Here is a 41,127-nt window from a genome sequence, read left to right as displayed (position 1 = left end):
TCGACCTGTTGGTCGACCTGTTGGTCGACCTGTTGGTCGACACTGGCCTCGGACATCCGTTTGGCAGACGACAACGCTTCTCGCGAATCCCTGCCCTGAACGATTCTCTGGTTGGAACTTGGTCCATTCAGCACCTGGGCAGAGGCCGTCATGACGCCACCGATCACCAACAAACTAGTTGCGATCAGCCGGCATAGCAGATAACAATTCCTATCAATCATGGGATGGAATCCTTCAGGTGTCCTTGGTAACGCCGACATCTTAGTCGGACGCAAATTGAATATGCATTTACAGAGACCGCTATTTTTATGCGGAGTAGTGCCGGGCCAACATGAGGACAATGTCTTCTTCGCACTTCTCTTTCATAGTGCCGAGATTGTGGCCGACGTCCTTGTACGATCGAAAGTCGTACTCAATTTCCAGATCATCTAGATGGGGTGTCAGTCTTTGATGCGCGGCGAACAATCCGTCGTCTTCCGCCACAACCATCATCAAGCCAACTCGATTTCGAATGTTTTCGACGTTACGTTTGCTATGAGCGAAGATGGTATCCTGATCGCCGGGCGAGGCTCCCCAATCAATCGCCGCCGAGACCGTCGCAGCCGCGCAGAAGATTTCGGGGTAGTTGAAAACAAATCGCAGCGAGGCATCACCGCCCATCAAAAAACCAGTCAACGCCCGACCTTCACGCGTCGCAATGGTGCGGTAGTTCGCGTCGACATACGGGACCAATTCGCGAATCACGAAGGTCTCTGCCTTGACGTTGGCGTTGTCCCAGTCGCGAGACTTGCTGAAGTGCCCACCGTTGGGAAAAACGGATATCACATCGCTCAGCTTTTTTTGCTGAATTGGCCGTCGGACGACGGCGCCTTCGTAAGCCGACTTCTCAGACCCCGACGCACCGTGCAAGTAATAGACGACCGGGAAACGACGTTCGGTTTTCGATTCATAGCTCGGTGGCAGGTAAATGTTGTACCCGACCTCGCGGTTCATGGACTTGCTCTTGACCACGCCATGCACCATGCCTGGGATCTTCTCAGCAACGACGCATTGCCACTCTTCGATCGGCGCGTTCCAGCGAACTTTGACTTCCTGAGAGTAAGCCGCGGACTGATGCAATACTGAAAGACAGCATAGAACTCCGAAAAATACGGATAACCGAGCTGACATTCTCATGCAACCTTCCGAGTAGCAATAATTGTAAAACATTATGACATCTGGGGCTGACTCAACGTTGAAAGATCCGGCTCTGGGCCGACATTCCCCCCCCAGGTCCCGTGGTATTGTAACGAATGGCCGTTTGCTGGGAATCATTTCATTCCCAATCTAGAAATTGGCACCGATGACGTCCGCCGAGATTGTCCCCTTTTTCTCGCAACACCCTGGTCTTGCGCGATACGGTTTCCTTTCCATGGAAAACACTGGCTGGGGATCGTGCCCAAACAGCCAAAGGCTGCGCTCTGACCGCGTTCACGCTGCTGACGTTTTCAGCGATGCCTTCGATGTGTCAGAAATCATGCTTCTCGGAGATGACACTTGTGGGGCCTGCATCGGATTCGACCCCGTAGCGCCGACGCACAGTGAATTGACATCGGACGGCAAATCGCTGCCTTGACTCGATAGCCGTGGTTTCAAAAGCATACGCATCTTGAACGGGGGACCGTGAATCTGCGGTAATGTCCGAGAACATGGTTTTGCCTTTGGGAGGTCAGCACGTTGTTCAGGATTGGCTACACGGACAGGCAATGCTAAAATCGAATCCTGTGCCAAATTTAATCGTTTCTGTTCCGGGCCGCGTTGTCAAAAACGTCCGTTGGGCAAAACGGATGCCTCATGTCAAAGCGGAGGGTACTAGATGCAACAGTCGGTAGAGCTGGTTATCCAGTTCGGTCAGTTCGCAATGCTAGTCATCGTAGTTTGCGTCGCCGCGATGCTGTTAGTCTCCGCTTTTGATCGCCATCCTTCCGACAAGCGAGATCGCGACGATCAAAATCGCAAAAAGCGAGATCGCGACGATCGAAATCGCACAGAGTGACAGCGAAGAAAGCCAGGATGAGAAAGTCGGAATCGCGATAGGGACAGCCCTCGCTGACTGGGATTCTTTGACGAACTCGATCGCAGCGGCTAGATCATTCTGGGTTATTGCTGGATGCCCAACCACATCCATGCCCAACCACATCCATGCCCTGATCCGAACTCCGTTACCCGACCTCTCATATGGTGTGCAGCATTGGCTCAGCGGTCATGTCATGTACTATGCAAAACGTAGCCAGCGATCCGCTACCGTTTTCATTGCTGAGTGTAAATCGTCTGCCGGGTGGATTCGGCGAACGACGACAAAAATCTCGCGTTCAAACCTTGTATCGAAGCATGCCGAACACGTTTCGATCGATTTAGCTATATTGATACGAACATTGCCGTTTTGAAGAACCGCGTTTCGTGGGACGAATGCAATAAGATTAACCAATAATTCGGACGGTCAGTTCCCACGGCGGATCCTACTGTAACAACACACAACGTAGCACCAAACACCTAACCAGCAGACATGAAGAACATCCTAGTATCGATCCTGCTAGCGAGCTCGCTGCATGCGGCTCCACTGACACTAACCTATGATAAACCGGTTTCCAATTGGGAAAAGGAAGGGCTTCCGATTGGGAATGGTTCGCTCGGCGGAGTTGTAATGGGAGGTGTCAATGATGCGTTGATCCAATTCAATGTTGACTCTCTATGGACCGGTGATGAAAACCCCGATGGCGTTTATGACAACAAAACCGATGGTTCAAGCACTTTTGGTTCTTATCAGAATTTTGGCGAACTCAGCTTCAAACAACTTGGCCGTTCCGACAGTCTGGCCAAGGTGACTGACCCCTTTGAACATCACACCAGCAGTCGCCAAACCGTTCAGCAGAGCATCGACGGTAAAGCGAACACGAAATGGTGTTTCGAACATCATGACAAAAGCATCATTTGGCAAGCGGACCTAAGAGTTTCTCAACCGCTGCATTCCTATAGCTTCACCAGTGCCAATGATGTTCCGGGACGCGACCCAGCACAATGGAAACTCGAAGGCTCGGATGACGGTACAACGTGGATTTTGCTGGATAAACAAGTCGACATCGCGCCCATGGACCGACGAGGGCAAAAGAATACCTATGCATTGAAAAACTCAGCTAAACATCGTTACTATCGCTTTACATTTATACCGCGAAAAGACGTTTCGCATTTCCAAGTTGCTGAAATTTCACTGGACGGTATCGGACTAGGTGAAGTCCCTGCTGCGCCCGATGGGTATAGCCGTTCTTTGGATATTGCAAATGCCAAACACACCACCACGTGGCAAGCGGACGGTACCACCTTCACACGCCAAGCCATCGCGTCGTTTCCAGATCAAGTCATCGCATGGAATTTAGCAAGTAATCGAGCCGGTTCGATCTCGGGAGCGATCCAACTCACTGGCGCCCATCCTGATTTGGAGACGGTTGACATCGATGGACAACAACTCCGTCTTCGTGGCACTCTTCCCAATGGACTTCGATACGAGGCTCGTGCGCAAGTTATCGCCCAAGGCGGTAACGTCGCCTTTGCCGACGATACGATCAACATCCGTGACTGTGACTCCGTGCTGATACTGCTGGCTGCGGACACCAATTACGTGATGTCATCTCAAGCAGGATGGATGAAGGGTGATCCGGCGGAAAAGACGACGGTACGTCTTGCTGACGCATCAAAAAAAACTTGGCAAGACCTTTTGACGGTGCACACCACCGATTACCAAGGACTCTTCAGTCGCGTTAGCATCGACCTTGGTGAAACGGACGAGAGCGTTTCCAAGTTGACGACCGACAAACGCATGGATCGCTATCGGCAAGAGGCGAAAGACTTACCACGTCCGTGCCTCGATCCTGAACTCGAAGCGTTGATATTCCAGTACGGTCGGTACCTGCTCATCGCAAGTTCCCGGCCAGGGTCACTGCCCGCGAACCTTCAAGGAATTTGGTGCAACTCGAACAGTCCCGCATGGTTTAGCGACTACCACTCGAACATCAATCTACAGATGAACTACTGGTTGGCTGAAACGGCGAATTTGTCGGAGTTGGCTGAACCCCTGTTCGACATGCTCTCCGCCGGCGTTCCGGTCTATAGCAAGCACACTGTTGCACAGTTCGGCGATGTTCCCGGTTTTGTCACTCGCATGAGTATCAATCCCTTTGGAGGCTCCGGGTGGAATTGGAACATTGAAGGCACCGCCTGGCTCGCTCAGCACTACTTCATGCACTACGAATTTTCAGGTGACAAAACGTTCCTTGCCGAACGCGCCTATCCGTTCATGCGCGATGTATCCCGGTTCTGGCTTGCGAAGCTCAAACGGCATGAGAACGGTTCTCTTGTCGTGCCCAATGTATGGAGCCATGAGCACGGCCCCTACGAAGACGGAACCGCACACGCCCAGCAATTGATGCACGACCTGTTCTCCAACACACTCACAGCGGGTGAAGCCCTCCGATCATCGCCAACGAGTGACTCTACCGTCGACAACGCCTTGTTGGATCAACTTCGCGAAACCATCCCCCAGCTACACGGACCAAAGATTGGTTCGTGGGGGCAGTTAATGGAATGGATGGAAGAGAAACCCAAGTTTGAGAAAAGCAACCACCGACATACGAGCCATTTGTTCGCCGTTTTCCCTGGCAGCCAGATCAACCTGCGAAAGACCCCCAAGCTTGCTGAGGCTGCCCGAGTTTCGTTAACGCAGCGTGGCGAAGTCGGCGACAGTCGTCGTAGTTGGACATGGGCATGGCGCACCGCATTGTGGGCGCGACTTGGCATGCCCGACCGAGCCCATGGATGTATCGCTGGACTATTGGCCCACAACACATTCGACAACCTATGGACCACGCACCCACCATTTCAAATTGATGGGAACCTTGGCATCACCGGCGGCATGGCCGAAATCTTCCTGCAATCTCATGTCGAAATGCTAGAATTGCTGCCGGCCCTTCCTGATGCTTGGCCCCATGGCAATGTTAAAGGGTTGAGAGCCAGAGGAGGTCATTTCGTCGATCTGACTTGGCGACGTCAAAAACTTGTCGAAGCCACGATTCATCCTGCCACCGACAGTAAAATCACCATCTACTACGCTGGAAAAACGAAGACGCTGAATGCGAAAAAGGGAGCCCCCGTGAGTGTGACCTGGTAGTCTGGTCGAACGTGTTGGTGGCTCCTCGTCGAAACGACCGAAGCCACGACATGGGTTGTCATTGCTGCGGCGATAGCCGGTACAACCCGGCGCCATGGAGCGGGATTTCTTGGCTGAATTCGCCGCTGAAGACTCCCAAGTCCTTCCTGTTCCATAAATCGCGTACAAGGGTTTCTACCGTAATCCCCAAATCGGACAATGACACCGAAACAAAATTGCTATCGGGGGTCGTTTCCTTCGTGTCGTCAGCCAACACACCAAATCGGATCGACCCATGATGCGTGAGCACTCCGCGAGCGTTAAACGTGTCGAAACCCTCGGGAATATCGTACTGAATGACAGACTTAGCGTGTGTCCCAATTCCCGCGACCGGCTCGCCATCGACAACAAGGGGGTGACCTTCGCAGGTGTGGTTGATTTGTGTTTGGCCCCAACCCGCCTGGGCGGAAGTCCAGCGAAGTTCGGAGAGTTTTTTCGACCCATTGGGACCTTTCAAAGTGGGCTCGACCCACACAGCGTGATCATAGGCGAAGCCATCCCCGGCATCGTCGACCATCAAAGCCAATCTTCGAGCATTCCCAATGGGCAACGAAATCTCAACGTCACTCCCCATGTCGCTTAGTACGGGACTCTTGTAGTTGGCTTTTGAAAAATCCGCAGATACGCCTTTGCTTTGCGCGTTAAATAAAGCAACGTATCGGTCCGCACTGTTGGGCACCTCGGCGGTCCAAACGATAAGGTTGTCGCTTCGCGAATGCTGGCGGTTGTTTTTGCTTGCCTGGTTAACGCTTAGGATTTCCGGATTCGTCAGCAATTGCAGAGTAAACTCGTCCAGCTTCGTCATGTCACCGCCAAGGATCAACGGTGATCGAGCGATACACCACAAACTCATGCAAAGAATCTGTTCGTCTTTGGTAAAGTTAGTTGGCCGAGTGAAATCAATGATTCCAAACGGCAGCATGTCGGCATCGGGCCATGCCCCTTCGGCACGGAATTTTGTCCATTTTTCAAGTCGGCCGAACATCTCGTACAGCGGCGGCCAACGATCCCAAAAATCGTCAGAAATTCGCCACATGTTCGCGTGATTCATGACGTGCTGGCCACGTTCAATCGGCGTGTCACCGGGCGAAAGACTCAGCACCATGGGGCGTCCGCACGTGTCAATCGCCTTGCGAATAGCCTCGATCTCGGCCATCTGAACGTCGTCATACGCACGCGAGATGTCGTCGACTTTAACGAAGTCCACGCCCCAAGACGCGTATAGTTTGAAGATTGAGTCGTAGTATTGTTGCGCACCGGGTTTGCCCATATCCACCCCGTACATATCGGGATTCCACGGGCAAGTGTGATCGATCAAGGCAATGTCGGCTGCGCGGGCACTTGTGCCCGCGATCGGTGTATTGGCATGCACCGCCTGTCTGGGAATACCACGCATGATGTGGATACCGAACCGGAGTCCCTTTGCGTGCACGTAATCGGCCAGTGGCTTGAATCCGGCGTCACCAGCCGCAGAGGGAAACTTCTTTACCGCTGGCATAAGACGACTGAAACCGTCCATCTCAAGAGGTGCACCCGCCTTGTAAACATGTGCCTTCGACTCGGGCTCATACCATTGGATGTCAACCGTAAAGTATTTCCAGCCCAACGGTTTCAAATGTTCCGCCATTGCGTCGGCTTGGGCCTTGGCCTGTTGCTCCGTTACCGTCGTGCCAAAGATATCCCAGCTATTCCACCCCATTGGCGGCGTCGGAGCATTTTTCCATGCCGGAGGGTCCGCCCGCAGAGCGTTGCCGAAAACAAATAGCCACACCACTACAAGGAAACGGGAATACATTCGCGAAGGAAATGTCCCAACATTCATCACGGTTCTTTCGATAGAAGAAAGTTGCAAATGAGGATAAGATGCGCTGAGCACAACGCCTGATTGATGCGGCTAAGAAAACACTAGGGCTTGATTGCTACATCGGGTTTCATAAGTCGCACGTCGTAGATGCCGCCGGCAACCCATTGGGTGGCAACAAACTTGATCGTGAGTTGTCCATCGGGTGCGGCATTGAGCAAAGACGTTGGTATCGAGTAGCGTTTGACCATAAACTGATCCGGTTCCGTTCCGCTTAATTCTACCGAAGCAAGTGGATTCTGATTGGCAAGAATGTCAAACCGCCGACCGCTGTCCCCGCCCCAATAGGTCACGACGAGGTCGACTTTCTGTTCGCCTTTGGTGTTAAGCGTGTATTGGAACCATTCGCCGTGACGCCACCGACGTCCCTGATGAACTCCGGTCTCGGTCCCTTCGCCGACAAACTGGTGCTCCACCTCTGGCTGTTGTTCACCGATGGCCACCGAATCGAGAGTGGCTGAGAGGAAAGCGGCTTTTGCATGCTCCTGGGCAGCCAGCCGTTCACGCCGTTCCTTGTACCTCTCTTCGGTCGTCACTTGCCAATACATCTGGTACCGAGAATCATGCAACCGATAGAAAGGCACAAGTTTCACGCCCTCTGCGTCGTCAGGTTCCACGATGTCCATGATTCGGAAATGCATCGGCCCTGCCTCGACATCCGGTTTGACATGCGCGGACACGTTTTCATCCGTCCCAATCAAGACCGGCACGCGATCAAGCGGTGTCAACGGACCATTGGCAATGTGACCCATGCGTGAATCGTCTGCACGAAGCCCGACAAGGTCCTGCGTTTCCGAAGGAGCGGCTAGCAGGATTGGACCATGCATGATCGCACTCCAAAGGGAACCATCCGGAAGAGGCTCGACGGTCGTGCGCATTGGAAGTTCAACGTCCACAACATCACCATCCTTCCATTCGCGGCGGATCTCAACATACGAGGACGGTTGGGATGAAATGACGATCGGCTTGCCATTAACATGCACCACGAAATCTCCCTCATTCGCCCACACGGGATGACGCAAGTGGAGTGTAAAAGTGGACGGCTCTTTGAGTGTCATGCAAAGCCGCGTTCGTGGCTCGTCCGGGAATGCGGTTTCCTGATGCAATGTGACATTGTCCGAAACGGTAAGTTCCGAAGCGATGAACAGATTCACATAGATGCCGTCCTTGCCGCGAGCATAGATGAACTGTCCGTATTTGCCGGGGTTTTCCATGCCGCTTCCGACGCAACACCAAAATGCCTGCTCAGGCTGAGAATAGACGCGGTAATGATCGGGACGCAGAGGCGTAAAATAAACGTACCCGGCTGTACGTGGGTTGATCGCGGCGAGAATATGGTTGTACAACGCCCGCTCGTAGTAGTCAGCGTAAGCGGCCTGAGGCTCCGACGCAAATAATTGTTCAGTAAGGCGTAGCATGTTGTAGGTGTTACATGTTTCCGGACCTTCGCGATGCTCGACCACACGGCTGAAATCATGGGGATCGTTGAAGTGCTCTGAAACACTGTTCCCACCAAAAGCAACGCTGCGATGTTGGGTTACCGTTTCCCAGAAAAAACGCGCGCCCACGTGGACTTTCTCGTCACCGCTAAGTGCCGCAATGCGTTCGAGCCCGATGACTTTTGGGATTTGGGTATTCGCGTGCATTCCAGTGAGTCGATCGATTTTGGCCAATAGCGGATCGAGCACTTCTTTGTGGTTGAACCGACGGGCAACACCTAGGAATTCTTCGTCTTTTGTAATTGCGAAGATGTCCGCCATCACTTCATTCATTCCGCCATGCTCGGCACGTAGCATGTTCTGCATTTGGTCCTCGTCTAGGTTCGACACAAGGTGGGTACACCACTTTCCGTATCGAACGAGTATCTCACGAGCCTTCTCACTCCCTGCAACAAGGTAAGCGTCACGAAGCCCTGCGAATGTCTTATGCAAGTTATACCAGGGGACCCATTTTCCATTGATTCCAAACCCGTGGGCATCGATATGCCCCGAGGAAACCTCACGCCAAAGTTCGCGGCTTCCAGGAACGCCTCCGATGTAACCGTCACCACTGGCTCTTTGACAATGCTCTAACTCCGCCAGCATGTAATCGAGACGTTTGCGGAACTCGCCATCGGGCGTGTCGGATCCCGAGGCAATCATGAACGCCAGCGCCGAGAGGTAGTGTCCGGCAGTGTGTCCGTCTAATCCGCTGCCCTCCCAATTTCCGTACGACGGCGCCTTTGGTTCTAGGCCTGCCTCTCGCAAAAACGGCGAAAGCAGTCGATCCGGATCGTGTGCTAGCAAGTAGGACCGATTGGCAGCGACGGCCGCGCTAAAGTAGCCATCCAGCACACGCACTGAAGAAAGAGGGAACATCTGTGCTTCTTGCCGCACAGTAGGCGATGCAGCCGTTGCCGAGGTTGTTTGCGTCAACATCATCGTTAACGTCAAGGCCGGGACCAGGACCGATAATGCCACAACCGATAATGCGTGATTTGAAGTCAAGCGTCTCATGATTGCCACCAATACCTACGAACGTTTTTCTCAATCAAGTTTCCGTCGGTACACATTTCCGTCGGTACACATTTCCGTCGGTACACATTTCCGTCGGTACACATTTCCGTCGGTACACATTTCCGTCGGTACACAGTGGAAACGACCACCTAAATGTAGCCTTTCAGACATTGGCACCAACGAATCCGTGGTACCTAATTCCGCCCGGAATACAGGAGAGTTTCGCAAACCGAATCGGGCAGCGAATACCGTTGATTTGGGCAACAAAACGTGTGTCGAGCGAATGTTCGAGCATAATGCCCGCAACCAACGTGGGCCATCCAACGATAGCGCATAAATACGTCACATTAGCGCAAGCATGCTTTGGACTTCTTTAACGACGGACGCAACTCGGCTAACGGTCCTAGGAGTCTTGGGCTATTTCAATCTCTCGATCTTCGAGAACTCAGACTTCGTTTGCTTCGTATAGATACCAACGTAGTTGACGCTCTCTAGATTGCTTGGAAGTTGGTGTTCGATTCGAGTGTCGTCGACTTTGAGAACGAGCTTTCGATGCTCGAGGTCGATTGTCACGGTGGCTTCAAACGTCGCGTCTCGATCCAGCGTCACCTTTTTCCCGGCTCCGATTGCCACGTTCGCCCAACTGCCATCAAACGCCGCGTGCCGATCCATCCCGATCATTGTACCGGCTTTGAATAAGCGATCATTCACCGGCGTCGCTCCGAAACAGAAAAAGGCATTGCGAGTGTTGCTTGTGGTTGCTGTTCGGTACTTGATCTTAAACATGGCTGTCTCGTTCATCGGTGAATCAAGTTTTTGCAGCGCAAACCCCTGGCTTTCTCCAGAGTCCAAAACGTATCCGAAATCACTTTTGGATACGACGGCACCTTTGACGACATCGAAATCCCCCGTGTTATCCTGACCATCGGGCAAAGGACCACTATTTTTTTTCTTGCCTCCGTCGGGTTGGTCACGCCACCACTCGCTAGGACCTTCCTTTTCAACGCCCTCCCAAACCTCGATAAACTTCTCTTTCATCTGAGCAAGTTTCTCAGGCATTTGCTCAGCAAGATCGTTCTCTTCTTTCCAATCTTTCCGGATTTCATAGAGCTGGAAATTTTGCAGGTCACGATCGGCCACAAGCTTCCAGTCGCCGATTCGCATCGCGGCGTGACTAGCGGTCGGCGCGATATGAGTTCGCCAGAAAAGCGGCACGGGACGTTCAACAGGTTTCCCCGCACAAGCGGGCAACATGCTGACACCATCGATCGTACGATCGGTAGGCAGCGGCACACCGGCGATGTCCAAAACGGTTGAAAAAATGTCGGATCCGATGATCGGCACATTGCTGACGGTGCCCGGATCAATCTTGCCTGGCCAACGGACGATTCCAGGAACACGAATCCCACCTTCGTGACTATCGCGTTTGCGACCGCGCAGACCACCGGTCGATCCCCATGTGCGGTTTTGCTGGGATTGGGGATTCTTTAGGTTGCCTTTCCCCGAACCCTCAGGCCCGTTATCACTGGTGAAGATAACAAACGTGTTGTCTCTCAGCCCCAACTCATTGACTGTTTTCATCAAGTTGCCAAATGCGTGATCCATTTGAGTCACATTGCCGTGATGCTGCCGAACGCCTGGGTTTTCAATGTCGTTATATAGCTTCATGAATTCCGGATCGCTTTCGATCGGCAAGTGTGGTTCGTGAGTCCATACGGTGATAAAGAATGGGCTTTCCGGATCACGCTGGGTCTTGAGCCAATTGGTTGCTTCGGACGCACAAATTGGCGCCGAAAACCCTTTCAAGGGCCCGACTTCTGTGCCATTCCGGACGAAATTAATCGGGTCTTTGTGAGTCGGAGCTGCATTGTTCTGGGTCGCAAACCACCAATCGTATCCATGGTCATTCGGCTGCGGTTGTTCTGGTCGGTTGAAATAACCGTTTAGATGCCACTTGCCGCTATGCATCGTTTGGTAACCCTTGGAACGGAGCAATTCCGGAATCGTGATTTCGCTTTCACGTAAGTGTGCTTGATTGCCCGCCGGCAACCATCGCCATACTCCGTTCCGGTAGGGCGTTCGACCGGTCAGGATTGACGATCGACTCGGAGAACAAACGCCGCACGCAGCATACGCCTGGGTGAAGCGAACTCCTTCGCCAGCGAAAAGATCCAGATTGGGCGTTTGGATTTCCGGATTCCCATAACACGCAAGGTCTCCCCAACCGAGATCATCCGCTAGAAACACAATGAAATTGGTTTGGTCGTTCGCAACAGCGGGTGAGGAAAGCAATAGTAGGCAAATTACGCGAAAAATCGTTTTCATGGAATCAATCACCACTCAATAGGAGGAACAAAATTCACAATAAAATCACCACGCCACCGAGCCATGACAACTCTTATCAAAGTAGCATCTTAATGCTGGGTGACGCGGACGCCGGACAAAATTGGCTCGCCTTGTTTTGCGACGAACCGAAGGTGCAACTCGTTTGAGATCGCAATCCGATTCAATCGAAGCGATTGAATGCCACTGCCGTCGGTCGGGTCTAGCGTAACGTCCTGGGCAACACGTTCGCCTTGCGCGTACACGTCGAAAACACGGATTCCTTTCTGTAACTCTTTTGGCACAGCAAAGAACAGTTCTACGTCGAAATGCTTCGGTGGGCCGATCACTTTGACGGGTAACGCGTCGGCATCAATGATCAATCTGGCTGCCTTTGCCGTGCTTCCGCTGTAAGAAGATGCAACACGCTTTCCTACACCGCTGATCTGAAATGCAATCGAGTTACCCGCTTTCCAATCCTCGCGATCCACGATGGCTTGAACCAATGCAGCAAGATCGGGAGTCCGTTGACTGTTACCCGCTTCCCCCACTTTCTTCCAAGCTTTCGGTTTCCAACCAACTTCTTGCCTAGTCAGTGACCGCGACGTCAAGTCGTGTGAATGATCATTGTACCGTGCGGCGTTACCGGTATCCTCGGCTGCAATGATTAGCGAAACGCTTTCCGTAGACGTTTCATCACATGTGAACTGAATCGACGCGGCGCGAATTGGCGTGCCTCGAGCTAGATTGATTTTGTTGAATCGCATTCCTACAACTTGAATTCCCGACTCCTCTACCAATTCAAGGTCGCTGCTCGCTAAGTCAACATTGCCATTCTCGTCTTCCTCCGCATCATCGTCAGCGTGCTGGACCGGGATACCGTTGTCGAGGTTATACTTGTCCTTCAATCGCAACTCGATGCGAAGATCAGTGATCGCATCGGCGCCGGAAGCCAATAACCATGGCCGCTTGGATGATTCGACCGAAGAGGAATGATGTTGAAAAAAACGTGCCTCTGGATTGGCGCGAATGGTCAAAGGCGGCGACACGCCGGCAACGACCGGATATTCCAGCCACAGATCGCCATCAACGTCCCGGCGATCCCCCGGGGCACCTAGATTGATCGACAAGCTCTCGACAACCTTGCCGTTCGATGCAGCGGAGGCTCCGCTATGGACACTCCATGTATCGATGTCGGGCATATGCACCAAGGCCAGCGAAGTTTGGTTCTGGTAAGGACAGCTACACGTTCGTGTGTAATCGGGCGCATTGAGCACTCCGTTGGCAACGACCAGGTTGGAAGTGCAACCGGATTTGAATCCACCAAGGTTTCCGGTGCCAGTATCGGTAAGCAAATCGTAGAACCCCGCTGCGCCCGATCGAAACGTCAATAAGTTCTCGCTGGCGATCACGCTGTTGCATCCGTAGGCGCGAGTGAAGGACCAAGGTTGCATCTCACCGGTCAACGGATTTCGTACCATCTTCGGTTTTCCGGTTCGCAAATAGAACGCGCCCGCCGATTGCGAATACGAATTGGCGTTGGTAATAATCAAATCGTTATGCAGGATGCAGGGTCCCGTATAGTCCAATGTATCGTTATTCCACACCTTCGCCCCATCGGCACCGGAATAGACAGCCATACCTTGGGCAGCTTCGCCCGACAAACGATCGGTGGCCTTCGAACCGGCTTGCAACAACAAATCGTGCTGTTCACTGTAGCCAAGCCAGGTACCAAAAATATTGTCATCAATCTCCCATGCCGGTTCTCCCGTTTGAAAATCAAACGCGGTGATCCGATAAGTCGCAGGCCGCGATTTGCCGCGGCGCCGGAGTGCTTCTTCGATTTGTTGGGGATTGCGATCGAGGCAATAAACCTTATCGCCACCGGCCACGATTCCGTTGTGCCAAAAACTATGATTGGCGTCGACCTTCCAAAGTTGTTCCCCGGAGTGTCGATCAAAACCAACCAACGCAACGCTGGCTGCCCGATCGTAACTCTTGCTACCAAAACCCGCCTTTGTCGCAGATAGCTTTTTGTCGGAGTCAAAAGCCAAGTTGTTTCGACCACGATACATCGCGAACCCAAGCCCTCCGATCAGAACATCCTTATAGACCCCCAGATAGCCCCACTGCTCTTTTTCTCCGGATTCGGATGTTGGGAGATGAAAATCAGCGAGTGCTTTTCCGGTCTTTGGATCGAGTGCGTGACAGACATTGTCCTCTACCAAATAGACGCGGTCTTCCGTAACCACATAGTTCGTCCCTCGTGCGTTGGCTCCGGGAATATGTACTTGGTTGTACTTTGGATTTAGCGGCGCGTTTTCGTACGTCGAATCATAGAAAACGTCAAAGGTACCCAAATCTGCAAAATCATGTTTCCAAAGCACTCGGCCTGTGTAGACGTCGCGGGCGCTCAAACAATTCATCCCTTCAATAAACAGCCGACCTCCCACGACTTGTTCGGGAGGGCCATGTCCGTGTCGGGGAAGCACATCCATGTTGCTACTGCCGCCAAACCAAAGAATACCCAGTGGCAATTTCACTCGCGAATCATCCGACTTGATCGTGTTGGCAATATTGCCGTATTGATGCGTCCAATCCGCTGAACCTGGAAGCGCCCCTTCACGCCGTACGATCACGCCATGCTTTCCGACCGTCACGTTCGCCTGTTCCAATCCGATGGCGTTCACGCGATCAGAGAGCGTTTGAAGATTCTCCGAAGCTAACAAATGCAATACGCCGCCGTAGGGCCGAACCGACTGGTAAATTAATTCGAGCGTCTCTTTCTCCATCGCACAAGCGTCTTGGGCAAAGATCATGTTGGCAACATATTTCGGCGCTCGAAATGAATCGGCGTTGCTATGATGCACGGTGACACGCCCATAAATCTCACTTGCATCGAAGTACCTTCGAGTCTGGTCAACTGAACTCGCGTCGGAATCGACGATCGCAAACTGAACAAAAGGGGAATCCATCGCGATGGCTCTGGCACGCTGATCCTGAGAGCTGCCAAACCAAAAAGCGTAACCTTCAGCGTCGCCAACGGAAAACAGATCGCGGGCCACTTGCCGGTCCCTATCCGACGCCCCCTGGATCTGTGGTGGCTCGGATGTTGCGATCTCCGTCGGCTTTGGTTTCCCGTAGGCAAGAATTCGTCCGTCGATCGACACGCCAAAGATTTTCTGATCGGCAACAATCAATCGCTCCAATCGATGATCCAAAGGAATTGATTGAACAACTTTCGCGGGTCCGTTTTCACGCGGGCACTCAATAATGCTGATCTCGTCTTCACCAGCGGCGATCAAGCGATTACCCGCCATAATCAGGTCGCCTGTACCATCGGCTTCGATTTCCCAAACCTTCTTTTCATCGGCATAGGCGCGAACGAAAAAGCGGTTCTCGACCTTTTCTGCCGAGTAGACCATGCCTTGGTGAAGCACCGGTTCGTTGGGCGTGAAAGCGGTCTTGATGCCGTTGGAAAGATGGAAAGCGCGGGTTCCTTTCAAGCGTGTGTGTACATAAAACTCGGTCTGGTCAACTGCGACAAAGGAACCACCGGTTCCTTTCCCGCCGGCGTTTAGCTCATAGTAGCGCAGCTTTCCGTTGGCGCGGTCAAAGACCGCTGGAACGGATCGCCCGCCTGGTACGATGAGCGATGAATCGCTCGCCGCCAAAGCGCCTTGCGGTGCAACTCCGGCGAACGATGGTGCGCTGTGTGGCTGTTTGATGTACTGAGAACCTGTATTGTCGTTGACCCACCTCACATCGCCCGAGTGTGCGTCCAAAGCATAGATGAACGTTCCCATAAACGGCCAAATGCCAGCAGCAAAATAGACGGTGCCATCTCGAATCACCGGACCGCCTCGCGCGGGCCAAGCAGACGTAATTCGCTGATTTCCAATCGCGTGCTGGGAATTGGGGGTGCCATCAAATTTCCATACCAACTTGCCATCTGCTGCGGATACGCAATAGAGGAATCCGTCATCGCTTGTGAAGAAGATATGCTCATTCCAGGCTGCCGGGGGAAGCCGCACCGGTGCCTCCGTGTAAAACGTCCACAGCGGCATTCCTGTATCGGCATCCAATGCCAATAGCTTGTCGGCATCGTTAAAGCCAATGAAGACGCGACCATTGGACACGATCGGCTCAAAGATTCGATCGTAAGTCATTAAGTCCAGATTGAGTGGATCGTCCCAGGCCTGTTGGCGTCTTGGGAAATGTTGCTCCCACAACAACACCAAATCACCGGCAATCTCGTTTGGGGATGCGGCCGAACGCTCTGCGTCAAACCGCCACATCGGCCAATCTTCAGCAGCCATTGCTGAGGATGCGATCAAAGCGAAAACTGCTAAGTGGATGAAATGGTAGGGAGCCAAACGTCTCAACATGTCGATTCCAGCGTCAATAATCGGAGGATTTCTTGATATTCAAAGGCGTTTCGCTTCCGAGCGACCGCCTGCTCTAGCAGGTTTCACCCCACTAAGCGTCCTTGAATATCAAGCGACACATTGTAATCACATCGGCGCCCGCTTGACGAGCGAGCAACCAAAACCCAACCGACTTCATCGACTGCCGTTGTTTAGCGAGCGGAGCTCATGTTGTTGTACGCGTGATCCAATGCGTGTCGCAGAGTCCAAGCCTGACTATCCGAACTGTGCGAGTGTTGAGCGTTTGTCAATGCTGTCTGCAATGTGTGCCGTGTCGATGAACTCATTTGCGGACTATTGCTGGAGAGCAGATTGCTCACTGTCGTCATGTACACAGCGGCACATTGATCTACCCGCCCATTGTTATATAGCGGTGCCCCTTGTTCGATGGCCGATCGAATCATCTGCTGAGGGTGATTGGCAGTCCCCTCACTTCCCGGCGGGATCATCACCGAATCGATGACGTGTATCACACCGTTGCTCGTATCCATATCCGTCGCTATCAGCACTGCGTCATTGACTTTTGCAGCGTCGCCGTCGATCGCGATCCGAACCGAGCCACCGGACAATGTCTTCGCCTCGCCAGCAGCGAGCGCCTCGTCTGAGTAAACTCTGCCGGCAACAACATGATATTTCAAAATTGAAGCCAATTTCGCTTTGTTCTCAGGCTTCAACAGAGAGCTGACGGTGCCATCGGCTAGCTTCGCAAATGCTTCATCCGTTGGGGCGAAAATAGTGATGGGGCCTTCTCCCGATAACGCTTCCACTAGTCCAGCCGCTCTGGCAGCAGCCAAGAGTGTCGTGAAAGACCCAGCCTTGCTGGCAGCCGTTGGGATGTCATCCGCTGCGGGTAGAATCACTTGATCGACGACGTGAATGATTCCGTTGGAGCATTCGATATCGCTGCCTACCACATTGGCTCCATCCACCTTCAGTCTCGCCTCGGAGAATCCAATCGTGACTCGCTGCCCGTTGAGCGTATCCGCATCACTTAACTTGACGATGACCTTACCTGGTACTGCGCCCGGCACAACGTGATATGTCAAAATATTGATCAAATCCTGTTTGTTCTCTGGTTTCAACAACGTCTCCACCGTTCCCTCGGGCAACTTCGAGAAAGCCTCGTCCGTTGGGGCTAAGACCGTAAACGGCCCGTCACCCTTCAACGTTCCAATCAGGTCCGCCGCTTCGAGTGCGACAGCAAGCGTTTTGAAGGACCCCGCTTCGACTGCCGTATCCACAATGTCTTTCCCCGTTGGCTCGTTTGCCACCGTGGTGGATACGAAGACAAACGCCAGGGCACATGAAAACCCAGGAACTAATCCCGAGTATCGTGTTGTTCTTTCTTTTGTGAATTTCATTGGTATACCGTTTTGTGTTTTGCCGGGGATCTTACAAACGCTCGCCACACCATTTGTTGAGCGACGCGGTATTAAAGGGTTGGGACTCACTTTGACAAGTGACGAAAACGGTAACAATCGCCACAAATTATCGTCGGATGGTCCATCGTTTCGATCACATAACAGCGTGACCGCCCCCGGCTATTGCCAGCGTCCTACTATTCCTGAATGGGCCAGCACCACACGCACGGTGCTTGTTGAAATGACGGTGCTTGTTGGAATGATTGAGTTCGTGCTTGCAGTCGGACAACCATTTTTGATCTGGCTTGATGCTTGCTGCATAGAAAGATTGGGCACCTGAAAACCATCCGAATAGGCGTCGTCGAAATGGAACGCACGCGATCACCATGATCAATTTCCAAATCAGAGAGCACCACCAGGAGCGATTGGCGGATGCCGAGTTTTCGCTCCCGGAGGCGTCGCCGCATCAGCTACGATCCAGTGTTCCACTCACGATTTCAGTGTGCCACCGATCTGTCTCGTTTTGACGCGATGCTTCGAATCACAATACACGCTACTTCGGCAAATCAGTGATTCATCGTTCAACGTCCACTAGGACGTTTGCTCACAATTCAACGCGAGCATGGCGGTCAACGTCCTCCACGGCCTCACCAACGAATGGGATAAGGTTTCTATAGGTGCCGAAGCCTAGGTCGATAGTTCGCATTCAATTCCATTTGGGGCTGGAATGTTTTGATGCAACATAAACTCTCAAGACACGGCATTACATGGGCGTTAGACTGTGAGCGAGAGAAAGCAGACATGGCCTTGTACGATTTACGAAAAGACCCTTTGGAAAAACAAAATATCGCTAACGCCATCGGGTATCGCAAATTGGCAGATTGGTTCCGACAAAAACTAGGCACCATCGTGTTGGGGGACGGCCGAGTGGAGTGTGATTGGGCGAGACCGAACAGTTACAATATCAGTAACTTTGCAGGAGGTGCTGACCGACAAGAAACTGGATATCCCGTCTGAACTCATTCCAAGCCTTTAGGTTTCCCCAATGCATGCCTCCGTCAACGAAATGTTTCCATTTTCTATTTAACATCGCCGCCATATCCGGCTTGGTTGCCTGCGTTGAGGGATAACGCAGTTCTTCCAAATTGCCTCAGCAAACGGCTTAACTCAGAGACACAGCGACTCGCATTCACAAAGGTCGACAGACAAATCAAGGCACCTTCGTCGCGGTCTATGATTGTCAAGCCATCCCCCAGTGGCTACAGCCTCAGTGGGGCATCGGTTCAGAGGCCAGAACGTTACTATTTTCAAACCGACGAGAATGAAAGATGATTAAAGTCTTCCTCCCTTTAGTGCTGCTATTCGTCTCGTGCTCCGCCTTTGCCTCTGATCGCCCCAACGTGATTTTGATTGTCACTGATGACCAGGGATACGCGGACATGTCATGCCATGGGAACCCTTGGCTCAAGACACCAAACTTGGACCGTCTGTGTGCCGAGAGTGTTTCCTTGGAGGACTATCACGTCGATCCTGTTTGCACGCCTACGCGCGCAGCGCTGATGACTGGCCGATACTCTTCACGCGTAGGCGCTTGGGCCGTCACCGAAGGACGGCAATTGCTCGAACCTGATGAAGTGACCATGGCCAATGTCTTCTCCGAATCCGGTTACCGGACCGGCATGTTCGGCAAATGGCACCTGGGTGATACATGGCCGTACGCTCCGCGTTTTCGCGGCTTTCAAGATGTCGTCCGCCATCTTTCGGGCGGAATCGATGAGATCGGAAACCCGATCGGCAATGACTATTTTGACGACACGTACTATCGAAACGGAGTGCCGGAACGAATCAACGGATATTGTACGGACGTGTTCTTTAATGAGTGCAAACGCTTCATAGCGATGCGTTCCGAAAAACCGTTCTTCGCCTACTTGCCGCTCAACGCAATGCATAGCCCGCACACCGTGGCGGAAAAGTACTCGGCTGCTTTCATCGCGGACGGACACTCGGAGGATCGATCGAAGTTCTTTGGCCAGATTATCCAATTTGACGAGAACCTTGGACATTTGTTCGATTTTTTGGAAACGCAACATATCGCGGAAAACACAATCGTTATTTTCATGGGTGACAACGGCACCGCTCAAGGTGCCAACGGACGCGAACCCGCCGATGGCTTCAACGCAGGCATGCGAGGAAAGAAAGGGTCGGTCTACGAAGGTGGGCACCGCGTTGCCTGTTTTGTACGCTGGCCCGCTCGCTTAAAAGCGGGGCGCGCGATTGCGGAACTCACCTCTTGTCGAGACTGGCTGCCTACATTGATCCAGTGGTGTGATCTCGACGCCCCCAACGATGTCAAATTCGATGGGCAAAGTATTCAGGGTCTGATGAACGATCGCGTCACGAATTGGCCCGACCGAACGTTGTTTGTAGAACGTCAAAGCGATCATCCAACATTGCATCGGCCGCACAAATCGCGTGCCCAGTATCCTCACTATGCCGTGCTAACTGAAAAATGGCGAATGGTTGACGGCGAACTGTATGACATCATCAACGATCCAGCACAAACGACGAATGTCGCGGCCAATCACGCGGAGCTAGTGCAGGGATTGCAAAAACAGTACGAGCAATATTTTGCAGACGTGTTTTCCGATGGCGCAGCGTATACTCGGTTCCAACTCGGCGCGGACAGCGAAAACCCGATTCTGCTGACCGTGCGGGATTGGCATCCAACCGAAGGGAATGTGATTTGGAAACAAGCCCAACTCAATGACGACACACTTAACATCAATGGGTCTTGGGCTGTCAATGTTGTGATGGCGGGACACTTTTCCATTCGTCTGTCGAGATTCCCAGACGACGCACCTGAGCCGATGCGGGCGACCAAGGCGGTGCTTAGGATTGGCGAGCAAGAGTTGCAAAGGCAACTGCACGGCAATGAGACCTCCGTCACTTTTGAAGTGGATCTACCAAAAGGCCACAGCTTGCTGCAAAGTTGGCTGAGCGACAAGGAAGGCGGTGTTCGTGGAGCCTATTTCGTTCATGTTGAACGTCGAAGTGAGTAGATTCTCGGCGTACATTTTTCCGAATTCGGAAAACTCACATCAAACGGGACACATCAAGGTTCATGACATGAAAACCATCTTGTTTTGCCTAGCGATGTCTGCTTGCATTAGCACGACCGCGCAAGCGTACCCCCCCCAAGAAGCGTTCCCGTATGGTGCGCCAAGCGGCTAGGGACCGGGAATTGAGTGCCGCGTACAACGTAGTTTCAATGACTACTCATCCCCTTGCTTGAGAGAGGATCGATATTCGGAGTGTGGATCTTTGCCGCAACGTAACAGCAGACGTCCCCGTAACCGAGGTCGTCTAAAAAAATGGCGACGATGTTCAGCCTGACATTCGGTTGGTCTTCGGCCGGAGCATACTCGCAGAAGAAAACGGCAACGAAAATGGCGCTACAGCAGCCCTCGTATGTGTGTTCTTTCTGGACGTGTTCCTTGACAAGACGGTGGCATGTTTCTGCCGATTCCCACTTTTTTGACCGCCTTCATGAATTAACAATCGAGCCAGCATTTTTGTTGAAAAAATCGCAAGCTGCACCCTGGTTTCACTTATTTACGCCGTTTTTTTAATTGCTCAATTCTAATATTTAGATATGTCGCATCGGCCTCGTCACACAGGTGTGATCTCCGCCGGAATTTGCGAGGTTTAAGAAAATCTCGCTACCAAACCCCTCTTTGAATCGAAACGATTGTTCATCATTGCGAGCAATTTTTTGACATCCTCATTTAAAATAGCATCCTGACGAACCTTTTTTTGACGTCGCGTTTGTTGGGCTGTTTAGCGGTCTCGCTCCTGTTCCTTTTCCTCGAATCTTGTTGGACAAACGCTCAGCTGGGCCCCAGATGTCGATACCATCAATAATGGCGGGGCCGGTACCTGGGATACCACCAGGGGCAACTGGATCACGGCGACCATTTGGACCAACGGCGGCAATGCCATCTTTGGCGACTCGGGCGGAGACTACATTGTGGATATCGCTGATGGCGGTATTACGGTGGGCGATCTGAACGACTCTGGTACCAGCAAGCTACAGCTCAGATCGGTAACCGATAACCTCGGCACAATCACAGTCAAATCCGGCGGTGCATCTGGAATACGGGCGGCGGAGATATCGAGTTTGTCCCCAACCTAGCTAACGATACCCCGCGTTCTATCAGCAGCGGCGATACTTTGACGGTTAATGGCGGCGGAGTATTTGCTGCGGGCGAGAAGAACAACGGTGCCAATTGGTCGGCCGCCGGAGCCACGCTTGACGTCACGGCGGCCACAACCGTTCGTGGGAATGCAATGAACATCGGGCAATTCGAGGCGGCAAAGCTCACCGGTGGCAGTACCTATATCAATGAACGCAACTCAAATCAAACGTTGGGCGTTAAATGGGAACTTGGCATAGGCGTGGTCTCTTTCGGTACGCGCTTTGCGGGGCAGGCCGTCTACAACGACGTGATTAGTGGCGATGGTACGTTGTAGGTGAAGTACGGTAAATTCAACGAGGGAACAATGGATTATTCCGTGGCTCTAAACGCCGCTAATATCTTCACCGGTGGCGTGATTGTCGACGGAACTGACAATACCACGGTTCTTATGATTGATCAGGAGAATCGTCTAGAGGGAAGATGCGACCAAGAGATGAATCAACCACGACACTTTTGATTTGCTCGTCAGGTTGTTCGGTGGAGTTATATTTCAGCGACCATGCCAATCGCTAGTCTACATTGTCGATAGATTTGCTTTGATCGTCTGGATCCGTTCTTCATTTTGGTTGTAGCGATGAACGACAATCGTCTCTTTATTGCTTTCTCCGCTTGCGTCCCCAACCGTACGCGATGGCTTGGGCAATTGAATTTCAATATGACCGTTGTTGATGTCGGCTTCGATACGCATTCCCCCATTTTCCATACGTTCGCATTTAGCCCTCGTGGCAAAACTGTCTTGTTTACGGTGTGGACGATAGAGCGTTACGAATTGAGTCGAGTTCGGAAAGGTGCCTGATGACGATGGGGTGACCGCGGATAGGTGCCATTCACGCAACTTGATTCGATCGCGTGGATTGGGATCGTATTGATCCGTTTGGGAAAACGTCAAATTTTGTGGTGAGAGAAACTCAATCTCGCACTCAACGTCACCAACGGCCAGTTTTAGTTGTTGATTTTCGCCCATGCGAAACTCGTTCTTGGCGTGCAACCAATAAGTGAACTCGGTCGGCTGTCGTGCTTTTAAACAGTCGTAGACGACGACCAAATCCGGTTTAATGAACACGATCGCGCGGGTAAAGCGATCCAAACTCCGACTTTCGTCTTGTGGATTGGGGCTCGTTCGATAGGCCGATCCTGCTTCACCGACCACAACGTCTATTGCTGGGCTGGTCTGCATGTCTACGATCTGGCCTTGCGATGCCGACGAATGAGCCAATTGCCCGATGTCGTTTTTCCCTGCATGGTTAAGCGTGATGTTGTTCACTGATCGAGTGCTCCACATCCACCGCCTGTGATGTTCACTGCCGTAGATGTCACGGTAGCCGGATCGAATCAGTAGCCGCTCACCATAAGCATAAAGCAAGAATGAATTATTGGCCTCATAGCCGTGCGACTGAGTCCCAAATGGACTGGATTTAAAGACCACCTGAACATCGTCTTTGGCATCTAGTATGTTCGTATTCAAGTACGCTTGTCCGACACCGCGAAATAGTCTCGAAGTAGGTAAATCGGTTGGTGGTTTTGGAGTAACCGGCGTTAGAGATCCTCGTAAAAATCCAACGTAGCCTGGCGTAAGTTTCGATCCACCATGCTGATCCACATACCACTGCCAATATTGATTCCGGGATTGGGAAGCCAAGACACTCATCAGTTGACTATGGCGGGAGGATGTTTGTTTGGCCGTTAAGTCGCCAAAACCGCCACCCTCTTTTCCGGGCGGCATCAGATACATCGGGTAGTAACCGATGCGGCTGAAATAGGGTTTATCGAAAGCATTGATGTCGAGTGCGGCCTTCATGATATCGGCCCACCATGTGAAACGACTTATGTAGCTGTTCCAGTACGAGATGCCTTCGTGCCAAGCCCCGTTATCGTCACTCCACACTGGGCACGGCTATCGCATCAAAATCACGCTCCGAATAGGAGTTTTTCGAGAAAGTCGGTGTTCCAGCCGGCTGCTTTTCGCTTGCTCTTCAAACTCGACTTCGACGTGTCCTGCTTCAGCAGTGTAATTACAAACCGTCTGGTGAAGCTCAGGTTTTCAATTGCGTGACCTTCGCGAATCCGACTTGCATCTTCGTGAAACACCACGTCCAGCACCCAGTGCATACTCTCGATCGACCAATGACTTCGAACCGATTTTGCAAACTCATTTACCTTGGCGGATCGACTGCTCAGGAAGTAACGCACTTCACTCGACCAGGATTCGCCATTTTCGATACTCGTGACCGCTTGTCCGATGCTCTTGGCACCCATCCATTGGTCCGTTAACGCTCGAACTGACGCTGGTATTTCAGTTATCCCGTAGAAGCGTTCTTCGTTTCGTCCTCGTGATTTTTCCTTGATGGTCTTGGAGCGAACATCTGACTCGACAAGGCCCTGTTCATGGCACACCAGAAAGTGTTGCTCGATTGCCGCGCAGAGTGTGGGGTGATTGCCTTTGACTGCAAAAATGTAGTCACCCCCTGCTTCGATGATCTTCTTTGCAATCGACTTTTGGCATCCCAAGGCATCGAGTGTCACGATCGAATCACGTATATCGATCAAGTCGATCAACTCAGGAATGACGGTGATTTCGTTCGTTTTGGAGTCCACTGCGACCTGCCCCATGGCGAGGCCTTCTTCGGAAGCCCAAGCACCTACAATGTGCAGAGCATCGCTTTTGTCTCGTTCGGTGTAAGAGCCTCGTGAAGTCTTGCCGTCAATTTGCACTAACCGTGGACTGCCATCGTTCGATCGTCCTGCCCGAAGTTGATTGGTCCATTCGACGAGAGCTTGTTGAAACTGAATCGGTTTAATAACTGCAAGCACTCTGCCAATCGTATCGTGAGATGGGATTCCGTCTTCAATGTCAATAAACCTTTCAAGCCAATCCCGTTTTTGGATTGCGAATTCTTCGATCTCTGCGGGACCATCGGCATCGGCAATTGTTGCGCAGACAACAATAAAGAGAATGGAGTGGAGTGAGTGCGTGATTCGACCTTCGACTCTCGGGTCTTCGACGTGTTGGAAGCAATCGTGAAACTTACCAGCGACTTGATATGGCATTTGGAAATCCGTTTGTGCGTGCAGTGGTTTTGAAATCCGTCAAATGAAATCTTTCGCACCGACACTGGACTTAGGCAAGTCTGAAACGAATACTTGGTTAACTTTTGATGCGATGGCCGTGCCACACTGGGTAGGAATGGAAAAAGACGTTCGTTGCAAACCAAACCCACTGGTCAGCTTGTTCAATTTCACCATGAAACGCTAATCCGATTTCCCCTAAGAAATGCCACGCCCGATTGCTGTGGCTTGCATAGGGTGACCAAAGGTGCCGCGGGCTAAGGTGCTCGAATATTTCATCACCGCGGATCTTCATGACTTTACGACAAATCTCTTTTTCGTCTTCGCTAAGCAAATCGTTCACGAACGTGTAGGTACGACTAAAGTAATAGGCGTACGGCATCCCGGCTTCGTCGTTATAGCGATAACCGGTGGCTCCCTTGGGATCCCACTTTGCACATTCCAACAGAATTCGTTTTGCCAATGCACCGTATTCATCTTTGCCGCCAATCAAGCGGGTGAATGCTAACGTCGCGGCGCCATCGAGTGCTCGGATGGTGTAGTTGCGATTGCCCCACCATATCTCACGCCACGGTTCACTTTTTTTGTCAACGTTTGGACCGTATTTTGAAGGCTCTTTGGTGGGTGGCGGATTCCTTAGGAGCTTTTCACATGTGCCCACCAGGGAGTTGAAATGTGTCTGCATCGATCCAGCAGCGAGCTGGCGGAGTCGCGGTACATCTTCGGGCCGCAAGAATAAACGAGGATGTTGCTCAGGAATTCGCGAAACCAACTCATCCCGACTCGGCATTGGCATCACGAGTGCATCCGCAGCGATCGAAACACGCCTCACGTCACTCCACTGCGTAAACTCTCCGCGTTCGTTCTGACCACGATAACGCCAAAAACAATTTCCCGCCGGAAACGCAACGGATGGTGTATGGACGCTGTATTGAATCGAGTCTGCCTGGTAATTGATCGTTGAGAAATTTGAATCGGCAGCGCACTGAATTTCCCATTGAGTGATGCCGCGTTGCGGACGCCAAGAAAAATTAGGTGGGTTGACTTCCGAGTTCGACTTGTCCGGCGGTCGATAACCCCACTCCGATGGTTGGGCGGGACGCTGATCCAATTTTAAATCAGCAGCAAGACCGGCAGTGCAGATCAACGAGAGATAACAAAGCAATAAGAACCGCATGGGAAGCTTCGCAATGGCAGGAGTTTTTTCGCCAGGATAGGCTTTAGGTGGGAAGCCAATAATATAATGGATCGCGACCATCTCTGCCACAAGCTTCACTGTGTTTACAGATTACTGTGTTTACAGACTGAAGTGTTTACAGATTACTGTGCAATTCACTTTTTGTTTTTTGGTTGTCTGATCCCTCGTATTGGTTCACGCGATAACGCAACGGTATTTACTTTGCAGAGAAGTTTGAAAAGCCACATCCAGGAGTGACGCTCTAAAATGGGGTGAGAGACAAGCGAAAGCGTTGCAGCTTGTCGCTTCGGGATGCTTGACACCATGACCGCGCGGCCGGGCTTCCAAATCAAATTGTCTGGATAGCGATTCGACGGTGAACAAGATGATTGACCACCGGTGTGATACTGGCTTTCTACTGGAATCAATCGTACGCCCACGCCGGCGGAAAATACTGCGAGTCTAAACCGCTGATTTTGCTCGCCGACGCTGAGATTCGTCGTCAGGATGAATGCCGTTTTCAATCATGGCGATCCGTTCTTGATGATTACAAAAACGGTGATAGATTGCGCCGATCCCGTGAATTAGAATGGCGACGATGGGGATCATCATGCATAAGACAGCTGGATCTAAGAACTTTTCCCAGTTCATTTTAGGGTCGTTGGGTTGGCGGTGACGGGCATATCCAAGTGATTCGTACTGGCGTCGTGAATCTTGCCAATACAATACGAGAAAATTTTCAATCGCAAACAGAATCTGGCGATTCGCGTCTTTAAAATCGTGAATTGCGAATGGATCGCGTCTCGGATGAGGGTATCCAGCATTGACGGCCATCTGCAAGTTCCGCCAATAGCCAATCCGATCGCCGATCTACAATCTGGAATTCCAACCCATCATGCAAAGGCTCGTGAAAGGCGGTGCTGTAACTGTACGCAGGGCCTTTTCGGCCGAAGATTTCGCTCACAATTACCACGCCGTCGCGACCGGCGTGGTGGGACACGACAAGAATTGAGAAAAACAGTGCTAGTGTCGCAACCAATGACACAACCAACGCAGTCAAACTTACCCGCGTTCGGTAGCGGATGTGAATCAGCAGTAAGGCCCAAAATAGTAGTGACATGACGCTGATTGCGGCACTGATCCAGCGAATCGGCATCGAGGCAATGTTGAGTGAACTTTGGGGCTCTACCACGTCAATTGTCAACGCACGAGCCGTCGCTAGATTCTCTTTGATCGTTGTGTCAAATGGCCGATAGATCTCTGCTTGGCGGAAGCAGCTAATCGCTCGTCCAAGCTCGCCAGATTGGAACCATGCGTTTCCCGCGTTGTACCATGATTCACCGATACGATGTCGCTTTTCAGCGGACGCTTCAAATTTCAATGCGGCTTGACTAAATAATGACTCTGTCTCCGGTAGCCCCGATGGTGCCTGGATTGCTGCTTCGAACAGTGACTCAGCGTCCGACCAATCCGACGCGCGCAATTCCGCAGATTGCAGGATTAGAGCCATGACTAAAATAGGAGTGGCCCTAGGAAGACAATCGAACAAGCGGCGTGAAAGCGAATTAAGGTTCGGGACTTTCGGAGTTGGTTTATCGGATGAGAAGTTCGCAGCGTCGCTCTTGGCGTGAGTCTCGAGAATCTGTTGGATATCCTCCTCGGGCAGGTTGAGCGATTGAAGGCACTTCTCGGCGTCGCCTGACGTCCACGCATCGGGAGGGAATGAAAAACCGGTCGCCATGAAATTCTGAAACGCACTCCACTTTTCGAGAGTGCCTTCGGGGAGTCTTTGAAGTTTACGATAGGCCTCGGCTTGACGGCGGTAAGCAGCGTCAACGGCGCGTTTCCTTCTGTCCCTTACCCATGGCAATAGTATCGCAAAGAGCACAGGGCCTGCCACTAGCAGCGCCCAAAAGTTCTCCGCCAGTAGTCCAATGATCATGTTGAATGCATCGTTCATCCGATTTGACTCTTTATTATGCCAGATGCCCGTAGGCTGATTTGTCAGCGTCGCTTCCATCTGCAATGTTCGGACATCAAAATAATTGAGACCATCTCGAGGGCGGACGCGTAGTGGAACCGCCGCTGTCTGCAAAAAACGGTACCCTCCCAACTCCTCGTCAAACAGCTGGATTTGCATCGATGGCAACGCCGTCACCTTAGTTGTCAACGGTCGCATTCGAGCGCGAAAACTAGTTCCATCGGGATGCCATTTTCGACTCAGTTCGCTAGAGGTGCGAAATCGCCCCCGAAGACTCCGTTGTCGTTCCAACGAAGGAAGCTCCAACATACCGTGCGGGGCGTCCGAATGCACTCGCAAGTCGACTTCCATCACCTGGCCGACTTCGATGTCATTTGTACTAAGCGTGACTTCGATTTCACAAGGAGCAAACAAACCGCTGAAATTCTCCGAACGATCCTGTATCGGCAGCGGTAATACCTCCAGCGTTAGTGGTTCCGACTCAGCGTACAATCGCTCATAAGCGTTTAGGGATGACATCGGTTCAAACAATCCATTGTTGAAGTACGCTGCATAAGGCGCAAAATTACTGCCCTTGCCTTTCAAATATGCGCATTCCAATCGGGTTGCTGGAAGCGATACTGTCCCCGCTTCCGAGAACCGAAGGAACAGAGAAAAAGTAACGGTGCCAAACTGCTCCGGCGAATCGGCCCAAGCGACACGTCTGGCGATGACTCGGCGACCGCCAAAAGGCATTCCCATCTGTTCTTTTTCTTCAGCCGTACATCGAGGCACCACCGTTTCGATCGACGATGCGTTAAAAAACTCTGGCAGACACAACAATGAACGGATACGATTGGTCGTCAATTTGCATGTCCATGTCACATCCACACGCAGTGGTTGTCCTTGATACACACTCCGCTTTTCAGGTCGCAGTTCTAAAGTCATGTCAGAGCTTCGTTGCGGTTCACTAACCAATATCTGGGTCGCGGTCGTTCGGAAACTGCCTGAGTCCGATGTGAAATTCAGTGCCGGAAAGATGACAAGCCCGGTTCGCCGGGGAATAAAACGGATCACGGCAACCGAACCGCTGTTTGTATCCGCGCTCTCTGCGGAAACCTCGAGACTGAACAGGGAGATATCATCACCAACATCGGGCAGATCCTCCGGTTGCTCAACTACTTCTGGGAAACGCACGAAGGCCGTTGCAACTGTATCGGTAAACCAACACTCTTCCTTCATTCCCAGTTCAACACTCGTTGGTGCGCTGGCAACGCCGTTTTCCGCCGATGGTGAATTCGCAGGGGCCTGCGCATCGCCTTCCTCCGAGTAGAGTGAGCTCAGAAAGGCAATGGCAAGCACTAGGGCAATCGTAAGACGTTGTGTCACCAGTCTTTCTCCACGCCTTGTTGGTTGCCTTTTGCACGTTGCTGTTGTCGGAACTGCAAGTTGCCCAATTCTTGTTGCAGAATGTCTTCAACCGAATAGTTGGGAACCGGCAACGGTTGCATTGCCGCGCCGCTGGCAAAGTCGCCCTGGCCTTGCATGGACGAAGTCATCGCTTCATCGGTGTCACTGGGTTCCATCATGTCCCAGTCTTCTTCCTCGTCATCCCATTCACTTTCGTCCGACTCCCCCGAGTTTTCGCTGGCTAATAGATCGAGGATCTCTTGGATCTTTTGCATTGCGTCTTGTTGGTGGTCTCGCGCGTCTGGCCAAGTGCCCCATTGCGTGAGCCTGTTCCTTGACAACTCTTGTGCCGCAATCACTTCCTTCATCAATCGACGCGGCACCTCGAGTACGCTGACAGGTACGTCTTGAATATCCATTTCCGGCGGTAAGATCGCTTGGTCGAGCACACGCATCAGATCCGCAATCGCGATGCCTTCTTGTTGCAACTCATGCTGGTTATCGCTGAACCGTTTTGAATCGGCACTGGCGGTTTCAGGCTCGCGAACCGGAGCAGCGGGAACGGGGGTGGTTTGGCCACGCCGACGCGCCGAGGATGGTGGCTTGCGGTGTGGAACCTCATTTCGTAGTGCCGTTTGTTTTCGAAGCAACTCCTGCAATCGTTCAACGAGCTGTTGCATTTGTTCTTGTAATGCCTGGTCTCGATCGTCTTGTTCCTGAATGCGGGCTTGGTATTCGGCAATTAGGTGAGACGTTGGATCCAACCGCATGGCGGCACGATGAAACGTAGGCATCATCCGCCGCGCCGCCAAGAAGCAACTCTGTGCCTGGCGCGCGAGAGATAACGCCGTTCGCGGTTCCGCGTCTGCCTTTGCGGAGGCCTCCGCCAATTGGCAAAGCCCCTGATTGAACCTCAGCGAAGCCTTTTCCGCAGGCAGCCAACTGCGCCCAGATGATTCGGATTCGAGAAGATCATATGCTTCCAATGCATCCGTATGTCTTCCTTGTTGCTGAAGTTGCATGGCCTCAGCAAATCGTTGTGCCGTCTCAGGATCAGCCGCATGCACGTTCGTGAGAGTCGTGCAAAACAGCACGATCATAGCCAAGCCAAGAGAACGCGGTCGGACAAGCTTCCGCTCGGCGAAAAGTAAAAGAATCAACGCGAACCCGATTAACACAAAACCGGCTTCTCGGTACACGAGGTAGGTATCGGTGCCCGCGGTTCCCGCAACCGGTTTGTCGACAACGTAGCTTGAATAGATGTCTGCGAGATCGAACGCGGCGGTCCCAATGGGACGATAGATGGCTTCGTTTGAACTCGAGGCCAACTCGCGCAAGCCTTGTTCATTCAGACGAGTAGTGACAATGCGGTCTTCGTGCTTCAAGTAAACGGTCTTTCCCTCTTCGTCCTCGATAGGAATCCGAGAGCCCGAGGTTGCATCGCCGAGTCCAATCACCAGCAGTCCCAAGTCGCGTTCTTTCAGTAATTCCGCAACACGGATATTGGTCGAACCATGTTCCTCGCCGTCCGTCAGAACGATCAAGTCCTGCATTCCTTTTCGATTATCCGATAACATGCTGTCTGTGCATTTTTCAACCGCCGAAAGCAGCGTTGTTCCACCAAAGTCGACCGCTCGCGTGGTGGCTTGGTCGATCATGTAACGAACGAAATCATAGTCATAAGTCAGCGGGCATAGGATGTTTGCACTGCCGGCATAAATAACAAATCCAACTCGCTCTGTTTGAAAACTGTCTAGTGCATCACGAATGCCATTCTTTGCGGCTTCCAACCGAGACGGATAGGCATCCTCGGCTAGCATGCTCTGAGAGACATCAAGGACGAAAATCACATCACGCCCACTCTTTGAAACTGAATGTCGCCGCGGACTATAGCCCGGTCGAGCGAGGGCTAGCATTAGTAGTGTCATGGCAGCTAGCCGTAGTCGGTCCGTCCAAACGCTGCGCCGTAATGAAGCGTCGGCCCCCATCTCTGACAACACCACGTTCCTGCGATACCGCGCGTGTTTCAGCACTACTGCAAGTGGAATCAACAGCAGCATCAGCAACAGCAGAATCGGATTTTGGAATGTAACGGGTGTCATGGCACTGCCCTCAGCCAAGTCGCTTCGACTAAAAATGCAGTGAACAGCAATAGCAGCGAGCTGGCAAGTGGCAGCCAGAACCATTCGGCAATCTGTGCGAAGTCTCGAGTCGCGATGCGGGATCGTTCAAGTTGGTCAATTTCAGCATAAACCGCTAGCAGCGAATCATAGTCGAAGGCTGTTCGAAACACTCCGCCGGTTTCAATGCAAATGTGCTCGAGCACTCGCTCTGCTTCCGAAAGTTGCGGTGACTCAAGTGCCTGCCCCGAAAATTCTTGAGGGTGTTCACCAAGACTGATGCTATAAACACGACACCCCCACTCTTTGGCCAATCCAGCAGCTTCAACGGGCATGTGTTGACCCGAGTTGTTTTCTCCGTCAGTCAAAAGGATGATGACGCGACTGGCGACTTCTCCTTCTAACGACCGCATTTGCCGGATTTCGGGATCATCAAGTTGCTTTAGCCGTGCAGCAGCGACGGCCAACGCATCACCGTAGCCTGTTCCGTCTTCATTGGGGCGTTCCTGGATTTCGAGATCCCGAACCAGTTCCAATAAGGCATCGTGGCCAAAAGTGAGCGGGCTTCGCGTATCGGCATAACGTGCAAACGTGATCAATCCCAGCAGGTCGCCTTCTCGGCCGTGAAGTTCGTCTCCATCTCCCGCGATGAATTTTTCGACTAGCACCTTGGCGACCTCCATGCGGCTACGATTCTTTCCATCCGTCATTTGCATGCTCATGCTCATGCTGCTCGACACGTCCACGAGTAGCTGAATGGCAATTCCTTCAGAGACTTGGATTGACTGAGTCGAACCTGCTTGAGGACGCGCCATTGCAATTATCAGCAGTGTTAAAGCAACGACGCGACAAGTCGGAAGAACCCAGAGATAACGAGCCCGTCCAAGGCTGGTATTGTCCCATAACTGAAGCGACGGCACTGTCAGGCTACCCCGTTGACGACGCCACAACAGAGCCAGTACGAACGGAATGGGTGCAAGCAACAACAGCCAAGGGTGCGCAAAACTCAATGCATCAACTCCTTGCGCAGCGAGGCAAGAAGGGCCGCTGGTTGGCAGTGTTGCCCATAGACAGCTTCTTCGATTTCGCAGCGCAATTCAGGCGAAATGTGAAAATCACGCTGCGCAAGGATTTGCTCTAAGCTTCGTTTCGGAACAACGCCCGACTGTAATTTCTCGACCGCTTCCAGTGCAGGATCATATTTCAAATGGGCTTCCAAATTCGAATCGCGAAGCAGGCGTTTGCAGAGGATTGTCACCGCTACCAGCAGAATTCCACACAAAAGAATCCCGCCAATCAGAAACGCCGGTGACTTACCATTACTCTCGTCGATAGTACCTGGAAGCGATTCCGGCGCGTCGTTGAGGTCGGTAGCTTCCAACGGAAGAACTTGTAGCATCACCATCGGAAGTGAAATTGTCTGAGTCCCATTGGCATCGGTTAGCTCCACCTGCGCTTCGTTGATGGTCACTTCCCCAGACGACAAAGGTTGCAACTGTAAGCATTGGCGTTGTCGATATCTCCCATTGGCAAGTGACACTGGCACTCGCAGCACAGATACGACGTGAAGTTGTGAGTGAGCTGGAACGTGCAATTCAAATTGGCCAAACGTATCGCGGTCCATTTCAACGATCAGTGTGCAAACGTCCCCGGGGTGAACTTGGGGCGGTTCGAAACGCGCCGTGATTCCCGAGTGTTCCATTGCTTTGGCCGAAATTGGCAGCAGGCAAAACAACAGCAGGATGAAACGTAACATGCATCAGCCTCCTGTTTCGTCCGCCACGCGTCGTTGTCGTGAATGAAAGAAACCTGCCAGTGCCGACACACAATCCTCTCCTACGGCAATCTCCATCAGGTCAACTCCGCTTTGCAGCATTTCTTCCTGGAGAGCCACGTGGTGTTCCAGGTGTTGGAGACGACGGCGGCGTAGATCAACGAACCGACGCACTCCCAATTCGGCATCTTGGAGATGCACCAGTTCTGTACTCGATGTCAATTGACTCGGCGTTTCAAGCACGTTCACGGCATTGATGTCGTGTCGGTTTGAAAGCGCTCGTAGCTCTTCGAGATAGTCGGCAGCGAAGAAATCCGATAACACAAACGCGATCGAGTGTTTACGTGCGATATGTCCGAAATGCGATAGCGCGTTCGCAAATTTCGTTTCGCGGCCTTCTGGCTGGAAATTTAACAATGCATCCATGATACGCATCGCGTGTGACGATCCCTTTCCCGGTGGGACAATCAATTCAACGCGATCAGAGAATAGGATTAGGCTCACTCGGTCGTTGTTCCGCAAAGCTGCCATAGCCAGCAACGAACAAAGTTCTGCGACCATCGCTCGTTTTAGACCGCCGGATGCACCAAGGATGGACGACGACACGTCCACCAGCAGATACAGAAACTGCTCACGCTGCTCGATATACCTTCGGATGTGCGGTTCGCCCGTACGTGCGGTCACCTTCCAATCCATCGATCGAACATCGTCGCCCGGTTGATATTGCCGTACATCTTCAAACTCGATGCCCTGGCCTCGGAACACGGATCGGTACTCACCGGCCAGTAGGTGTTCGACCGGTCGGCGGCACTTTAGTTCTAACAGCGATAGTTGGGTAACGGCGTCTTGGATCATGTTTGAGTAACCGGAACCGTCGATAGCATCTGATCGAGCAAATCGTCCGAAGTGATGGACTCTGCCTCGGCACGATAAGAAATCGCCAAGCGATGGCGAAGCACGTCGTGCGCCACGTCCTTCACATCTTGGGGAACGGTGTAGTCGCGTTTTTGCATCAACGCATTGCCTCGCGCTGCCAGGGATAGATAAATCGAAGCTCGTGGCGAAGCACCAAAACGAAGATACCGATCGATGTCCATGCCATAATGACTGGGGTTTCGCGTGCAATCGACCAACCGAACGATATACCGCTCGATTTTTTCATCTAAGAACGTCGCCTCCAAGGCGTCCCGCATTTGCATCAGTTCATCCAGCGTTAGAACGGGCTTAATGTCGTAGGCCTCTTTGGTCGTCGCCATTCGCTGCATGATTAGCAGTTCTTCATCCATCGACGGATAGCCAATCTTCAGTTTGAACATGAAACGATCGACCTGCGCTTCTGGTAGCGCATAAGTGCCTTCCTGTTCAATCGGATTTTGCGTTGCAAGCACAAGGAACGGTAATGGAAGGTCAAAGGTTTCCTTGCCGAGTGTAACCTGCTTTTCTTGCATCGCTTCGAGCAGAGCGGACTGGACTTTCGCAGGTGCGCGGTTCACTTCGTCGGCCAAAAGTAGATTGGCAAACACCGGGCCCTTCTCGGGGCTGAATGTATGATTGCGAGGGTCATAGACCAACGTGCCGGTAAGATCGCCTGGCAGCAAATCAGGAGTGAACTGAATGCGACTGAAATCGGCATGGATCGTTTTTGCCAGACAATTCACGGTCAATGTCTTCGCAATTCCAGGAACGCCTTCTAGCAACACATGCCCGTCGCAAAGGAGTGCTAGCAGCAGCCGATCAATCAGCGTCTGTTGCCCAACCACGGATCGCCCTATCTCACTTCGTACCTCATTTAGCTTTTCAGCGCAGTCCATCGGTTGGGTCCCCATCGACATTTCTATATTTGTTTCCAATTTTTTTCACCAACTAGCATTAATCCGATGATTCCAAACGCCGCGATCCTTCGAGTCCGATGTACTTTAAAAATCCACGCCCCTATTTCATTGTAACCCAGCGGATTATCGAGTTGTTCGAGATGTTTCGATACACCGGGGCATCAGCGGCTGACCGCAGAAGCCCCAAAGGTGTTGTAGACTAAGCGTTCAAACGAGGAAATGGTACCCGCATGATGCATGCGTGTTTTGGCTCATGGGGTCCGTAATTCAAGTCGCCTTGGTGGATTCCTCTTTCCAGTTGGTGGCGTTTTCTGCAGAGGAACAAAACCTCCAATTTATAGCAGAACTCCATTTTTAGCAGGAAGCGACGAGAACGGCATCGGATCTTGCCCCGCCGTTCACAGCACGATACTGAAACGCTTACGGGCGTTGAGAACTTGAATCACTTCCACAACTTCATCGTATTCGCGTGCGACCAGAAACGATTGACGTGGGGACTTTTGAAAAAATGATGGCCAGTAGTCATCCGTTTAAGATTAAAGTGGTTGCTTGAAACCAAGCTGTGCGGAAGTCGCCAAGACACTCTATCGACGATGTTTTGGTTTCAGTCAAAAGCATCAAACGAATTGCCCTTTTTTTCGTAAGCGAGCAACACGAGGATTTTTAATGAAAAACATCTGTATCGAACGACTCTATGTTGCCTGTTTGGGAATGCTGATGGCGAGCACCATTCACGCTGTCGAGCGTCCAAATATTCTGTTTGTTATGTCGGATGATCACACGTCCCAGGCGATTGGTGTCTATGGTGGGCGTTTGGCCCCGCTAAATCCCACGCCGACGATCGACTCGATTGCCAAAGAAGGCATGCTGATGAACAACGCGTTTTGTCAGAACGCGATCTGCACACCGAGTCGCGCGAGTATCATGACGGGCCAGAGCAGTGCTGTGAACGGATGTCCGACCCTGAGCGGGATTTTGCCGCCCGAGCGACAGTATCTGGCCATCGAAATGGGTAAGGCTGGTTACCAAACTGCGGTGATTGGAAAGTGGCATCTGCACGCTCGGCCGGAAGCGTTCAACTACTACAAGGTATTGCCGGGCCAGGGATCCTATTTCGATCCTGTCTTTCATGAACTTGGGGCGACCGGAGTGTTTCGCATCCGCAAGGGCGAAGTTACCGATGGCGTGCAAATGAAGGGGCATTCGTCTGACTGCATCGCTGATTCAGCGTTGGAGTGGTTCAAGAATCGACGTGATCCGGACCGTCCTTTCTTCTTGAAATTGCACTTCAAGGCGCCGCACGACATGTTTCAATATGCGCCTCGGTATGAAAACTATCTAGCGGATGTTGAGATTCCGGAGCCGAAGAACATGCGCGATCGTAAAAACCATGGTTCGATCGCCACGCGTGGCGATAATGATGAATTGGTTCCATACATTGGCACCTCCATCGGTCGTCGCAATCCACGCCGCAACTACACCAACAGTGGCCAGTGGATTAAGACGCTCGATCAAACTAAAAGTGACCAAGAAATTATCGGCGATGCCTATCAAGGTTACATGAAAGCGTATCTACGTTGCGTGAAAGGCGTCGATGACAACCTGAGCCGGGTCATCGAATATCTGGAGGCCGAGGGACTCTATGATAACACTGTGGTCATGTACACGGGCGACCAAGGCTTCTACCTCGGCGAACATGATTACATGGATAAACGCTGGCCCTATGATGAATCGATGCGAATGCCTTTCATTGTCCGCTATCCGAAAACGGTGAATACGGGGCGCATTGATGCAATCGTCGAGAATATTGATTACGCTCCAACCATGCTCGATTTTGCTGGTGTGAAAACGCCGGACTACATGCATGGGCGAAGTTTCAAACGCATCCTCGAAACCGGCAAAGAGCCTGAGGACTGGAAACAGTCGGCTTACTACCACTACTGGATGCATATGGCATCACACGACAATCCCGGCAACATCGCGATCCGTACCAAACAATTCAAACTGATCCAGTATTACGGTACTCCGATGAATGAAGATGAAGCGCAGACTCCGCCAGGATGGGAGCTGTATGATCTGCTGAACGACCCATCCGAAGACAACAATGTCTATGACAATCCGGAATACGCTCCGGTTGTTGCGTCACTAAAAGAGCAATTGAAAGAACGTCGCGCCGAACTCGGAGAAGACGATCCGAAGTTTCCTTTCAACAACGTGATCAACAAGTATTGGGACTATGGCCCTGCGGAGCGGGAGCAGGCGGTTGAAATTTCGCACCGGTATCTTGAAACTGCTGACAAATCGAGGGCGGATCGAGATGGTAAGAAAAATCGAGCAAAATAGGTCACTGTCCGTTTTGTAACGATCGTTTTCGTATCTTGTCAATTTAGCTTTCCAGCTAAACGTGTGGGCGACCCGATGTGGTGCCAGTCGCGGAACACCACGATGGCGATGCAATGCATGCACCCAAGCACACTCGTTGGAACGTGGTGGACAGCGGGCCAAAGCAAGGCACGATGCGAATGTTGGCCGATGCGTCCCAGCCGGCGGGCTTGAAGTTCGACGTCTCCTCTCACTTTGCCAATCACCGAGGATAGCATGTTCACGATCGAGTCACTTGGCCAGGGCAATTCGTAGGAAACTCGCGCCAGTTAGCCGGTGGAATTTCTAAGTGTCGAGAACTCTCTTGATTGGGAACGGAGCCGTCATGGTTTGACCATACAAGCGACCGGTGGCAAACGGGTGGCAAACCGTGCGAGGCAGCCTATGCCTTCCGTATTGAGTTCAAAGAGGAACGGTAACCTACAACGCGAGAACGAACGCACCGTTGCTGATGCGGAGGTTCGTTTTCGGTTATCATGGTAGCTCGATTCCTGCTACCCATTTGCCTGTTCCAACGCGTGTTGGACATGTCAATGATTCATTGATGAGGTCTGTTCGAGCAAACGCCTGTTCGAGCAAACGCCTGGGCGGCCCAACGCCTGGGCGGCTGCGGATGGCCGTCCCCCGCGTTTGTGTTGGATGTGTTGATTAAACACAACCGCCAACGTGGGAACTTGCTCAACGAATCGACGGTATTGAATCGAAGAAAAAGGAAAGGTAAAAGAAATGATGTTCCGGCTAACTCTGTCTGGTGTGCTCGTACTTTGCAGTCTCATTTTCACACCCGATCGCTCTGCCATGGCCGATCAACCCTACGAGGCCGATTGGACATCATTGAGCAAGCATGTTGCTCCGGAGTGGTTCAAAGATGCTAAGTTCGGAATCTACACGCACTGGGGGCCCGTTACGGTCGGTTCTGAAAACGCAGAAAAGGGTGGAGTTCAGTGGTACGGTATGCGTATGTACGAACCGAAAAACCCTGCCTTTGATTTTCATCGCGAGACATTTGGCGAGCAGAAAGACTTTGGCTACAAGGATATTGTGGAACGGTTTACTGCCCCGGAATTCGATGCTGAAAAATGGGCGGAGTTGTTTGCTGCTTCGGGAGCCAAGTTTGCTGGGCCCGTTGTCATCCACCATGACAACTATGCAATGTGGGATTCGAAAGTCACGGAGTGGGACACGATGGACAAAGGTCCCAAACGCGATGTCACTGCGGAGTTAGAAAAAGCGATTCGGGCTCAAGGGTTGAAGTTCATTGCAACGTTTCATCATTCGTTCACCTGGCGGTATTTTGAGCCGTCTTACAAATTTGATGGTTCTGATCCAAAGTACGTCAATCTCTATGGCGATGCGCACGAGGCTGATGCCCCTCCCACACCGCGTTTCCTCGATCAGTGGCTTGCCAAGATCAATGAAGTCGTTGTGAATTATGAACCTGACATGATTTGGTTCGACTTTGGTCTCGGAGAACGCAATTGTGTTACACCCGAGTACCAGCAGCGCATGTTTGCCGACTACTACAATTGGGCAGCGAAACACAATCGCCAAGTTGGAGTTGCCCACAAGCACTGGGATATTCACGAAAACACCGGCATCATCGATTTTGAACGCGGTCGTTTGGATTACTTGCCTGAATTCCCTTGGCTGACTGACACGTCGGTTGGACCATGGTTCAATCAAAAGTCCGTCAAGTTCAAAACGGAAAATGACTTGGTTGATGTCCTCGTGGATATTGTCAGCAAGAACGGTTGCATGTTGTTGAACGTGGGGCCGACAGCCGCGGGTGAGATTCCGCCCGAGGCTGCTGCGTTATTACGTGGCATCGGCAAATGGCTTGAAGCTAATTCGGAAGCGATCTTCTCGACGCGACCTTGGCTTGTGTACGGTGAGGGGCCAACCCAGATGACGAAGAGCGGCGGGTTCAGTGAGAAGGATGGGTTCCACTACACAGCGTCCGATATTCGGTACACACGCAGCAAAGACGGTAGCACGCTGTATGCAATTCTGCTTGACCGAGCGGAAGGCGATGTCACGCTTCGTTCGGTCCAAGTTGAGCAGGCGGCGGATTCGGCCACGGTCCAAATGCTTGGGCATGATGGCTTGGTGGACTACATCATCAACGATTCCAAACAGTTGGTTCTTCGGTTGCCAAAGTTGGGTGAATTGGAATTTCCTTCGGAGCACGCCGTCGCTTTTAAACTGAACGGTTTTAAAACGAGTCTCCATCCCCGCGTCAGTAAACAAGAAAAACAGCCATGATAAGGATGGGAAATCTTAGCTTGTTGGTCCTCCACCGAAAATCACGGCGGCACGGAAAACGAGTGTCCTGGTTGCCTCTTGGCGTATCACCGAGTACTTGATTGCAGAACTTTTTGCAGCGAGGAAGATTGCGATGAAGAAACTGGTTTCAGTGATCGTTCTTGGGGTCTCGATGTTATGTACGCCTGCACTAGCCCTCAATCAAGCGATCCACGCGTGACGTTTTCGGGTTTTTCGCTTGTGCGATGCGAGCAGACCGGTGGCCAGGCTTTTTGATTTTCGATCTTGATCTTCGCATGGCTCGTGTTCTTTGAGTTAGGCGTTTGAGCGGTACCGAGACGTCCAGACCTCGGCTTCGTTGGTGCTGAGTCGTCAACATCGCAGTGGCTTGCGGATGTGATCGTGTAGGGTCATCAGTAGGTCCACCGTAGGGCGATAGGTTAACAACCGGAAGACGCGCTGCCGTGACGAACGGATGATTTGAGCGGGAAGAAGGATCAGCGAATTCAAATACGTCCAGAATTCCATCCGAATAATTCGGTTGCGAGCTTCCCGGCGAACACGTTTCTGACTTTCGTTGCCCTTGACTTGAACCAGCAACCCGCTCCAAATCTTCAACGTCCAAGCCAAGGAGGCGAACAGCATGTACGCCATGTTGCTTTCAAGGTTATCCAGCGGAGCGGTCAAGGCTCCACAGGCTTTCAATTGGCTGATCGTGTTTTCTTGGTCGCAACGCTGGTTGCTGCCGCGAATCACTTCCCTCGCTGGCAAAGTTCCTGCTGTTTCATTGGTGATATAAAAGAAGTATCGCTCTTCGGAGAACAGTAGCTGTTGCCCACTGGTTACATCAATGTCTTTGCGAACAACGATCATTCGATAAGTCTTCTCGCATGCGGTGGGACAATACTCGAATTCAGCGTAACTCTCTCCGGTAAGTCGTTGATTCTTGTAGCCATTGGTCTGGACGATTCGTTCTCTCTCGTTCGGACGGCAGGCACGCTCTGCCTTGTCCGGCGTGCTTCGCCTCGAACGGTCAAGCCGTTTCCATGCGGTTTTTGCAAGCGAATCAGCGATGCGGCAGAGGTTCCGATGAGCGGAATAGCCAAGAATGAACTTCACACCTGAGTTGTCCCAGCGATCCAAGTGCTCCGTCGACGAGAAGGCCGTATCGCCACGAAGAACG

The 41,127-nt window shown here is 52.0% G+C and carries 27 protein-coding genes (1 of these 27 only partly in view); 9 read left to right on the top strand and 18 right to left on the bottom strand.

The genetic code is table 11. The features are described 5' to 3' along the window. On the bottom strand, nucleotides 1-221 hold a 221-nt coding region (locus tag CA13_RS26035; RefSeq protein ID WP_419194837.1), incomplete at its 3' end, for a hypothetical protein. An 85-nt stretch (nucleotides 222-306) separates the two neighbouring features. Further along, complete coding sequence (locus CA13_RS26030) at nucleotides 307-1,170, bottom strand: alpha/beta hydrolase (protein ID WP_419194836.1); 864 nt, start codon at nucleotides 1,168-1,170, stop codon at nucleotides 307-309. Nucleotides 1,171-2,545: 1,375 nt separating this feature from the next. On the opposite strand from CA13_RS26030, the gene CA13_RS26020 reads away from it, so the two are divergent. Next, complete coding sequence (locus CA13_RS26020) at nucleotides 2,546-5,200, top strand: glycoside hydrolase family 95 protein (protein WP_146401671.1); 2,655 nt, start codon at nucleotides 2,546-2,548, stop codon at nucleotides 5,198-5,200. A 58-nt stretch (nucleotides 5,201-5,258) separates the two neighbouring features. Here the strand turns inward: CA13_RS26020 and CA13_RS26015 are convergent, their stop codons facing one another. The 5 genes from CA13_RS26015 to CA13_RS25995 all read right to left on the bottom strand — a co-directional run bounded on the left by CA13_RS26015 (nucleotide 5,259) and on the right by CA13_RS25995 (nucleotide 17,585). Then, nucleotides 5,259-7,061 (bottom strand): NPCBM/NEW2 domain-containing protein, encoded by a 1,803-nt coding sequence (locus CA13_RS26015; protein ID WP_419194835.1) that lies wholly within the window; start codon nucleotides 7,059-7,061, stop codon nucleotides 5,259-5,261. An 83-nt stretch (nucleotides 7,062-7,144) separates the two neighbouring features. Then, on the bottom strand, nucleotides 7,145-9,595 hold the full coding sequence (locus CA13_RS26010; RefSeq protein ID WP_146401669.1) for a glycoside hydrolase family 127 protein: 2,451 nt from the start codon (nucleotides 9,593-9,595) through the stop codon (nucleotides 7,145-7,147). Nucleotides 9,596-10,012: 417 nt separating this feature from the next. Beyond that, nucleotides 10,013-11,920, bottom strand: a complete 1,908-nt coding sequence (locus tag CA13_RS26005) for a sulfatase-like hydrolase/transferase (protein ID WP_146401667.1) — start codon at nucleotides 11,918-11,920, stop codon at nucleotides 10,013-10,015. 89 nt (nucleotides 11,921-12,009) lie between these two features. Then, a complete protein-coding gene (locus CA13_RS26000; RefSeq protein WP_146401665.1) occupies nucleotides 12,010-16,305 on the bottom strand; it encodes a PQQ-binding-like beta-propeller repeat protein in 4,296 nt (1,431 codons plus the stop codon). 191 nt (nucleotides 16,306-16,496) lie between these two features. Then, on the bottom strand, nucleotides 16,497-17,585 hold the full coding sequence (locus CA13_RS25995) for a fasciclin domain-containing protein (protein ID WP_419194834.1): 1,089 nt from the start codon (nucleotides 17,583-17,585) through the stop codon (nucleotides 16,497-16,499). Between the two features lies 1 nt (nucleotide 17,586). On the opposite strand from CA13_RS25995, the gene CA13_RS35690 reads away from it, so the two are divergent. The 5 genes from CA13_RS35690 to CA13_RS35685 all read left to right on the top strand — a co-directional run bounded on the left by CA13_RS35690 (nucleotide 17,587) and on the right by CA13_RS35685 (nucleotide 22,418). Then, nucleotides 17,587-18,045, top strand: coding sequence for a hypothetical protein (locus CA13_RS35690; RefSeq protein ID WP_419194833.1), 459 nt, complete (start codon nucleotides 17,587-17,589; stop codon nucleotides 18,043-18,045). A 395-nt stretch (nucleotides 18,046-18,440) separates the two neighbouring features. Continuing rightward, nucleotides 18,441-18,722: a hypothetical protein gene (locus CA13_RS25990; RefSeq protein ID WP_473087488.1), complete on the top strand. Its 282-nt coding sequence runs from the start codon at nucleotides 18,441-18,443 to the stop codon at nucleotides 18,720-18,722. Nucleotides 18,723-19,033: 311 nt separating this feature from the next. Beyond that, nucleotides 19,034-20,764: an arylsulfatase gene (locus CA13_RS25985; protein ID WP_146401661.1), complete on the top strand. Its 1,731-nt coding sequence runs from the start codon at nucleotides 19,034-19,036 to the stop codon at nucleotides 20,762-20,764. 1,171 nt (nucleotides 20,765-21,935) lie between these two features. Continuing rightward, nucleotides 21,936-22,235 (top strand): hypothetical protein, encoded by a 300-nt coding sequence (locus CA13_RS25980; RefSeq protein ID WP_146401659.1) that lies wholly within the window; start codon nucleotides 21,936-21,938, stop codon nucleotides 22,233-22,235. A 30-nt stretch (nucleotides 22,236-22,265) separates the two neighbouring features. Next, nucleotides 22,266-22,418 (top strand): hypothetical protein, encoded by a 153-nt coding sequence (locus tag CA13_RS35685; RefSeq protein WP_419194832.1) that lies wholly within the window; start codon nucleotides 22,266-22,268, stop codon nucleotides 22,416-22,418. A gap of 57 nt (nucleotides 22,419-22,475) precedes the next feature. Here CA13_RS35685 and CA13_RS25975 read toward each other — a convergent pair whose 3' ends face one another. The 10 genes from CA13_RS25975 to CA13_RS25930 all read right to left on the bottom strand — a co-directional run bounded on the left by CA13_RS25975 (nucleotide 22,476) and on the right by CA13_RS25930 (nucleotide 35,279). Then, complete coding sequence (locus CA13_RS25975) at nucleotides 22,476-23,846, bottom strand: heparinase II/III domain-containing protein (RefSeq protein ID WP_146401657.1); 1,371 nt, start codon at nucleotides 23,844-23,846, stop codon at nucleotides 22,476-22,478. 23 nt (nucleotides 23,847-23,869) lie between these two features. Continuing rightward, nucleotides 23,870-25,009: an ISAs1 family transposase gene (locus tag CA13_RS25970; RefSeq protein WP_146401655.1), complete on the bottom strand. Its 1,140-nt coding sequence runs from the start codon at nucleotides 25,007-25,009 to the stop codon at nucleotides 23,870-23,872. Nucleotides 25,010-25,106: 97 nt separating this feature from the next. Beyond that, a complete protein-coding gene (locus tag CA13_RS25965) occupies nucleotides 25,107-26,303 on the bottom strand; it encodes a DUF4962 domain-containing protein (RefSeq protein WP_146401653.1) in 1,197 nt (398 codons plus the stop codon). A 363-nt stretch (nucleotides 26,304-26,666) separates the two neighbouring features. Next, nucleotides 26,667-27,038 (bottom strand): hypothetical protein, encoded by a 372-nt coding sequence (locus CA13_RS25960; protein WP_146401651.1) that lies wholly within the window; start codon nucleotides 27,036-27,038, stop codon nucleotides 26,667-26,669. Next, complete coding sequence (locus tag CA13_RS25955; RefSeq protein WP_419194831.1) at nucleotides 26,977-29,553, bottom strand: hypothetical protein; 2,577 nt, start codon at nucleotides 29,551-29,553, stop codon at nucleotides 26,977-26,979. Before CA13_RS25955 ends, CA13_RS25960 begins: the two co-directional genes overlap by 62 nt. After that, entirely contained in the window at nucleotides 29,550-31,676 is a 2,127-nt protein-coding gene (locus tag CA13_RS25950) for a vWA domain-containing protein (protein WP_146401647.1), read from the bottom strand. The genes CA13_RS25955 and CA13_RS25950 overlap by 4 nt, the downstream gene beginning before the upstream one ends. After that, on the bottom strand, nucleotides 31,673-32,704 hold the full coding sequence (locus CA13_RS25945; RefSeq protein ID WP_146401645.1) for a vWA domain-containing protein: 1,032 nt from the start codon (nucleotides 32,702-32,704) through the stop codon (nucleotides 31,673-31,675). The genes CA13_RS25950 and CA13_RS25945 overlap by 4 nt, the downstream gene beginning before the upstream one ends. Further along, nucleotides 32,701-33,450 carry a hypothetical protein gene (locus tag CA13_RS25940; RefSeq protein ID WP_146401643.1) on the bottom strand — a complete coding sequence of 250 codons (750 nt, stop codon included), beginning with the start codon at nucleotides 33,448-33,450 and terminating at the stop codon, nucleotides 32,701-32,703. The genes CA13_RS25945 and CA13_RS25940 overlap by 4 nt, the downstream gene beginning before the upstream one ends. 3 nt (nucleotides 33,451-33,453) lie before the next feature. After that, the gene (locus CA13_RS25935) at nucleotides 33,454-34,323 is read right to left on the bottom strand and encodes a DUF58 domain-containing protein (RefSeq protein WP_146401641.1); all 870 of its coding nucleotides are present in this window, start codon (nucleotides 34,321-34,323) and stop codon (nucleotides 33,454-33,456) included. Further along, nucleotides 34,320-35,279, bottom strand: a complete 960-nt coding sequence (locus tag CA13_RS25930; RefSeq protein ID WP_419194830.1) for an AAA family ATPase — start codon at nucleotides 35,277-35,279, stop codon at nucleotides 34,320-34,322. The genes CA13_RS25935 and CA13_RS25930 overlap by 4 nt, the downstream gene beginning before the upstream one ends. 687 nt (nucleotides 35,280-35,966) lie before the next feature. Between CA13_RS25930 and CA13_RS25925 the strand changes: the two genes are divergently transcribed. The 3 genes from CA13_RS25925 (at nucleotide 35,967) to CA13_RS25915 (ending at nucleotide 39,944) form a co-directional block, all read left to right on the top strand. After that, nucleotides 35,967-37,643, top strand: a complete 1,677-nt coding sequence (locus CA13_RS25925) for a sulfatase family protein (protein WP_146401639.1) — start codon at nucleotides 35,967-35,969, stop codon at nucleotides 37,641-37,643. A gap of 77 nt (nucleotides 37,644-37,720) precedes the next feature. Continuing rightward, nucleotides 37,721-37,897: an alpha-L-fucosidase gene (locus CA13_RS25920; protein WP_419194829.1), complete on the top strand. Its 177-nt coding sequence runs from the start codon at nucleotides 37,721-37,723 to the stop codon at nucleotides 37,895-37,897. Between the two features lie 583 nt (nucleotides 37,898-38,480). Further along, entirely contained in the window at nucleotides 38,481-39,944 is a 1,464-nt protein-coding gene (locus CA13_RS25915) for an alpha-L-fucosidase (RefSeq protein ID WP_419194828.1), read from the top strand. 372 nt (nucleotides 39,945-40,316) lie between these two features. On the opposite strand, the gene CA13_RS25910 is transcribed toward CA13_RS25915, so the two are convergent. Then, a protein-coding gene (locus CA13_RS25910; protein WP_146393721.1) for an IS1380 family transposase crosses the window boundary here: on the bottom strand, nucleotides 40,317-41,127 show its 3' portion. It continues 641 nt past the right edge of the window; only the last 811 of its 1,452 coding nucleotides appear in the window; the start codon falls outside the window, past its right edge; it ends in the stop codon at nucleotides 40,317-40,319.

Origin of the sequence: Novipirellula herctigrandis, assembly GCA_007859835.1 — a bacterium.
GTDB lineage: Bacteria > Planctomycetota > Planctomycetia > Pirellulales > Pirellulaceae > Novipirellula_A > Novipirellula_A herctigrandis.
Note: the sequence above shows the minus strand (reverse complement) of the source record. Positions and strands in the feature narration are given on the sequence as shown.

Bases quoted from the DNA above. Each gene is read 5' to 3' on its own strand.
- CA13_RS26020 (WP_146401671.1), top strand. From the start codon at position 2,546: ATGAAGAACATCCTAGTATCGATCCTGCTAGCGAGCTCGCTGCATGCG.
- CA13_RS25960 (WP_146401651.1), bottom strand. From the start codon at position 27,038: ATGGCCGTCAATGCTGGATACCCTCATCCGAGACGCGATCCATTCGCA.
- CA13_RS25925 (WP_146401639.1), top strand. From the start codon at position 35,967: ATGAAAAACATCTGTATCGAACGACTCTATGTTGCCTGTTTGGGAATG.
- CA13_RS26030 (WP_419194836.1), bottom strand. From the start codon at position 1,170: ATGTCAGCTCGGTTATCCGTATTTTTCGGAGTTCTATGCTGTCTTTCA.
- CA13_RS25935 (WP_146401641.1), bottom strand. From the start codon at position 34,323: ATGATCCAAGACGCCGTTACCCAACTATCGCTGTTAGAACTAAAGTGC.
- CA13_RS25950 (WP_146401647.1), bottom strand. From the start codon at position 31,676: ATGACACCCGTTACATTCCAAAATCCGATTCTGCTGTTGCTGATGCTG.
- CA13_RS25990 (WP_473087488.1), top strand. From the start codon at position 18,441: ATGCAACATAAACTCTCAAGACACGGCATTACATGGGCGTTAGACTGT.
- CA13_RS25940 (WP_146401643.1), bottom strand. From the start codon at position 33,450: ATGTTACGTTTCATCCTGCTGTTGTTTTGCCTGCTGCCAATTTCGGCC.
- CA13_RS35685 (WP_419194832.1), top strand. From the start codon at position 22,266: ATGGATTATTCCGTGGCTCTAAACGCCGCTAATATCTTCACCGGTGGC.
- CA13_RS26005 (WP_146401667.1), bottom strand. From the start codon at position 11,920: ATGAAAACGATTTTTCGCGTAATTTGCCTACTATTGCTTTCCTCACCC.
- CA13_RS25930 (WP_419194830.1), bottom strand. From the start codon at position 35,279: ATGGACTGCGCTGAAAAGCTAAATGAGGTACGAAGTGAGATAGGGCGA.
- CA13_RS25915 (WP_419194828.1), top strand. From the start codon at position 38,481: ATGGCCGATCAACCCTACGAGGCCGATTGGACATCATTGAGCAAGCAT.
- CA13_RS25985 (WP_146401661.1), top strand. From the start codon at position 19,034: ATGATTAAAGTCTTCCTCCCTTTAGTGCTGCTATTCGTCTCGTGCTCC.
- CA13_RS35690 (WP_419194833.1), top strand. From the start codon at position 17,587: ATGTCTTTCCCCGTTGGCTCGTTTGCCACCGTGGTGGATACGAAGACA.
- CA13_RS26010 (WP_146401669.1), bottom strand. From the start codon at position 9,595: ATGAGACGCTTGACTTCAAATCACGCATTATCGGTTGTGGCATTATCG.
- CA13_RS26015 (WP_419194835.1), bottom strand. From the start codon at position 7,061: ATGAATGTTGGGACATTTCCTTCGCGAATGTATTCCCGTTTCCTTGTA.
- CA13_RS26000 (WP_146401665.1), bottom strand. From the start codon at position 16,305: ATGTTGAGACGTTTGGCTCCCTACCATTTCATCCACTTAGCAGTTTTC.
- CA13_RS25970 (WP_146401655.1), bottom strand. From the start codon at position 25,009: ATGCCATATCAAGTCGCTGGTAAGTTTCACGATTGCTTCCAACACGTC.